Annotated in this window: 38 protein-coding genes (1 of these 38 cut by a window edge); 21 read left to right on the forward strand and 17 right to left on the reverse strand. The window is 65.1% G+C overall.

Annotated elements, in window-relative coordinates:
* The 5 genes from ACIGJG_RS30500 to ACIGJG_RS30520 form a co-directional block, all read right to left on the reverse strand.
* Window positions 1–2,491 carry the 5' portion of an efflux RND transporter permease subunit gene (locus ACIGJG_RS30500; protein WP_011299929.1) on the reverse strand. 626 nt of this gene lie to the left of the window's left edge, so only the first 2,491 of its 3,117 coding nucleotides appear in the window; it begins with the start codon at window positions 2,489–2,491; its stop codon lies off the left edge, out of view.
* A gap of 6 nt (window positions 2,492–2,497) precedes the next feature.
* Window positions 2,498–3,658, reverse strand: a complete 1,161-nt coding sequence (locus ACIGJG_RS30505) for an efflux RND transporter periplasmic adaptor subunit (protein ID WP_011299928.1) — start codon at window positions 3,656–3,658, stop codon at window positions 2,498–2,500.
* Between the two features lie 2 nt (window positions 3,659–3,660).
* Window positions 3,661–5,022, reverse strand: coding sequence for a TolC family protein (locus ACIGJG_RS30510; protein WP_140953215.1), 1,362 nt, complete (start codon window positions 5,020–5,022; stop codon window positions 3,661–3,663).
* Between the two features lie 191 nt (window positions 5,023–5,213).
* Window positions 5,214–5,648, reverse strand: coding sequence for a hypothetical protein (locus ACIGJG_RS30515; RefSeq protein WP_011299926.1), 435 nt, complete (start codon window positions 5,646–5,648; stop codon window positions 5,214–5,216).
* A 189-nt stretch (window positions 5,649–5,837) separates the two neighbouring features.
* A complete protein-coding gene (locus ACIGJG_RS30520; RefSeq protein ID WP_011299925.1) occupies window positions 5,838–6,683 on the reverse strand; it encodes an amidohydrolase family protein in 846 nt (281 codons plus the stop codon).
* A 99-nt stretch (window positions 6,684–6,782) separates the two neighbouring features.
* Between ACIGJG_RS30520 and ACIGJG_RS30525 the strand changes: the two genes are divergently transcribed.
* The 7 genes from ACIGJG_RS30525 to ACIGJG_RS30555 all read left to right on the forward strand — a co-directional run bounded on the left by ACIGJG_RS30525 (window position 6,783) and on the right by ACIGJG_RS30555 (window position 13,153).
* Window positions 6,783–7,538, forward strand: a complete 756-nt coding sequence (locus ACIGJG_RS30525; RefSeq protein WP_483673675.1) for a GntR family transcriptional regulator — start codon at window positions 6,783–6,785, stop codon at window positions 7,536–7,538.
* A gap of 3 nt (window positions 7,539–7,541) precedes the next feature.
* Entirely contained in the window at window positions 7,542–8,558 is a 1,017-nt protein-coding gene (locus ACIGJG_RS30530) for a tripartite tricarboxylate transporter substrate binding protein (RefSeq protein WP_011299923.1), read from the forward strand.
* A 93-nt stretch (window positions 8,559–8,651) separates the two neighbouring features.
* Complete coding sequence (locus ACIGJG_RS30535) at window positions 8,652–9,641, forward strand: Bug family tripartite tricarboxylate transporter substrate binding protein (protein WP_483673677.1); 990 nt, start codon at window positions 8,652–8,654, stop codon at window positions 9,639–9,641.
* A gap of 185 nt (window positions 9,642–9,826) precedes the next feature.
* Window positions 9,827–10,282 carry a DUF305 domain-containing protein gene (locus tag ACIGJG_RS30540; protein WP_011299921.1) on the forward strand — a complete coding sequence of 152 codons (456 nt, stop codon included), beginning with the start codon at window positions 9,827–9,829 and terminating at the stop codon, window positions 10,280–10,282.
* A gap of 15 nt (window positions 10,283–10,297) precedes the next feature.
* The gene (locus ACIGJG_RS30545) at window positions 10,298–11,779 is read left to right on the forward strand and encodes a YncE family protein (RefSeq protein ID WP_011299920.1); all 1,482 of its coding nucleotides are present in this window, start codon (window positions 10,298–10,300) and stop codon (window positions 11,777–11,779) included.
* A gap of 70 nt (window positions 11,780–11,849) precedes the next feature.
* Window positions 11,850–12,359, forward strand: a complete 510-nt coding sequence (locus ACIGJG_RS30550; RefSeq protein ID WP_483674061.1) for an RNA polymerase sigma factor — start codon at window positions 11,850–11,852, stop codon at window positions 12,357–12,359.
* Window positions 12,356–13,153 carry an anti-sigma factor family protein gene (locus ACIGJG_RS30555; RefSeq protein ID WP_011299918.1) on the forward strand — a complete coding sequence of 266 codons (798 nt, stop codon included), beginning with the start codon at window positions 12,356–12,358 and terminating at the stop codon, window positions 13,151–13,153. The genes ACIGJG_RS30550 and ACIGJG_RS30555 overlap by 4 nt, the downstream gene beginning before the upstream one ends.
* A 30-nt stretch (window positions 13,154–13,183) precedes the next feature.
* Here ACIGJG_RS30555 and ACIGJG_RS30560 read toward each other — a convergent pair whose 3' ends face one another.
* The 8 genes from ACIGJG_RS30560 to ACIGJG_RS30595 all read right to left on the reverse strand — a co-directional run bounded on the left by ACIGJG_RS30560 (window position 13,184) and on the right by ACIGJG_RS30595 (window position 22,033).
* On the reverse strand, window positions 13,184–14,356 hold the full coding sequence (locus ACIGJG_RS30560) for a xanthine dehydrogenase family Fe-S subunit (protein ID WP_483673678.1): 1,173 nt from the start codon (window positions 14,354–14,356) through the stop codon (window positions 13,184–13,186).
* An 8-nt stretch (window positions 14,357–14,364) separates the two neighbouring features.
* Complete coding sequence (locus ACIGJG_RS30565) at window positions 14,365–15,192, reverse strand: FAD binding domain-containing protein (RefSeq protein WP_011299916.1); 828 nt, start codon at window positions 15,190–15,192, stop codon at window positions 14,365–14,367.
* Window positions 15,193–15,195: 3 nt separating this feature from the next.
* Window positions 15,196–17,577 (reverse strand): xanthine dehydrogenase family protein molybdopterin-binding subunit, encoded by a 2,382-nt coding sequence (locus ACIGJG_RS30570; protein ID WP_011299915.1) that lies wholly within the window; start codon window positions 17,575–17,577, stop codon window positions 15,196–15,198.
* 158 nt (window positions 17,578–17,735) lie between these two features.
* Window positions 17,736–18,362, reverse strand: a complete 627-nt coding sequence (locus tag ACIGJG_RS30575; RefSeq protein WP_483673680.1) for an N-carbamoylsarcosine amidohydrolase — start codon at window positions 18,360–18,362, stop codon at window positions 17,736–17,738.
* Window positions 18,363–18,369: 7 nt separating this feature from the next.
* The gene (locus ACIGJG_RS30580) at window positions 18,370–19,422 is read right to left on the reverse strand and encodes a 2,5-dihydroxypyridine 5,6-dioxygenase NicX family protein (RefSeq protein ID WP_483673681.1); all 1,053 of its coding nucleotides are present in this window, start codon (window positions 19,420–19,422) and stop codon (window positions 18,370–18,372) included.
* 39 nt (window positions 19,423–19,461) lie between these two features.
* Window positions 19,462–20,286 (reverse strand): alpha/beta fold hydrolase, encoded by an 825-nt coding sequence (locus ACIGJG_RS30585; RefSeq protein WP_483673682.1) that lies wholly within the window; start codon window positions 20,284–20,286, stop codon window positions 19,462–19,464.
* A 10-nt stretch (window positions 20,287–20,296) separates the two neighbouring features.
* Window positions 20,297–21,049 carry a maleate cis-trans isomerase family protein gene (locus ACIGJG_RS30590; protein ID WP_483673683.1) on the reverse strand — a complete coding sequence of 251 codons (753 nt, stop codon included), beginning with the start codon at window positions 21,047–21,049 and terminating at the stop codon, window positions 20,297–20,299.
* Between the two features lie 21 nt (window positions 21,050–21,070).
* A complete protein-coding gene (locus tag ACIGJG_RS30595) occupies window positions 21,071–22,033 on the reverse strand; it encodes an amidohydrolase family protein (RefSeq protein ID WP_011299910.1) in 963 nt (320 codons plus the stop codon).
* 431 nt (window positions 22,034–22,464) lie between these two features.
* Between ACIGJG_RS30595 and ACIGJG_RS30600 the strand changes: the two genes are divergently transcribed.
* From ACIGJG_RS30600 to ACIGJG_RS30645, 10 genes are all read left to right on the forward strand, one after another.
* Window positions 22,465–24,066: an MFS transporter gene (locus ACIGJG_RS30600; RefSeq protein ID WP_483673684.1), complete on the forward strand. Its 1,602-nt coding sequence runs from the start codon at window positions 22,465–22,467 to the stop codon at window positions 24,064–24,066.
* A gap of 170 nt (window positions 24,067–24,236) precedes the next feature.
* Window positions 24,237–25,454, forward strand: a complete 1,218-nt coding sequence (locus tag ACIGJG_RS30605) for an ABC transporter substrate-binding protein (protein WP_011299908.1) — start codon at window positions 24,237–24,239, stop codon at window positions 25,452–25,454.
* A 5-nt stretch (window positions 25,455–25,459) separates the two neighbouring features.
* The gene (locus ACIGJG_RS30610; RefSeq protein ID WP_483673685.1) at window positions 25,460–26,251 is read left to right on the forward strand and encodes an ABC transporter ATP-binding protein; all 792 of its coding nucleotides are present in this window, start codon (window positions 25,460–25,462) and stop codon (window positions 26,249–26,251) included.
* On the forward strand, window positions 26,248–26,985 hold the full coding sequence (locus ACIGJG_RS30615; RefSeq protein WP_011299906.1) for an ABC transporter ATP-binding protein: 738 nt from the start codon (window positions 26,248–26,250) through the stop codon (window positions 26,983–26,985). Before ACIGJG_RS30610 ends, ACIGJG_RS30615 begins: the two co-directional genes overlap by 4 nt.
* A 12-nt stretch (window positions 26,986–26,997) precedes the next feature.
* Window positions 26,998–27,882: a branched-chain amino acid ABC transporter permease gene (locus ACIGJG_RS30620; RefSeq protein ID WP_011299905.1), complete on the forward strand. Its 885-nt coding sequence runs from the start codon at window positions 26,998–27,000 to the stop codon at window positions 27,880–27,882.
* Window positions 27,882–28,931 carry a branched-chain amino acid ABC transporter permease gene (locus tag ACIGJG_RS30625; protein WP_011299904.1) on the forward strand — a complete coding sequence of 350 codons (1,050 nt, stop codon included), beginning with the start codon at window positions 27,882–27,884 and terminating at the stop codon, window positions 28,929–28,931. Before ACIGJG_RS30620 ends, ACIGJG_RS30625 begins: the two co-directional genes overlap by 1 nt.
* Before the next feature lie 80 nt (window positions 28,932–29,011).
* Window positions 29,012–29,317 carry a non-heme iron oxygenase ferredoxin subunit gene (locus tag ACIGJG_RS30630; protein ID WP_011299903.1) on the forward strand — a complete coding sequence of 102 codons (306 nt, stop codon included), beginning with the start codon at window positions 29,012–29,014 and terminating at the stop codon, window positions 29,315–29,317.
* Window positions 29,318–29,328: 11 nt separating this feature from the next.
* A complete protein-coding gene (locus ACIGJG_RS30635; RefSeq protein ID WP_220630447.1) occupies window positions 29,329–30,621 on the forward strand; it encodes an NAD(P)/FAD-dependent oxidoreductase in 1,293 nt (430 codons plus the stop codon).
* 11 nt (window positions 30,622–30,632) lie between these two features.
* Window positions 30,633–31,922 (forward strand): aromatic ring-hydroxylating dioxygenase subunit alpha, encoded by a 1,290-nt coding sequence (locus tag ACIGJG_RS30640; RefSeq protein WP_220630448.1) that lies wholly within the window; start codon window positions 30,633–30,635, stop codon window positions 31,920–31,922.
* Between the two features lie 12 nt (window positions 31,923–31,934).
* Window positions 31,935–32,450, forward strand: coding sequence for an aromatic-ring-hydroxylating dioxygenase subunit beta (locus ACIGJG_RS30645; protein ID WP_373460964.1), 516 nt, complete (start codon window positions 31,935–31,937; stop codon window positions 32,448–32,450).
* Between the two features lie 72 nt (window positions 32,451–32,522).
* Here the strand turns inward: ACIGJG_RS30645 and ACIGJG_RS30650 are convergent, their stop codons facing one another.
* Window positions 32,523–33,056 carry a MarR family winged helix-turn-helix transcriptional regulator gene (locus tag ACIGJG_RS30650; protein ID WP_011299899.1) on the reverse strand — a complete coding sequence of 178 codons (534 nt, stop codon included), beginning with the start codon at window positions 33,054–33,056 and terminating at the stop codon, window positions 32,523–32,525.
* Window positions 33,057–33,435: 379 nt separating this feature from the next.
* Between ACIGJG_RS30650 and xsc the strand changes: the two genes are divergently transcribed.
* From xsc to ACIGJG_RS30670, 4 genes are all read left to right on the forward strand, one after another.
* Entirely contained in the window at window positions 33,436–35,202 is a 1,767-nt protein-coding gene (gene xsc / locus ACIGJG_RS30655; protein ID WP_041680409.1) for a sulfoacetaldehyde acetyltransferase, read from the forward strand.
* Between the two features lie 133 nt (window positions 35,203–35,335).
* Window positions 35,336–36,373, forward strand: a complete 1,038-nt coding sequence (gene pta, locus ACIGJG_RS30660) for a phosphate acetyltransferase (RefSeq protein WP_483673686.1) — start codon at window positions 35,336–35,338, stop codon at window positions 36,371–36,373.
* A complete protein-coding gene (locus ACIGJG_RS30665) occupies window positions 36,370–37,140 on the forward strand; it encodes a sulfite exporter TauE/SafE family protein (protein WP_011299896.1) in 771 nt (256 codons plus the stop codon). The genes pta and ACIGJG_RS30665 overlap by 4 nt, the downstream gene beginning before the upstream one ends.
* Window positions 37,141–37,317: 177 nt before the next feature.
* The gene (locus tag ACIGJG_RS30670) at window positions 37,318–41,022 is read left to right on the forward strand and encodes an autotransporter outer membrane beta-barrel domain-containing protein (protein WP_011299895.1); all 3,705 of its coding nucleotides are present in this window, start codon (window positions 37,318–37,320) and stop codon (window positions 41,020–41,022) included.
* 230 nt (window positions 41,023–41,252) lie between these two features.
* Here the strand turns inward: ACIGJG_RS30670 and ACIGJG_RS30675 are convergent, their stop codons facing one another.
* From ACIGJG_RS30675 to ACIGJG_RS30685, 3 genes are all read right to left on the reverse strand, one after another.
* Window positions 41,253–42,554, reverse strand: a complete 1,302-nt coding sequence (locus ACIGJG_RS30675) for an MFS transporter (protein WP_011299894.1) — start codon at window positions 42,552–42,554, stop codon at window positions 41,253–41,255.
* Window positions 42,555–42,583: 29 nt separating this feature from the next.
* Window positions 42,584–44,080 (reverse strand): amidase, encoded by a 1,497-nt coding sequence (locus ACIGJG_RS30680; protein WP_483673687.1) that lies wholly within the window; start codon window positions 44,078–44,080, stop codon window positions 42,584–42,586.
* Between the two features lie 259 nt (window positions 44,081–44,339).
* On the reverse strand, window positions 44,340–44,516 hold the full coding sequence (locus ACIGJG_RS30685) for a hypothetical protein (RefSeq protein ID WP_181184483.1): 177 nt from the start codon (window positions 44,514–44,516) through the stop codon (window positions 44,340–44,342).
* Window positions 44,517–44,683 lie beyond the last annotated feature (167 nt).

Raw genomic sequence — 44,683 nt, forward strand, 5'->3', positions numbered from 1 at the left:
GATCGCGGTCCTTCACGTTGATCATCACCACCACGCGACGCTTGGCCATTTCTCGGCTGATCTGCGCGGGGCCGTCGCTGACCTCGATCTTCGCCACGCTTTGCAGCGGCACTTGCGTGCCGTTGGGCGTCGCCACCAGCAACTGGCGGATCGCCTGAACGTTGTTGCGGAAATCCTCCGGCAGGCGTACTGCCGCCGCGAAGCGGCGCTCGCCTTCGAAGATATCCGTCGCGCGCTTGCCGCCGATGGCAATCTCGATCACGTCGTGGATGTCGGACACGTTGAGCCCGTAGCGCGCAATCGCCTGGCGATCGATCTCGATCGACAGGTACTGCTGCCCCGACACGCGCTCGATGCGGATATCCTGCGAGCCCTGGATGCCGCCCGCCACGCGCGCGATCTCGCCCGCAAGTTCGCGCAACTTATCGAGATCGTCGCCGAACACCTTCACCGCGACGTCGGAACGCACGCCGCTGACCATCTCGTCGACGCGGTCGGAAATCGGCTGCGCCATCACGATCTGCACGCCGGGAATGGCCTTGAGCTTTTCACGGATGGCGTTGGCGATGTCATCCTGCGTCCAGCCGTCGGGCCACTCGTGGCGGTCCTTCAGGCTCGCGATCGGCGTCGATTCGTTCTGGCCCTGCGGATCCGCAGGGCTTTCGCCGCGGCCCACTCCCGACACCACCGACTTCACGCCCGGTACACCAAGCACGAGCTTGTTGGCCTCTTTCTCGAGCTTGATCGACTCTTCGAGCGAGATGTTCGGCACCCGGTCGATGGCCGGCACGATCGACCCTTCCTTCATCTCGGGAATGAACGATGTGCCAAGCAGCGGCACGATGGCCAGCGTCAACACAAAGGCACCCACTGCGCCGATCACCGTCTTGCGGCTGTTGCCCAGCGCCCAGTGCAGCATGCGCAGGTAGTGCCGCTTCATGAACGCGATGATCTTCGTGTCGTGCTCGGCACCACCCTTGAGCAGGTACGAACTCAGCACCGGCGACAGTGTGAGCGACAGGAGGAGCGAAATCGCAAGCGCAATCGAGATCGTGAACGCCAGCGGCGCAAACATCTTGCCTTCCATGCCCGACAGCGTCATCAGCGGCAGGAACACCAGGATGATGATGCCCACGCCGACGATCACGGGTGTGGCCACTTCCTGCACGGCCTTGACCAGTATCTGGGTCTTGGTGAGCCCCGGTTCCTTATGGCCTAGCCGCTCGAACGCGTTCTCGACCACCACCACAGAACCGTCCACCATCAGGCCGATCGCGATCGCAAGCCCGCCCAGCGACATCAGGTTGGCCGACAGTCCCATCCTGTTCATGACGATGAAAGTCAGCAACGGCGTCAGCACCAGCGTGGCGAGCACGATGACCGACGAACGCACGTCGCCGAGGAACAGGAACAGCACGATCACCACGAGCACCACGCCTTCGAGCAGCACCTTGGTCACCGTCCACAGCGCGGCATCGACGAGTTCGCTGCGGTCGTAATACGGCACGATCTGCAGCTTGCCGGGCAGCATGCCCTTGGCGTTGATCTCGGCCACGCGCGCCTTGACGCGGCTTACTACTTCCTTGGCATTGCCGCCGCGCATCATCATGACGATGCCGCCGACCGCCTCGGTCTGGCCGTTCTTCACTAGCGCGCCCTGGCGTACCTCGTGCCCGATGGTGACGGTGGCCACATCGCGCAGGTAGACCGGCGTGCCGGCCACTTCCTTGAGCACGATGCTGCCGAGGTCGTCCACGCCCTTGGCCAAACCGACGCCGCGGATCAGGTACTGCTCCGCGTAGTGCGGGAGCACGCCGCCGCCAGAGTTGGCGTTGTTACGCGCCAGCGCCTGATAGACCTGCTGGATCGAGACATCGTAGTGGCGCATGCGCTCGGGGTTGACCAGCGCCTGGTACTGGCGCACGTAGCCGCCCTGCGAGTTGATCTCGGCCACGCCGGGGATCGAGCGCAGCAGCGGGCGCACCACCCAGTCCTGCGCGATGCGGCGCTCGGCCAGTTCTTCCTGTGTCAGTTCACGGTTGCCGTCGTCGGGGCGATCCAGTGTGTACTGGTAGACCTCGCCGAGGCCGGTCGAGACCGGGCCCAGCACCGGCGTCACGCCTTCGGGCATGCGTCCGGACACTTCGATGAGCCGCTCCATCACGAGCTGGCGTGCGAAGTAGACGTCGGTGGCGTCGGTGAACACGAGCGTGATCAGCGACAGCCCGGCTTTGTTCAGCGAGCGCATCTCTTCCAGGCCGGGCAGGCCAGTCATGGCCATTTCCACGGGCACAGTGACAAAGCGCTCCACTTCTTCCGGCGAACGGCCGGCCGCTTCGGTGGCGATCTGCACCTGCACGTTGGTCACGTCGGGAAACGCGTCTACCGACAGCTTGGTGGCCGCACGCAGGCCGAAGAAAAACAGCACCACGGCCAGCACGCACACCACCAGCCGCTGCTTGATGGCGGCTTCAACCAGGGATTTCATCATGGCCGATTACCCCTGTTCGATGCGCTTGCGCTCGTTGTCGAGATGGAAGGCGCCATCCACCACGACACGGTCGCCGGCCTTCACGCCGCTGAGCACCACGCGCATGCCGTCGCTTTCCGCGCCGAGCTTCACGCGCGTCTGACGGAACTGGCCGCCGGGCATTTCGACGTAGACGAGTTCGTCGTTCCCTTCGCGCACCACGGCGGAAGCCGGCACCACGAGCTGGTCGACCGGCTTGCTGGCAATCAGCATGCTCGCCAGCATGGCCGGCTTGAGGCGGCCCTCCCGATTTTCCAGCTCCGTGCGGACCAGCACCGTGCGCGACTGCGGGTTCACCGTACGGCCCACATAGATCAGTTTGCCGGTGATGGTCTGACTGCCCTTGCCATTAGCCAGCGACGGCACCTCGATCTCCACGCTCTGCCCTTCGGCCACCTGCGCGGCCTGCTGTTCGGGCACTTCGGCCACGACCCATACGCGCGACAGGTCGGCCACGGTGTAGAGCGCGTCAGCCGGCTGCACGACCTGGCCTTGCGCCACATTGCGTTCCACCACGGTGCCACTGAGGCTCGAATACACGGGCGAATGCGAATTAATGCTGCCGTTCTTGGCCAGCTCCGCAATAGCGGCCGGGGACATGCCCAGCACGCGCAGCTGGTCGCGGTAGGCGCGCATTTCGGCCGATGCAATCGCCAGCTCGCTTTGGCGGCGCTGCAGCTCGCCGCGGCCGATCACGTCGGCCGCATAGAGTTGCTTCGCGCGTTCAGCATTGCGGGCCTGCAGTTCGTGCTGCGCCTCGCTCTTCAGGAAGGCCATCTGGGCTGCGCCGAGTTCAGTACTGTGCAGGCGCGCGAGCACCTGACCCGCCTTGACCTCCTGGCCCAGGCTCGCATACAGGTCGGTCACGCGCCCGGTCACGCTGGCGCCGACGCGCGACACGCGCTGTTCGTCGAAATCGATGCGTCCCGCTACGCGCAGCATCTCGCTGAACGCGGACGTGGACACCGGCGCTACCTTCAGGGTCTGCATCAGGTTGGGTTCGGGCTTGATGACACCGGGCGGCAGCTTGGGGGCTTCGGTCGCTTGGGCCGGCTCCTTCGAGCAGCCTGCCAGGGCAAACACCATGACGGCAGTGGCCGTCAGCGAAAGCAGGAAATTGGGGCGCATGATTATCGGTTCTGGATGGTGGAAGACGGCAGCGCAGCAGGCGCGGTGCCCAGGGCCGTCGACATGAGCTTTTCGATCTGGATGGCAGCGACCTGCAGGTCGAACTGCGCCGCGATCAGTTCATTGCGCGCGCCGCGCAGCACGCGCTGCGCGTCCAGGTAATCGAGAATGCCGCGCTCGCCGAAGCGGTAGGCGGACTCGGCCACGTTCAGCGCGGACTCGGCTTCGCGCACGATGCCGGACTCCAGTGCTGTCACCTGCGACTGTGTGATTTCGTACTGGCGGTACGCGGCTTCCAGTTCCTGCGTCAGCTCGAATTCGCGCGCTTCCAGCGCAGTGCGCGCCTGCGTGGCCTGCGCGGTGGCTTCGCCCACCGGACCGCTGCGGCGGTCCCACAGCGGAATCGTCACCACCAGCCCGATCTGCGAGACGTTGTTGTCCGGCTGGCGGTCCGTGCTCGCGCGCACGGCGACTTCGGGCCAGCGCAGCGAACGCTGGTAATCCACGCCGAGGCGCGCGCGCTCGAGTTCCATGCGGCGCTGGGTCAGTTCGGCGTTGCTGGCGTTCATCGTGCCGCGCAACTGCGGCAGCGGCGGCACATCGGGCACTTGGCCGAGATTGCCGTCCAGCGAGAACAGCGCCGGCATGGCGCCGCCAACCTGCTGGCGCAGCGCGGCCTTGGCCTGGTTCACGCGCAGTTCCGCCGTCTGCGCGCTTTTCTGCGTCGCGAGCAATTCGGTCTCTGCCTTGATCAGTTCATAGCGCGGGGCCTCGCCCACTTCCACGCGAAGGCGCGCGCGCGAATGGATCTGCCGCATCATCGCCAGGTCTTCGGACGCGGCCTGGAGTTCGCTCTCGCGGCGCAGAACCTCGAAATACGCCGTCTTCACGCGCGCGGCCAATTCGGCGCGAAAGCCCTGGCGCACGGCCTGAGACGCTTCCAGGCCGCGCGAAGCCATGTCCTGGCGCAGGCTGCGCTGGTGCGGATAGTCGAGCTTCTGGGTGATGGCGTAGGTGGGCGCGTTGCCGCTGGTCACGCCCGGCTGCTTGCCCTGCAGGCGGCCGTACATCACCTCGACCTGCGGGTTCGGATAGGCGCGCGCGCTAGTGATGGCGGCATTGGCGGCATCGACATTGGCCTGCGCGGCCTCGACGCCCTTGTTGGTGGATTGCGCGAGCGCCAGCAGTTGCTGCAGGCCATAGGAAGGACCGGTCACTGGGGCAGCGGATGCGGGCGGTGCAACGTTGCCGCCAGCCAGGACGACGGCGGCCGGCGGGCGCATGTCGTCGCTGGCCTGGGCCGGCACGGCCGCGAACGCCACCAGCGAAAGCGACGCGATCAGGGTCAGCTTGGTGTGTGTCATGAGTCGGGAAAGCAAGCCATAGGCTGCCTGCGCCATGCGTCATCGCCCGCCCCCTCGCGCGATGCGCGAGACGGACGGCAGACGTACCGCAACGGACTCAGCCGGCTACCGTTAAGGCGCGCCGGGAGTTCTGGGCAGGCAATGGGACGCGGCCTGCGCACGGCGATGCCGTGCACAGGGCGCGAAGGGAATCAGGCGAGGGAAATCGGCGGCTTGAAGAAAGCCGTGGCGGGCGGCGCGGTGCGCCCGGCGGGCGCCTGCCAGATATCGTCCGCGGGCAGCAGCAGCTTCACGGTCGGCAGGTCGAACAAGGCGCTGGACTCTTCGATTTCGTCCAGCAGATCGAGCGGATCGAGCAGATCCGCAGACCAGATGTTGCAGTAGCCGGGCGGCGGTTCGTCGACGATGTCGTCGTCGTTCAGCCCATCATCGCCAGGAACGACGAGCCGGCCGGTCGCGTCGACCGAGGGCAGCGATGCGACGTCGCTGACCTTGTCCGGCACGGTAATCGCGTGGGCGGCCACCGCGGCAATGTTTCCCTGTACACCCGCGTGCGCGTCCGCCACCGCTCCGTAGGAGAGCAGCGACAGGCACATGGCAGTCAGCAGCAGAAACAGGAATCGCATGGGTCCCGGGGGGGCGTTCAGCAGGGCTGGATGGCGCACTTTGTGGATGCGTCAGAGGCCTTGCTGCGGTACAGCATTGTAACTTAACGATTACGATTGACTTGGAATCGTTACTTTCGTTCCTTTCACAAGGCACCTCACCGAACCAAGGGAGAGCACATCCGAAGGCAATCAAGTCGCAAAGTCGTCCTACAACCCAAACCCGTAAAGCACCGTCGCATTCCTCCAGCGCAGCGACTCGGCAAACCCGCCATCCCCCGCCCCCTCGCCACCAGTCGGCTCGCAGGGCCACTGGAAGAGCGCCGCGCATTCTCCAGCGCGGGCCGACGATTCATGATTGGTCCAAGGCCAGTCGCTGCCAAGCAGCAACCGGTCCTGCCCCACGACCCGGCGCCATGCCATTGCGAGTGAACGCCAGTCTGTGCCGGGCAGGAGCCGGTATGGGGCGCTGAACTTTACCCACACCTGCCGACGCTGCAGTGTCCGCTCAGCCACCGCGAAGACCGGATCTCGAACGCCTTGTTCGCCGGGCCTGCCAAAGTGGTCGAGCACGACAGGTGCCCCGCAATCGCCAAGCGAAGCGTCGAGTTCAGACAGCAGCGCAGCACCCTGACCGTTCGCGGTATGCAGTTCCACATGCCAGCCGAGCAAGGCAATCCGCTCGAACAATGTCCGCCACGGGGCTGTGCCGATGCGGCGCCACTCCGGGTCGCCGAAGAAATTGAGCCGGATGCCTCGCACGCCCGCCGCCTGCATGGCGGCCAACTGGCCGTCCGTCACCGACGGATCCACCACGGCCACGCCGCGAAGCCGCCCTGGCCTGGCGCGCAGCGCCGCAAGCAGCGCCGCATTGTCCGTGCCGAGAAAACTGGTTTGGACTACGACGCCATACAGGTCCCCCAGCGGCGCCAGCAGGCTCTGCCAGTCTTCGATGCGCGCGGAGTATGCAGGCCGGTACCGCGCTGCCGGCATGCCGGTTCCGGCATCGAACAGATGAAAGTGGCAATCCACCAGTGGCATCGCGTTGCGCGTCATCGTCGCTGCTCCTCGCATGCGGGTAAGCCCTGATATGGCATCAGGCGCCCCCATCTATACTCTAGTCCTCTAGAGGACACCAATCTACACGAACCCCAGATGCAAGACAACGCCCCGCTGCACAGCTCCGCAACCGCCGTCGGCGTGAGCCGCTACGGCCGGATCGCGGCCCAGTTGCAGCGCAAGATCGTGGACGGCGAATGGCCGCCCGGCGCGGCCATTCCGGCCGAAAGCACGCTTGCCACTGAGTTTGGCACGGCGCTCGGCACCATCCGCCAGGCGATAGCCGTACTCGTGCAGGAGGGATTACTGGAGCGGGTGCAGGGCAAAGGCACCTTCGTGCGCAATGGACTCACCGGTGCCAGCATGATGCGGTTCTTCCGCTTTCGGGCCGATGCGGGTGCGGCTGACGTGGCCATCCCGCGTTCCGAGATCCTGTCGTGCCGCGCCGTGCGGCTGGAGAAGTCTGTTGCGACGCTGTTCGGGCTGGACACAGGCGCTCGCGGGCTGGCGATCTCGCGGCGCCGCTGGCTCGACGACAAGCCTCGCCTGCTCGAATCGATCTGGCTGCCGCTGCCGCGTTGCGAGCCGCTGCAGCGCCTGCCCAAGGCCGAATGGGGCGACCTGCTCTATCCGTTGCTGGCTTCGCAATGCGGCATCACGATCCACCGTGCCGTCGACGAAGTGACATTCCGCACGCTCGATGCGGACCAGGCCGAATTGCTCGACCTGCCCGATGGTCACCCATGCGCGCTCGTGACACGGCGCGCGTATGACCTGCAGGGCAACTGTGCGGAGTACCGGCTGACACAGGGCGACGCCTACGCGTTCCGCTACCAGGCGGACATCCGCTGACCCATGAAAAAGAACACTGATGTGGAGACCAGCTTGAATCCTTCGACAACATGCATCGCAGCCGCCGTGGCCACCAGCCTGCTGCTCAGCCCCGTCCTTGCGCAGGCCACGGAGTCGGCCGCGCAGTGGCCGAGCCGGCCCATCACCATTGTCGTGACCTACCCGCCCGGCGGCGGTGCGGACCTGATGGCGCGCATGATCGCGCCCGGGCTCGGGCGTGAACTGGGCCAGTCCGTCATCGTGGAAAACCGGCCCGGTGCCGGCGGGCAGATCGGCGCATCGTACGTCGCCAAGGCGGCGCCGGATGGCTACACGCTGATGGTCGATGCCTCGTCCTATGCGGTCAATCCAAGCCTGTATCCCCGCCTGCCCTACGACCCTGCCAAGGCCTTCACGGCGATTGGCGTGCTTGCGCGCTATCCCAATGTCCTGGTGGCCACGCCAGGATTCCCCGCGCATTCGGTCAAGGATGTCCTGGCGCTAGCGAAGCAGAAGCCGGGCACGGTAGCCTTTGCCTCGTCGGGCAATGGCTCCGCCCAGCACCTGTCCGGGGTGCTGTTCGAGCAGCGTGCGGGCGTGGACCTGCTGCACGTGCCTTACAAAGGCGGCGGCCCGGCCATGACCGATGTCATCGCGGGCCAGGTGCCGCTGTTCTTTGCCAACGTGGCCTCCAGCCTGCAGCACATCAAGGCCGGCAAGCTCAGGCCGCTTGCCGTGACGAGCCATACGCGCACGCCGGCGCTGCCGTCGGTGCCGACCATGGAAGAAGCCGGCGTGGCGGGCTACGAAGTTTATGAATGGAATGCGGCATTCGTCCCGGCCGGCACGCCCCAGCCGATTGCCAGCAAGCTCTCTGAAGCGCTGCAGAAAGTCATGAACAGCCCCGACGTGCGCAAGCGCATTGCGGAACTGGGCGGCGAGGTCGTGGCCGCGCCGCCGGCCGAGGCCGCCCGCTATATCGATAACCAGACCCGCCTGTGGGCCAAGGTCATCAAGGATGGCAACGTCAAGCCGGAATGAGGCAACCGCTGTCCTCCCGCCACGAATTCAAGTCACCAAGCCAAGCCGCCGAGCCAGGCCAAGCCACGCCACTACGCATCACCGGAGAATTGCATGACCCAGTTTGACCCCGTCCGCCGCGACGTCCTGAAGCTCGCCGCCGCGCTAGGCGCCGGCGCCCTTGCCCCATCGCTCGCGTGCGCCCAGGCATGGCCGGCCAAACCCATCCGGCTGGTGGTGCCGTTCGCACCAGGCGGCAGTTCCGAGATCGTGGCACGCTCGACGGCCGCCGAACTGACCCGCCTGCTTGGCGTATCGGTGTTCGTGGAGAACAAGCCGGGCGGCGCGGGCAACGTCGCCATGGGGGAAGTGGCGCGCGCGGATGACCAGCACACGCTGATCCTCGGCCATATCGGTACCCTCGCGGTGAATCCCTACATCTTCGCGAAGCTGCCCTACGATCCGAACAAGGACTTCCGACCGGTTTCGCTGCTATCCAAGGTGCCGAGCCTGTATGTGATCCATCCCGACGTGCCGGCGAAGAACCTGAAGGAGTTCATCGCGCTGGCCAAGAGCAAGCCCGGCAAGCTCAACTACGGTTCGGCCGGCAATGGCAGCGCCGGCCATCTGGCATTCGAGTACCTGAAGGCCGCCTCCGGCACCTTCATCACCCACGTGCCCTACCGCGGCAGCGGTCCGCAGATCACCGATCTGCTGTCCGGCAGGCTCGATGCGGCTGCGGTCGGTGCGCCGGCAATCCTGCCGTTCATCAAGGCCGGCAAGCTGCGCTGCATCGCCACCGGCACGTCGCAGCGCATCCCGCAGTTGCCTGACGTCGGCACGGTGGCGGAACAAGGCTACCCGGGCTTCGAGATGACGCAGTGGTATGGCCTGCTTGCGCCAGCAAGTCTTCCCCAGGCGGCCACCGACAAGCTCGCGGACGCCGCCATCAAGGCGGTAAAGAGCCCGGCGTCGGCACAACGGCTCGGCGCCGATGCCGCGCTGGTGGTGGGCAGCACGCCGGAAGAGTTCGCGCGCTTCATCGCCCAGGAGCAAGCGCGGTGGAAGCCGATCATCGCGCGCGCGCAGATCAAACCGGACTGACATCGTCCGTGGCCCGGCTGCGGTACCCGCCAGCAACGTGGTGCGAACTTCGCATTCGACAGAGCCCCGCCGGGCACCTTGCATGCCTCGCTGAAGAATTCCGATTCGCGGTGGAATAAAGCCGCCCCCTCGTGCGTCTACCAGGCATGGGTCCGCTTCCCGGACCGCCTGAACCACGAGGAATCATGGCTCTCCCGCCCCGCCCACCGCGATCCTCCGCCTCTGCCCGGACTGTCCTGGCATTGACGGCGGCATTCCTGCTGCCGGCTATCGCTGCGGCCCAGGCCACCACCGACCAGCAGAAGTTCGCGGCCGAGAACGAGGCCGCCATGACCCGGATGATGGACGGCATGGCCGTCAAACCTAGCGGCGATATCGATCAGGATTTCGCGGCCATGATGATCCCGCATCACCAGGGCGCCATCGACATGGCCATGGCCGAACTGCGCTACGGGCGCAATGAACAGCTGCGGCGTATCGCGCAGGAAATCGTCGTCGAACAACTGCAGGAGATCGCCGCAATGCGGCTCGCGCTCGGCCAGCCATTGCCGCCATCCGCCCCAGCGCCGACCCAGCCTGACAACAGCGTCCAGCCAATGCCACAAGCAGCCGGGCACAGCCGCTCCACGCACGCACACTGACAACAAGACCAAGCCATGAACCGGAATCCTGTCCAGTCGTTCAAGACCGCCCTGACCTTCTCGCTGCTGGTCGGCCTGTCCGGCATCACCCTGGCCGGACAAGCGCCCGGTCCGCTGAACGCGCCCGACGTGCCCCTGAGCCACCGCGACCGCATCTATGCGGCCGAGCAGTTTTCCAACACGGTGTCGGTGACGGACCCGGCCGACAACAAGCTGCTGGGCGTGATCCGACTGGGCGATCCTGCGCCGGGCAATTTCAGCCCGCTGTATCGTGGTCAGGTGCTGGTGCATGGCCTAGGTTTTTCGCCCGACCGGCGCACGCTGGCCGTGGTGTCGATCGGCTCCAATTCGGTGTCTTTCATCGACACGGCGACCAATGCCATCCAGCACGTGACCTATGTGGGCCGTTCGCCGCACGAAGCGTTCTACACGCCCGACGGCAAGGAAGTCTGGGTGACGGTGCGCGGCGAGAACTATATTTCGGTCATCGATGCAAAGACGTTCGGGGAAAAGACACGCATCACCGTCGCCGCAGGCCCCGGCATGCAGATCTTTTCGCCGGACGGCAAGTACGGCTATATCTGCTCGTCGTTCAATCCTGAGACCGCGGTGGTGACCGTCGCGGATCACAAGGTCGTCGCACGCGTGAAGCAGGAAAGCCCGTTCTGCCCGAACATTGCCGCTACGCCGGATGGCTCGCAGGTGTGGTTCACGCTCAAGGACGTCGGCAAGACCCAGGTGTTCGAAGCGCGTCCGCCGTTCCGCATGATCAAGACCATCGAGACAGGACCGATCACCAACCACGTCAACTTCGCGCACACGGCGGCCGGGACGTTTGCCTATATCACCATCGGCGGGCTGAACCAGGTGAAGGTGTTCCGGACCGACGATTTCTCACAGGTCGCGACCATTCCAGTCGGCAGCCTTCCGCACGGCTTGTGGCCGTCCGGCGATGGCAAGCGCATCTATGTGGGGCTCGAAAACGCGGACAGCCTCGCGGCGATCGATACGGAGACTAATAAGGTTGTCGCCAATGTGCCCGTGGGCCAGGCGCCGCAGGCCATCGTCTATGTGCCGGATGCCGTGGCCGAAGGTTCGGGCACGCAAGGGCTGCAGCCGATCGGGCTGGCTGGACAGACCACGCAGCTCCGGCTACTGCCCGTGGTCAATGGCAAGCCCGTCGCCAGCGACAATGCGCCGACTAGCGTGACGTTGTTCGACCAGGGCCTGCTGCAGGTGTTGCAGGCGTCCGCCACGGGGCTCCAGCCCAAGCAGGCTTATGTGTTGGCGCTGGCCAGCCAGGCCGATGGCAGCGGTGTGCTGGAGCCGCTCGCCAATTTCATGGCGAACCCTGCGGGAGCGGCCATCGTCAATGCGATCGGGCCAATCCGGCAGGTTGTGCAGGGCATTGCCGGCACGGAAACGCGGCGCTATCTTGTGATCGCGCCCACGGACAACGGCAAACCCACTGCACCCGTGCAGGTGCAGGCCATGTAGGCGGGCGCGCGTTGTGGACGCTTATCCGGGAGGGCTGGCGGTGAAGGACCTGTTGCAGCAAGTCGAGCCGATGATCCCCGCGCTGCGGCGCTATGCGCGCGCACTGCTGCGAGACGCAGCCGCCGCCGACGATCTCGTGCAGGACTGCCTCGAGAAGGTCATCACTTACTGGGACGGCCGCCGCCACCACGGCGACACGCGCAGCTGGGTGTTTGCGATCCTGCACAACCTGGCGATGACCACGCTGCGCCGCCACGCCGGCACGTCGGGCCTGCATGTCGACATCGACGATGTGGCGGAATCCCTGAGCACCCGCGCCACCCAGGAGGATGCCCTGCACTACCAGGACCTCATGAGCGCACTGGACGCGCTGCCGGCCGAGCAGCGCAGCGTGCTGCTGCTGGTGTCGGTCGAAGACATGTCGTACGCGGACACCGCGCGCGTGCTCGACATCCCGATCGGCACAGTGATGTCGCGCCTGTCGCGTGCACGGGATAGGCTGTTGAGGATCATGGAAAGCGGCGAGACGGCGACGACAGCAGGATCGCCCCGGAAGGCGGCATTGCGGAGGGTCAAATGAACGAGAACCGGCCCGTGCAGGAAGAAGACCTGCAGGCCTATGTCGACAACGCGCTCGACGAAGCGCGCCGGCAAGAGATCGAGGCCTATCTGCGCGACCATCCGGACGTCGCGCGCCGCGTCGATGGCTATATCGTCCAGCGCCAGCGCCTGCGCGCTGCACTCGCGCCGGTTGCGAGCGAGCCGATCCCACCGGAACTGAACCTGCGCCATATGCTCGCCGCACGCCGCGCGCACACGGCTGCCCCGTGGCGCATGGCCGCGTCGGTGATCGTTGCGCTGTGCGTGGGCGGCCTGGCCGGATGGATGGGACGCGGCGCTACCGAGCCCGCGTCAGGCGGCATTGCCGCACTGGCGCGCGAGGCGACGGCGAGTTATCAGGTCTTCGCCCTGGACCTGAACCGCCCCGTGGAGATCAGCGCGAACGACCGTGCCGACCTGGTCAGATGGGTATCGGCACGGCTGCAGCGCCCTATTTCTGTCCCGGACCTCAGCCAGTCAGGCTACCGCTATATGGGCGGGCGCCTGGTGGCGACGGAGCACGGGCCGGCCGGGCTCTTCATGTACGACGACGGGCACGGCTCGCGCGTGGCCATGCTGGTGCGGCCGATGCAGATCGACCAGGATACGCCGATGAAGGCCCATCGCCAGGCCGGCATTGCCGGGTATTCATGGGCGGACCAGGGACTCGGCTACAGCCTGGTCGCCTCGGCTTCCACCAGCGGCCTGCATCCGCTCGCCGATGAAATGCGGCGGCAGATCGGCGCGCAGGTGCGCAAGCCCGCGCCGGCGTAGTGCCAACTTAACGCCAGGCGGGCCTGCGCATCAGCGCCCGCCTGCGCCGAACACCCGTTTCACGCGTTCCCACAACACGCCAAAGAACAGCGCGACGGGATTGAGCTGCGCTGTCTTCATCCGCTCGGCTTCGCTCAGCGTGGGATCCATCCTGCGCGCGACCGACTTGCCGAAGTCGGCGATCATGCGCCGCACGAAATCGCGCACGAGTCCGGAACGAGAGAACTGGGCGAGCGGGCCTTGCAGCGAATACTGGAGGTCCACTTCGACTTCCGTCTCGCTGGCCGAGCGTGCGGTGAGCTGGTAGGCAATATCGCCGGCGGCCTTGGAGTTGCTCAGCGAATCCTGCCCTGCGCCTTTGAGCACACCACGCATGCGGCTGTCATCGCGCTGCAGGCGTGCCGCACCTTCGAACCGCGCGGACATGGGGCCGAACTTGATCGCGATGTGTCCCTTGACCTTCTCGCCCTCTTTTTCGGTCAGTACCGCGCCCGGCAGGCAGCCTGCAACGGCCGGCAGGTCGGCCATGAATGCCCATACGGCGTCGACCGGATAGGGCACGGCGAAGCTGCCTTCGATGCGGGACCAGCCCTTGCGGTCCGCGGCGCGCCCCGCTTCATTGGCTGCCGTGGCGGCCTGTACTGGCGCAGCGCCCAATGCCTCGTCGGAGACGGTAAAGCCGGTGAACTTCTTCGTAGCAGCGGCCAAAGGCGCCCCTGGCACCGTTGCGCCCGATGCCGCCCGGCGCGCATCAAGCACCGAACGGATAGCCGCGACAATGCCCATGTAGCCCGTACAGCGGCACAGGTTGCCCGACAGTTCATGGCGGATCGTGGCCTCGTCCGCATCGGGCAAGCGCAGCACGATATCGCGCGCGGTGGCGAGCATGCCCGGCGTACAGAAGCCGCACTGCAACGCATGATGACGATTGAACGCCGCGCGCAGGTCGGCCATGACGGCATCGTCCTCGTACCCCTCGACGGTGACGATATCGGCGCCCGCGCAACCGGCGGCGAAGGTAATGCATGAGCGCACGGGCTTGTCGTCGACCAGCACCGTGCAGGCGCCGCAGACGCCGTGCTCGCAGCCGAGGTGGGTGCCCGTCAGGCGATGCGTGTCGCGCAGGAAGTCGCCGAGATGCGTACGGTCCGTGCACGCGCCGGATACCTGCCGGCCATTGACGGTGAATGCGATGGTTTGCACAGGGCTCCTCAGTTCAGCATTTGCATCACGCAGCGCGTGACAACGGTGCGGCACAGCTTGCGGTCGATGGCGTCCTTGTCCGGCGCGGCGACGGCAATGGCCTCGTCCACGGCCTGGGCGGTCAGCGCGGCGGCGCCTTGCGCGGCGACGGCACGGGTCAGGTCGCGCAGGACGACCGGCGGACCGTCGAGCGCGCCGAGCACGATGCGTGCGAAGCGGCGGCTCGCGTCAAAGTACGCAGCACAGCTGGCCTCCGCGAACTCTCCGGTCTTGCGGCACAGCTTCTGATAGCCCCATCGCGTATCGGCAGTTACCGGAGGCACCCGTACTGCGGCGATCAGTTCGCCCTCTTCGAGCACCGTGGTGTAGGCGCCGATCATGAAGGCATCCATCGGTACTACGCGGGTGCCAGCGGCCGAGGCGAGCTCGACCTGTGCGCCGAGCGCCGTCATGGTCACCACCCAGTCTGCAGCAGGATCGGCATGCGCAAGGCTGCCGCCCACGGTGCCGCGATTACGGATCGCGCGGTAGGCAATGCCACCCGCTACCGCCTGCAGCATGGTGCCGCGCAGTGCATCGAAGACGCCGTCTTCGATCTGCGCGTGAGTCACGCACGCGCCGATACGCACATAGTCGGAACTCGCCGTGACCTCGCGCAGTTCCGCCAGCCGCGATACGTCGACGACAGTATCGGGGCGCGTCAGGCGCAGGTTCAGCATGGGGCCGAGCGACTGGCCCCCGCCCATGGTCTTGGCAACGTCGGTGCCCGCGCCAAGACGCGCGAGCGCATCGGCGAGCGAGCCCGGGGCTTGATAGGAAAAAGCGACGGCTTTCATCGGTCAGGCAGCCTTCCTGCTTTCGGACTGTGCGGCAGCGGCATCCAGTGCCTCCAACACCTTCCGTGGGGTCAGCGGGGTTTCCTTGAGTTCGACGCCGAAATCGCGCAGCGCATCGTTCACGGCATTGAAGATCGCGGCCGGCGGCGCGATGGCACCGCCCTCGCCCATGCCTTTCGCACCGAACTCCGTATGCGGCGACGGCGTTTCGAAATGGTGGATGCGGATCGACGGAATCTCGGTCGGTCCCGGCAGCATGTAGTCCGCCAGCGTCGACGCGAGCGGCTGGCCATTGCCGTCGTAGCGCATCTCTTCGAACATCGCGGTACCGATGCCCTGCGCCACGCCACCGTAGGTCTGGCCCTCCACGACCATTGGATTGATCATGGTGCCGCAGTCCTCGACGACCACGTAGTCGAGAATCTCGACGTGGCCGGAATCGACATCGACCTCCACGGCGACCGCATGCGTGGCATAGGTGAAGCTGCCCGTATCGACGGCCGGCTTGAAGCCCATGGTCGTTTCCAGCCCTTGTGCATCGACGTCGGACGGCAACAGGTGTGGGTTGATGTACCAGGCGTCTGCGATGCGATTGACGGCGATGCTGGCTTCCCCCGCGCGCACGTGTCCCGCCTCGAATCGCGCGGACTCCTCTGGCTGGCCGAGCATGTGCGCGCCGATCTTCAGCAGCCGCGGCAGCAGCGCCTTGCAGGCGCGCGACACCGCGCCGCCCGACATCACCAGCGAACGCGATGCGTAGGTGCCCGTCGAAAACGGCGTCAGTCCCGTATCGCCATGGACGACCTTGATCCGTGCGACATCGACGCCGAGGATTTCATTGGCAATCTGCGCGAACGTTGTTTCCATGCCCTGGCCATGCGAATGCACGCCTACGCGGACTTCCAGGCCGCCATCGGGCGTGATGCGCACGGTGGCGGAATCGAAGCCCGGAATCACCGGCGTGCCCCATGCCGCGAACACCGACGTACCGTGAGCCGATTGTTCGGTGTAAGTGCCGAAGCCCACGCCCACGTAACGACTTCCTTCCGGGCCGGCCTTCTGGCGCGCGCGGATCCCCGCCAGGTCGATCATCTCCATCGCCTTGCGCACGCTGGCGGGATAGTCGCCGCTGTCGAAATGCTTGTTGGTCACGTTGACGTAGGGCATGGCCTGCGGCGGCACGACGTTCTCGCAACGGACTTCCCAAGGTTCACGGCCGACTTCGCGGGCAATGGCGTCGATCAGCAATTCCATCGCAAAGCACACGCCCGTGCGCGCCACGCCGCGGTACGGCACGAAGCCGGGCTTGTTGGTGGCGACGCAAACAGTCTCGCAGCGATAGGCGTCGAACGCATACGGACCCGGCAGGTTGCCGATGGCCTGTCCCGGCTCCAGGCCAATGGTGAATGGCCAGACAGAGTAGGCACCGCCGTCGATCGCGATCTTCGCGTCCAGCGCCAGCAGCCTGCCGCGCGCATCGGCGTAGGCCGTCAGTTCATAGTGGTGCTCGCGCGAATTGGCCCCGGCGGTCAGGTGCTCGCGCCGGTCCTCGATAAAGCGGAATGGCCGCTTGTATGTCATGGCCAGCCACGCGATGCAGAGCTCCTCCTGCTGCAGCACACACTTGTAGCCGAACGCACCGCCCACATCGGGCGAGATCACGCGCACGCGTTCCTGCTCCAATCCGAGGCAGTGGCTCAGGATCGTGCGGATCATATGCGGCACCTGCGTGGCGCTGTACACGACGAGCTGGTCGAACTGGTGGTCCCAATAGGCCAGTACCGCCTTGCCTTCCATCGGCACCATGCACTGGCGCGCCAGGTCGATCTTGCGGTGCACCACGACGGTTGCCTCGCGCTGCCGCGCTTCGAAATTCTTGTCGGCGGTGAGCGTCAGGAAGTTGTTGTCGCGCCAGTGCTCGTGCACGCGGACCTCGCCCGCCAGTTGCTGCGCCTGCGCGACTTCGGTCAGCGCAGTCAGCTCGTCCAGTTCAAGCGAGACTTGTTCGGCGATGTCCTCCGCCTCGGCGCGGGTCGGCGCGAACGCCATCGCCACGGGTTCGCCGACGAAGCGCACCTTGCCGCTGGCCAGCGGCGGCTGCGCCGAAGGCTGATAGGACGGAAACGCCGAGTCGGCGACGATGTCCTTGGCCTCTTGCATGTCCTCGCGCACGATCACGGACGCGGCCAGACCCTGCGGCTTCGTCACCGCGAGCAGCCTTGCATGCGCCACAGGACTGCGCAGGAATGCCACTTCCTGCAGGTCCGGCATGGCGATATCCGCCACGAACCGGCCCTTGCCGTGCAGATGCCGGGCGTCTTCCTTGCGCGCGACACGCGCGCCGACCCCCTGGCCCCGCCCTTCCTCTGAATGATTCGGTTCCATCGATGTCCTGTCTTCGTGGCCGGCGGCCACGGCGGGCGAAGTGCCCGCCGCGACCCTTCACATACTCAGCATACTGACCAAAATGCTAAGGACCGTGGCCCCGGCCTGTCAATTGCGGCTTCACCGCATGGCAAGCGGCGCAAACGCCATACCTGCGCTCAATCGCGCACGCCGATCGCCGCCAGCGCGGCGGACCGCGGCATCACGGCCGCGTATTTCTGCTCCATGTCGAACAGATTGGCCTCGTGCGGGCCGAGCGCCCGATCGCCCACGCAGTCCGAGAGGACCAGCGGGCGGAAGCCATACTGCATCGCATCAACCACGCTTGCACGCACGCAGCCACTGGTGACGGCCCCGGCTACTAGCAGCGTCTTCACGCCACGCTGGGTCAGCCATGCAGCCAGTGAAGTACCGAAGAATGCCGATGGCACGGTCTTGCGTACCACGAGCTCGCCCGGCGCTGGCGCCAGTTCGTCCACGATGGCGCTGTTCCGGTCATGCTCCTTCAGCGTCAGCATGTTCGGCACCTTCATCGAGAAGACGTTGTGGTCAGCGCCATTGTCGGCATAGACAATGCGGCTGTGGGCAACAGGCCAACCTTCGCGGCGGGCTGCGGCCAGCAGCGGCACCGTGGCGCCGATAGCCTCGCGGATGTTCCCGCCGCCAAACACCGCGGGATCGGCAAAACCGTTGACGAAGTCGATGACCAGCAGACCGAACGGCGGGGCCAGTTCAAACGCGTTGCCGAAGCCCTGGCGCTGGTAGGCGCCGATTTCCTTGTGCATATGGGGGCTACTCCTTCGGGTACTGGAAGCCGTCCGTGACCTTGCCTTCGGTCACCACGTCCTCGCCGTCGAGCCGTACAGTGCAGCGGCGCAGCGGGATATCGATATGGCAGGTCGTGGTGCGCTGCCCGCCGGCCTCGTTGTTGGGACCGAGCGAGAACAGGAAATTGCCCTCGAACGCGCGTGCATCCATGCCGATGGTCGCTTCGCGATCGTAAAGCCCCAGCGTCGCCCAGTGCGCGCGTGGCTGCAGGCCCCAGCCGATGTGCGAGATCGCATAGGCCTCGGGGTCCTTGAACGAGGCCATGTACTCGCTCAGCAGCTCCGCGTGCAGCCCGCCTTCGATGCGCGTGGCGAAGCCATTCTCGACTGTCAGCGTGACCGGTTCGGTGACGTAGGTCTTCTGCGGCAGCAGGATGTCGCCGCGATCGAGCACGATGGTGCCGCTGGCTCTTCCTTCATTCGGCCACGTCAGCACGAAGCCGCTGGGCCAGTGGTCCCAGCGTCCGGGCTCGTCGACGAAGCCGTACTCGCTGATGGCGGGGAACTCGCCAAGCGGGCAATGCAGGCTGGTGCCCGCAGCCGATACCACATGCATTGCCTTCGCGCGGCCCAGCCGCTCGGTGGCCGCCTTCACGCGCTCTCGGTCAGCCTCGGTCGGCACCATGCGCGCCAGCACCTCGGGGGGCTCGACAGCGAGCAGGATCTTGGTGCCGCCTTTCAGGATGTCGTGCTGCTCGGGCGAGAACAGCAGCGTCATCAGGTCCAGCACGAGGTCGCTGGCTTTCAGCGCCGAAATGGCGGCACGGTTGCCAGTCAGCGGCGTGGTGCCGAGATAGGCCAATGCATCGCGGCTCAGCGCCTTTTCACCGTTGACGGGCGGCAAGTCCAGCCGGTTCACGATCGCACCCATTGCCTGCGTCGCGATCAACGCGGTGGACAGGGTCTGCGGGTGCGTGGCGGCGCCGGTGAGGATGGTTACCGTCTGCCCTCGCTCGAGCTTCGACAGCTTGAGCACCTGGGTCCAGGCTTCGATCATCTGATGGTCGCTGACCGGCATGTCGGCTCCTTGCGTGACGGGGTGGGTGGCAGGCGTTCATCAAAGCAGCGGCGCACTGAGGAAATCGCCGAAGGCACGGTAGAAGCCGGCCTCGTCGTCCCACGGAATCATGTGGCCCGCATCGGCCACGTGGCTCACCAGTATGCCGGGCACGAGCTTGCGGATTTCCTCGACGTCTTCGGCGCGCACCACGTCGCCACGCCCGGCGGTCATCAGCAGCGTGGGTACCCTCACGTGCGGCAGGTCCGCGTGGATGTCGTCTTCGTGAAAGCCATTGAAGCTGGCGAGGATGGCGCGCTCGTCGCACGTGTGCAGCCATTCGGCGCGCAGGCGCAACTGATCTTCGGTCCACGTCGGGCAGAAGCGGCGCATGCCTTCGGCGTCGATGCCTGCGCGCGCAAGGCAGATCGAATCGATGTACCACGGCAGTTGCGCGGGATAGGCGCGTCGGCCGGGGCCGGACACGGGCGGATCGACCATCACCAGACGCGTAAGTCCTGCTGGATGCTGGCGCGCGGCACGCACGCCAATGCGACCGCCCATCGAATGACCAACGATGGCATAGCGCTGTAGGCCCAGTGCCTCGGCAAACGCAATCACGTCGGCAGCTTGGGCGTCCAGGCTGTAGTCGAGCGTGTCGCTGGCCTCAGACAACCCACGGCCGCGTACATCCAGCACATAGGTATCGAAGCGCTGGCCGAACTGCTCGCCGACGAAGCCCCACGTAATAGCCGGGCTCGTGATGCCCGGCACGATGATCACGGCATCGCGCGATGCCCGTTCGCCATCGTTGCCGCCATAGCGCAGGTAATGCTGGCGGATGCCGTTGGCATTGACATTGCCGCCGTAGAGGAAGGTGCTCATGGCGCAGGCATCAGTAGGCGCCGGACAGCAGCGCACCGGCGCCCGGCACGACCGGCTCGAGGTCCAGCGCGCGAAGCATGGCGTAGGTCGTGGCAATGGCCGCGGTGATCACCGGCTTGCCGGTCATCGCTTCGACCTTCGCCACAGCCGGCAGCGAAGGCATCTGCACGCACGCCGACAGCACGATGGCATCGACATCGGCAATGTTCATCTGCGCAACGATAGCGGGCAGCTTCGCCGGATCGTGGCGACCGACTTCCAGGTTGTCCGGAATCTCGAGCGCCCGGTAGTCGACGACTTCATAACCCTCATTGCGGATGTAGTCGACCACCAGTTCGGTCAGCGGCTTCATGTACGGCGCGACAACAGCGATACGCTTCGCACCGATCACCTTCAGTGCATCGACCAGCGCGCCAGCACTGGTAATCACCGGCGCGTCACCGCCGTTCTCAGTCGTGTGCGCTTTCAGGCGCTGCTCGGACGTGCGGTGGTAGCCGTGGCCCATCGCCATGATCGCAACCAGGCAGGCATAGCCGAGCACATCGACGCGCGCATCAGAAAGCTCGACGGCGCAGCGATCGGATTCGGCATCCATCGCGGCCAGTTCTTCCTTGACCACCTTCTTCATGCGCATGCGGCTCGAATGGAAGGTGAACCGTTCGGGGCGGATCTGCTGCCGTGCGGTCAGCATGGCCGGGATCTCGGTTTCCATCGTGGTGTTGGAGCTCGGCACGATCTGGCCGATGCGAAAGACTTTTTGCATGGGTGTCCTTGCGTAGTGCGATTACAGCTTCAGAATGCGTTGCGCGTTGCCGTGGCAAACCAGCGCACGCGTCGTGTCGTCGAGCGGCGCTTCCTCGATGAACTTCGCCGCAACCTCGGTGGATTCGTAGGGATAGTCGACCGAGAACATCACTGCTTCCGGCCCCATTTCGGCAATCGCGCCGGCCAGCGCACCGTGCGAGCACACGCCGGATGTAGTGATCACGATATTGCTGCCGATGTACTCCGACGGCGCGCGCGCGAGCCGCACGCCGTGCGAATAGACCGCAAAGCGGCTGTCAAAGCGCCAGCGCTGGAACGGCAGCCCTTCCCCCATATGGCCGAGGATGATCTTCAGGCGCGGGAAGCGGTCGAACACGCCGCCAAACAGCAGGCGCAGCGCATGCGATGCAGTTTCCACGCCCCAGCCCCACGCGGCACCATCGAGTTCTGGATGGCCGTTCAATACCTGCGGCTTCACAAAGGCATCGGTCGGATGCAGGTACATCGGCACGTCGAGCGATTGCATGCGCTCCCAGAATGCGTCGTAGGCCGGATCGTCGTAGTAGCGCCCGTGCGTGTGCCCATTCACCAGCGAGCCTTTGAAACCGAGCTCACGCACCGTGCGCTCGAGTTCCCTGGCGGCCAGTTCGGGGTCGTGCATGGGCAGTGCAGCAAAGCCCGCGAAGCGCGTGGGATGGCGCGCAATCTGTTCGGCCAGGAAGTCATTGCTCTGCTGCGCGCGCGCCACCGCAAGTTCGGAATCGGCTTCGCCCTGTACGCCCGGCCCCGTCTGCGACAGCACGGTGATATCGATGCCCGCGCGATCCATTTCCGCGAGGCGCAGCTCGTCAAAATCGGCAAGCCGGCGACCGAGGTCGGCAAAGACCGCCGGGTCGATATGTTGCGTAAATCCCTTTGAATAGGCCTGGAAACCTGGGGTCATGAAATGCTCTTCCAGGGCAATCTTCTTCACTGTCGTCATGCTGCGGGGGCTCCTGATGAGGGACTACCGTGCGCCGAACGCTTCTGCCGGGGCGCGGCGTCATTTATTCAGTACACTGACTAATTGCGGATTCTAGACAGCGAAATTTCAAAAGTCCAGCCAGGAGATCCGGAGGGTTAACACCTATAACGATGGCCCAACACGCTCAGTACACTGCCCCATATGCTCAGTATGCTGACGATATTAGCAAAGCATTTAAAAACAGCGATCGCAGCGAATCAGGGTTCTGTGTTCTGGCCCGCATTTTGCTCAGCATACTGCGTTTCTCATCAGCATACTGACTGATGCACCGGAAGCATGCACAGTGGCTCGCAACCGGGCTGTCGGCAGCCAAGTGGCTCGCTGCTTTGCACCATCCGGGAAGAAGAAAAGACAAATGAGACAACTGGCTTCACCATAGGACCCCCGCCATGACTATGAGCCTGACCCGCGATGAAGCGCGCGCCTCCGCTTCCGGCATGACCGCCGAAGAACGCAAGGTCATCCTTGCCTCCTCCTTCGGTGCGCTGATGGAGTGGTACGACTTTTACATCTACGCTGCGCTGGCGGTTTACTTCGGCGCCCTGTTCTTCCCGAAGGGCAATGAAACCGCCGCCTTCCTCGCCAGCCTCGCGACGTTCGGCGCCGGCTTCCTGATCCGCCCCGTTGGCGCACTGCTGTTCGGTCGTCTGGGCGACCTAATCGGCCGCAAGTACACCTTTCTCGTCACCATCCTGCTGATGGGCATTGCCACGGTCGGCGTTGGCGTCCTGCCCACCTACGAGCAGATCGGCATCGCAGCCACCGTGCTGCTGGTGCTGCTGCGGTTGTTGCAGGGCCTCGCGCTCGGCGGCGAGGTGGGCGGCGCGGTCACCTACGTGGCCGAGCATTCGCCGGTGAGCAAGCGCGGCCTGTACACAAGTTCGCTGCAGACCACGGCGACCCTGGGCCTGCTGTCGTCGCTGTTCGTGGTGTATCTGCTCAAGACGTTCCTGACCGAGGCGGAATTCCGTGCCTGGGGCTGGCGCATTCCGTTCATCGTGTCGCTGGTGATGCTGGTGATATCGGTGTACATCCGCGGCAAGCTGCACGAATCGCCAGTGTTTGCGCGCATGAAGGCCGGCAACGCGACATCGAAGGCGCCGATCCGCGAGAGCTTCACGCAATGGCACAACCTCAAGTTCGTGCTGCTGCTGTTCGTGGTGGCAGCCGGCCTTGGTGCGATTTTCGGCACGGGCCACTTCTACACGATGTTCTTCGTGAACAAGACGCTGCATGTGCCGATCGAGACGGTGCACATGCTGATCGCCATCGCACTGGTTGTAGCCACGCCTTGCTACCTGTTCTTCGGCTGGCTGTCGGATCGCATCGGCCGCAAGTACATCATGATGGTGGCCTGCTTGCTGGCGGCGCTCACGATTCAGCCCATCTTCCAGGGCCTGACGCACTACGCCAATCCGGCGCTCGAACACTTCCAGAAGCAGGGAAGCGTGCAGGTCACCGCAGGCAACTGCAAAGCGCGTCTGTTCGGTGATCCGGTGTCCGACTGCGACAAGATCCGCGGCTACCTGACCGACCTTGGCGTGAGCTACACCTTCGTGCCCGCCAGCGATGCGAAGGCCGAAATCCGCATCGGCGCGCAAGCGCTGCAGGGCTTTGACCGCGACGCAATCAAGCAAGCGCTCGTCGCAGCCGGCTGGCCCGAGCGCACCGATCCGGCGCACATCAATATGCCGATGCTGTTCCTGCTGCTGCTCGTGCCCATCCTGTACCTCGCCATGGTGTACGGGCCGATGGCCGCGTTCATGGTCGAACTGTTCCCGGCACGCGTGCGCTACACCTCGCTGTCCCTGCCCTTCCACCTGGGTGCGGGCTGGGTCGGCGGCATGCTGTCCTTCGTCGTCACGGCGATGAATGTATCGAGCGGCGACGTCTACTACGGGCTTTGGTATCCGGTGATCATCGCGGGCGCTGCATTCGTGATCGGCATGCTGTTCGTGCCGGAGACGCGCGGTCGCGACCTGTCCACCTGAACCGCACGCGGACCCGTGAAGGGGCGGAGTCATCCGCCCTCTTTTCCGCCACATCGTCAGCATACTGATTTCATGACCGAGTGTCCCGGCGCGGCGATGGTGCCGGGGCACCGCCAGCCATAACCATCGCACCCACACGGACCATCCACGAAGACAACCGGGAGCCCCACATGTCAAACACTCGCACCGTCCGCACAATTGCCGTATCCACGGCCCTGCTGGGCCTCGCTGCTGCCGCACCCGCCTGGGCTGATGCCAATGGCGTGAAAATCGGCGTCATTACCGATATGTCGGGGTCGTATGCCGACCTCTCCGGCAAGGGCTCCGTGCTGGCCGCCCAGATGGCGGTGGAGGAATTCGGCGGCAAAGCGCTGGGCAAGCCAGTTACGGTCCTCTCGGCCGACCACCAGAACAAGGCCGACATCGCCTCGTCGCTGGCTCGCCGCTGGTTCGACACAGATGGTGTCGATATGGTGATCGACTTCCCGAACTCGTCGACGGCACTGGCCGTGCAGGAAGTCGCGAAGCAAAAACAGAAAATCGACATCGTCTCGACCGGCGGCGCGATGGCGTTGACCAACCAAAACTGCTCGCCCACGGGCTTTCACTGGGCATGGGACACGTATTCGGTGTCGTATCCGCTGGTCAAACGAATGATCGACCAGGGCCGCAACAGCTGGTACTACATCACGGTTGACTATGCGTTTGGGCAGTCGCTCGAAGCCGACTTCCGCAAGGCGGTGGATGTCAGCGGCGGCAAGAACGTGGGCAGCACCAAGCATCCGCTCAACGCCAGCGACTTCAGCAGCCCGGTGGTGGCAGCGTCGGCGTCCAAGGCCAAAGTCGTGGTGCTCGCCAACGCCGGCAACGACATGATCAACGGCGTGAAAGCCGCCGGGGAATTCGGCCTGGTCAAGGCCGGCCAGACCGTCATCACGCCGTCCACGTTCATCACTGATATCAAAAGCCTGGGCCTGAACACCGCGCAGGGTCTGACCTATGTGGACCCGTTCCGCCTGGACCTGGATGAGAAATCCAAAGACTTCGTCGAGCGCTACTACAAGCGCCACAAGGCCTACCCGACGCACGGCCAGATCGGTGTCTACTCCGGCGTGCTGCACTACCTGAAGGCAGTGGAAGCGGCCAAGACAGTCGATGGTCCGGCCGTCGCCGACAAAATGCGCGCGCTGCCCGTCAACGACGCCTTCGTGCACAACGGCAAGGTGCGCGCAGACGGCCGAATGGTGCATGACATGTACCTCGCGCAGGCCAAGACCCCAGCCGAATCAAAGGGCCCGTGGGACCTGGTCAAGTACATTGCGACCATCCCTGGCGACGAGGCATTCCGCCCGCTGTCGGCCAGCGAGTGCGCGCTGGTGAAGAAGTGAGCGCCATGTCCGACAACGACGTCATCCTGCAGACGCGCGGCCTGACCAAGAGCTTCAAGGGCTTCACGGCCGTGAGCGATGTCAGCCTGCGGGTGCGCCGCGGGTCGATCCATGCACTGATCGGCCCGAACGGCGCGGGCAAGACCACTTGCTTCAACCTGCTGACTAAGTTCCACGCGCCCTCTTCGGGTTCGATCCACTTCAACGGTACCGATATCACCGCCCTGCGGCCTGCGCACATCGCTCGCATGGGCGTGATCCGCTCGTTCCAGATCTCGGCAGTGTTTCCGCAACTGACCGTGCTCGAGAACGTGCGCGTGGCGCTGCAGCGCAAGCTCGGAACGGCTTATCACTTCTGGCGCAGCAAGCGGTCGCTGTCGAGACTGGATGCGCGCGCCATGGAACTGCTCGATGCAGTGGGACTGGCGAGCTTCGCACGACTGCCGACCGCCGAGCTGGCCTATGGGCGCAAGCGTGCGCTGGAGATCGCCACCACGCTGGCGATGGACCCGGAACTGATGCTGCTCGACGAACCGACGCAAGGCATGGGGCACGAAGACGTGGAAACGGTCACAGCGCTCATCAAACGTGTCTCGGCGGGACGCACGGTGCTGATGGTCGAGCACAACATGAGCGTGGTCTCCTCCATCGTCGATCGCATCACCGTGCTCCAGCGCGGCGCAGTTCTGGCCGAAGGCAGCTATCAGGAAGTCTCGAACGACCCTCAGGTGAAAGAAGCGTATATGGGAACCACCGACGAGGCCGACGACCTTCACGCCCGTGCGGAGGCCGCATGACCCAGGCCACGATACCTGCACTGGAAATCCGCGACCTCCACGCCTGGTACGGCGAATCGCACATCCTGCATGGCGTTGATCTCACGGTGAATGCCGGCGAGGTCGTCACGCTGCTGGGCCGCAACGGCGCGGGCCGCACCACAACCCTGCGCGCGATCATGGGCCTGGTGGGCCAGCGCAAGGGCTCGGTGCGCGTGCATGGCCAGGAGACCGTCACGATGAAGACGCACCGCATCGCGCCGCTCGGACTCGGCTACTGCCCGGAAGAGCGCGCCATCTTCTCGAGCCTGTCTTGCGAGGAAAACCTGCTCCTGCCGCCCGAGTTCCCGCGCTCGGCCGGCGCAGTTGGCCTGCGCGAGCCCATGACAGTCGGCGAAATCTACGAGATGTTCCCGAACCTGCTCGAACGGCGTAAGAGCCAGGGCACGCGTATGTCGGGCGGGGAGCAGCAGATGCTGGCGGTCGCGCGGATCCTGCGCACGGGCGCTAGCGTACTGCTACTCGATGAAATCTCGGAAGGCCTCGCGCCGGTCATCGTGCAGAAGCTCGCGAAGATGATCACCATGCTGCGCCGGCGCGGCTACACCATCGTGATGGTCGAACAGAACTTCCGCTTCGCCGCGCCGCTGGCTGACCGCTTCTATGTGATGGAGCACGGCGCCATTGTGGAGGCATTCGAATCGGCGGAGCTGGAACGCAAGATGCCGACGCTTAACGCACTGCTCGGCGTGTAAGGAGATTTGCCAATGGAATTGTTCGGAGTGCCCCTGCCGGCGCTGCTTAGTCAGCTCTTGCTGGGACTGGTGAACGGGTCGTTCTACGCGATCCTGAGTCTGGGCCTGGCCGTGATCTTCGGCCTGCTCAACGTGATCAACTTTGCCCATGGTGCGCTGTTCATGCTCGGCGCAGTGCTGGCGTGGATGGGCATGAACTACCTCGGCCTCAACTATTGGCTGATGCTGCTGCTCGCGCCGCTGGCGACCGGCGCCATCGGCGTGGTGCTGGAGCGCACCATGTTGCGCCACCTGTACCGGTTCGACCATCTCTACGGACTGCTGCTGACGCTGGGCATCTGCCTGCTACTGGAAGGATTGCTGCGTTCCGCCTACGGCGTTTCGGGCCTGCCTTACCCAACACCGGAAGCGCTCACGGGCGCGACGTCGCTGGGTTTCATGGTGCTGCCCAACTACCGCGCGTGGGTCGTACTGGCGTCGCTGGCCGTGTGCTTTGCGACCTGGTACATGATCGAGAAGACACGGCTCGGTTCCTACCTGCGTGCCGGCACCGAGAATCCGCGCATTGTCGAAGCGTTCGGCATCAACGTACCGCTGCTGGTGACACTGACCTATGCGTTCGGCGTGGGGCTGGCCGCGCTGGCCGGCGTGCTCGCCGCCCCGGTAATGCAGGTGTCCCCGCTGATGGGCCAGAACCTGATCATCACCGTCTTTGCGGTCGTGGTGATCGGCGGCATGGGCTCCATCCTCGGATCGATCTTCACGGGCCTTGGCCTCGGCGTGTTCGAAGGCCTCACCAAGGTGTTCTACCCCGAGGCTTCGGCCACGGTCGTGTTCGTGGCCATGGTTTGCGTGCTGCTGGTGCGCCCGGCCGGTCTCTTTGGAAAGGAAGCATGATGACGGCACGCGACAACCGCGCCACGTTCGCTTACGGGCTGCTGCTCGCGGTCCTGGTGGCAGCCCCGTTCCTGGGCGCCTATCCGGTGCTGGTGATGAAGCTGCTGTGCTTCGCGCTGTTCGCCTGCGCCTTCAACCTGCTGCTGGGCTTCACCGGGCTGTTGTCGTTCGGCCATGCGGCCTTCTTCGGCGGCGCGGCCTATGCCTGCGGCTATGCGATGAAGTCGCTGCATGTCACGCCCGAACTCGGCTTGCTGTTGGGCACAGCATTCGGCGCGCTGCTCGGCCTGGCCTTTGGCGCACTCGCTATACGCAGACAAGGCATCTACTTCGCGATGATCACGCTGGCGCTCGCGCAGATGTTCTACTTCTTCTGCCTGCAGGCGCCCGTCACCGGCGGCGAAGACGGCTTGCAGGCAGTGCCGCGCGGCAGCCTGTTCGGCGTGGTCTCGCTGGAGCCGGACATGACCACGTATTACCTGGTACTGGCCATCACGGCGGCGGCGTTCCTCGGCATCATGCGCATCGTCAATTCGCCGTTCGGGCAGATCCTGCGCGCGATCAAGGAGAACGAGCCGCGGGCAATCTCGCTTGGCTATGATGCGGATCGTTTCAAGCTGCTGGCGTTCGTGCTGTCATCAGCGCTTGCAGGCCTGGCCGGCGCACTCAAGACGCTGGTGCTCGGCTTTGCGACGCTGACGGATGTCCACTGGATGATGTCGGGCGCCGTGATCCTGATGACGCTCGTTGGGGGCATGGGAACGCTTTCGGGCCCCATCGTCGGCGCTCTCGTCATCGTTGCACTGGAGAACAAGCTTGGCGATGCCGGCACCGCGCTCGCTTCGCTGACCGGCATCCCCTGGTTCGACTCGCTCGGCGAATCCGTCAGCATGGTCACCGGGCTGATCTTCGTGGTTTGCGTGCTCACGTTCCGGCGCGGCGTCATGGGCGAAATCGAGGCGCGGTGGAAAAACCGTCCTGCCTCACGCCCCATCGTTCCGACCACCCGCACAGTCCAATCCGGCGCCGCCGGCACCGGACAGGGTTAACGCGGATAGTTCCCACATAAAACATCAGTACACTGACCGTTATAGTCAGTGTACTGACAGATAAGTAACGGAGAACCTCCATGGCATGGATTGAAATCGACAACGTCGGCACGCTGCAGAACGACGAAGTGATGCCGCTCAACCTCGGTGAACGCCAGCTGGCCGTCTACCGTAGCGACGACGAGTACTTCGTCACCGACAACGTCTGCACGCACCAGTACGCGCTGCTGTCCGACGGCTACCTGGAAGATGGCTGCATCGAATGCCCATTGCACCAGGGCCGCTTCGACATCCGCACCGGCAAGGCCATGTGCGCGCCAGCCAGCACCGACATCCGCACCTACCCGGTCAAGTTCGAAGACAGGCGGGTGTGGGTCGAGCTGTGACGAGGCAGTACATGTCAACGCAAACCCCCATCCTTATCATCGGCGCTGGCCAGGCCGGTGCCATGGCCGCAGCGGAGTTGCGCAAGCTGGGCCATGCCGAGCGCATTGTCATGGTCGGCGGCGAGCGGCATGCACCGTACGAGCGGCCCCCGCTCTCCAAGGCGGTGCTGGCCGATGCCAGCCAGCAAGGCCAGGTTGGCGTGCATCCCGCCGGCTTCTATGCGGAGCGCGACATCGAACTGCGCCTATGCACCACCGTGAGCGCCATCGACGCCGCGCGCAGCGTTGCCACCTGCACGGACGGCAGCGAGATCCGCTTCGACGCCTGCCTGCTCGCCACCGGCGGCCGCGCGCGCACGCTGCCCCACTTGCCAGCCGGCACGCCTAACGTCCATTACCTGCGCACGCTGGACGACGCAGCTCGCTTGCGCGAAGCGATGCAGGGCGCCGATGAGGTCCTCGTGATCGGCGGCGGTTTCCTGGGGCTGGAAACGGCGTCCACTGCAGTCGACCTTGGTTTGAAGGTAACCATTCTTGAGAGCGCCGACAGGTTGCTCGCTCGTGCGGCGCCGGCCGAGTTGAGCGACTGGCTAGCACAGCGCGTCCGCGCACGGGGCGTGGACCTCAGGCTTGGCTGCAGGATTACCGCGATCGAGCCGCAGGCGCAAGGCGTGCAGGTACGGCTGGCTGATGGCACCACGTGGCACATACCGGTGCTCGTCGTAGCCATCGGGCTGACCCCCAACACTGAACTTGCCGCAATCGCAGGGCTTGCACTGCATCCCGGCAACGGCGGCATCCAGATCGATGAACAAGGCCGCACCAGCGTGCCGAACATCTATGCCGCCGGCGATTGCGCCAGCCAGTTCCAGCCGCTGTTTGGCGCCGAGATGCGCATGGAATCGTGGCAATCGGCCAATGAGCAGGCCCGCATTGCCGCCACGTCCATGCTCGGCTTGCAGGCCGCACTGGCTGCCACCCCGTGGTTCTGGACCGACCAGTTCGGCTGCAACGTGCAGATGCTCGGCGCCGCCCTTCCCGGCATGCGCTACGTATGGCGCGACATGCCGGCCAGCGGCGCGGCAAGCCCGAAGTCCATGCTGCTTGGCACGCTGGACGGCTGCCTGCGCCATGCCATCGCCGTCAATGCGGGCGGAGATCTGCGCCAGCTACGCGCGCTCTTCGACTTGCCCGTCAACGAACACCTGGCCCGCCTGTGCGACGCCGCCCTGCCCCTGCGCCAGATCGTACGCGAGGTACAGGCGGAGATCTCCAGCCGGACCGCGAGCCTCACCACAAACTGAAAGGAACACCCATGTACCAGACACAAGCGGTGATCCAGCACAAGCTGGGACGCAAGGACACCGAGCTGGGCGACTGCCGCTGGCCCGAAGATGGCCTGCACTTCATCCCGGACTGGGTCTACACGAGCCAGTCCGTGTATGACCTCGAACTCGAAAAGATCTTCCGCGGCCGCTCGTGGAACTACGTCGCGCTCGAAGCGGAAATCCCCAATGCGGGCGACTACAAGCGCTCCTATGTCGGCGCCACGCCGGTTGTGGTGTCGCGCGCCGAAGATGGCTCGATCAATGTGTTCGAAAACCGCTGCGCGCACCGCGGCGCGGAGTTCTGCCGCCACAGCCAGGGCAATACGAAGGAGTTCGTCTGCCCCTATCACCAATGGTCCTATGACCTCAAGGGCAACCTTCAGGGCGTGCCGTTCAAGCGTGGCGTGAACCGCGCGGGCGGCATGCCGAAGGACTTCCGCAACGAGGACCACGGGCTCGTAAAGCTGAACGTGGCCACGCGCAACGGCGTGATCTTCGCCTCCTATGCGGACAACATGGAAAGCCTGGAGGAGTACATGACGCCGGAGATCCTCAAGGACTTCGACGTCGTGTTCAACGGCAAGCCGCTCAAGGTGCTCGGGTACTACAAGAATGAGCTGCCGTGCAACTGGAAGATGTACCACGAGAACCTGAAGGATCCCTACCACGCCACGCTGCTGCACTCGTTCCTCGTGGTGTTCGGCCTGCTCGTCGCGGGCAACGAGTCCGCGATGATCGCCGACTCCGTGCATGGCCGCCACGGCACCATGGCATCGGCCAAGAAGGAAGACAAGTACGCGGCCGTCAGCGACGAAAACAAGAAGGAGATGCGCTCTTACCACGAAGGCATGCGGCTCGAAGACGAGCGTTTCCTGGAGTACGTGAAGGAATTCGACTCGCCGTGGTCCGTCACCATGCAGACCATCTGGCCGAACCTGATCGTGCAGCGCGAGATGAACACGCTGGGCGTGCGCCACATCGTCCCCAACGGCCCCGACAGCATGCTGATGCTGTGGACCATGTTTGGCTACGAAGACGACACCGAGGAAATGACCCAGCACCGCCTGCGCCAGGGCAACCTGATGGGGCCGGCCGGCTTCCTCGGGCTGGAGGACAACGAGGCGATGAAGTTCGTGCAGGAAGGCGTGCGCCGCTCGACCACGGACGTCAACGTGCTCAAGCTCGATGCCAACCATGTGGGCACGTCGAATTCGCTGATCTCGGAATCGGCGATCCGGGCCATGTACCAGTACTACCGCGGCGTGATGGGGTTCTGAACGATGAAACCGATGTACTACGCTGTCTATCGCGAAAGCAAGCTTGGCGCGGCGCGCGCCATCGAACTGCGGCTCGAGATCGAGAATTTCCACGCGGAATACTGCGCGGTGCTCGACGCAGGCCTGGTCGAGCAGTGGCCGCGCTTCTTCACCGAAGACGCGCTCTACCGCATCACGGCCCGCGAAAACGCCGAACTCAACCTGCCCGTGGGCCTCGTCTATGCCGAAGGCATCGGCATGATGCGCGATCGCGCTGCGGCCATCGCCAACACGCAGATGTTCGCGCCGCGCTACAACCTGCATCTCGTGACCAACACGCGCGTCACCGACGAGACTGCTGACGGCGACATCGTGGCGCAGTCCAACTTCTTGCTGCTGCAGACGCTGGTGGAAGGCCCTACCACCATGCATATGGCGGGCACCTATCACGACCGCTTTCAACGCACGGGGAACGGGCTGCTGCTACGTGAACGCCAGGTGATCTACGACACCACGATCATCGCCAACGATCTGGTCTATCCGGTCTGACATCCGCGGAAAGCACAAGGCGGGCCTTGCGCCCGCATTGTCATTTTTGGCCGACATTCGCCGCTTCTTGCCTTACATGCTGCGCAACACCGTGCGGCTGTACTGGTTGTTCGCCTCCACCAGCGTAGCCAGCAGGTCCATGAACACTTCGCGCTGGGCCGGCTTCAGCGGCGCCAGCATACGCTCCTGCGCGCGCGCCATATCGGCGCGCAGCGCCGTCACCACGCTCCGGCCCTCCTTGGTCAGGTAGACATGCCGCGTGCGGCGGTCCGCCGGGTTGTCGCGGCGCTCCAGCAGGCCGCGCTCTTCGAGCCGACGCACCACGTCCGCCGTGGTCGTGCGGTCCAGCCCAACTTCCTGACCGAGCGAGGTCTGGTCCAGCCCGGGCAGCACCGACAACACCGTCAGGATCGCGTACTGCACCGGCGTGATGTTGGGCGACTTGCACTCCTCGAAGAACATCGCAACGTGGATCTGGTGCAGCCGCCGCACCAGGAAACCCGGCCGCGCCCACAGCAGTTCCTTGGCGGGATCGCTTTCGGGCTCGACCGCCGACACCGGCGCGCTGTCGTCCGCGGCCGCACCGCGCTTCGTTCTTGGACCCATAGCACTCACCATTTTGTTAGCACACTGAAAGTATATAGGAAGGCCCAGCGCGGAACCCGACTTTGTCCAGACATGGACGCTCGCGCTGGCAAAGCCGCATTGACGATCTGCCACCCCTATTATAAAAAGTTAACTTAAAATCACTTTTATGACGATTCGTCTCGTTTTTTGATTCCAAACATTCCAAAAACTAAAACTTCCTATTGACCACGGGCTGTTCTCCGCCTACATTTCCCTCACCAAACAGTTTCTGGAACGAATCGTTCCACTTATTACGTCACACAGGAGACACCCCATGCGCGACCTCGACACGACTACGCAGCCCGCCGTTTCCGGTGGCTCGGCCACCGAGACCCAGGTGCCAGCCGGCCCCCAGACCATGACGCCGTCCGAAGCGTTCGTGGAGACCATGGTCGCCAATGGCGTGACCGAGATGTTCGGCATCATGGGCTCCGCGTTCATGGACGCCATGGACATCTTCGCCCCGGCCGGCATTCGTCTTATCCCGGTCGTGCATGAACAGGGTGCTGGCCATATGGCTGACGGCTATGCTCGCGTGTCGGGCCGCCATGGCGTGGTGATCGGCCAGAACGGTCCCGGCATCTCGAACTGCGTGACGTCCATCGCTGCCGCGTACTGGGCGCATAGCCCGGTCGTGATCGTCACGCCCGAAGCCGGCACCACCGGCATCGGCCTGGGCGGCTTCCAGGAAGCCAAGCAACTGCCGATGTTCCAGGAGTTCACCAAGTACCAGGGCCACGTCACGCATCCGCAGCGCATGGCCGAGTTCACCGGCCGCTGCTTCGACCGCGCGCTGGCCGAAATGGGCCCGACGCAGCTCAACATCCCGCGTGACTACTTCTACGGCAAGGTCAATGTCGAGATTCCGAAGCCGCAGCGCCTGGACCGCGGCCCCGGCGGCGAACAGAGCCTGAACGAAGCGGCCGAGCTGCTGGCACAGGCCAAGTTCCCCGTGATCATCTCGGGCGGCGGCGTGGTGATGGCCGATGCCATCGAGGAATGCAAGGCACTGGCCGAGCGTCTGGGCGCGCCGGTGGTCAACAGCTACCTGCACAACGACTCGTTCCCCGCCAGCCACCCGCTGTGGTGCGGTCCGCTGGGCTACCAGGGTTCGAAGGCTGCAATGAAGCTGATCTCGCGCGCCGACGTGGTGATCGCACTGGGCTCGCGCCTCGGGCCGTTCGGAACGCTGCCGCAGCACGGCATGGACTACTGGCCGAAGAACGCGAAGATCATCCAGATCGACGCCGATCACAAGATGCTGGGCCTGGTGAAGAAGATCTCGGTGGGCATCTGCGGCGACGCCAAGGCTGCCGCCATTGCGCTCACGCAGCGCCTGGCCAACCGCACGCTTGCCTGCGACAGCAGCCGCGACGGCCGCGCCACGGAAATCGCCAACGAAAAGGCCGCATGGGAAAAGGAACTGGACGGTTGGACGCACGAGCGCGATCCGTACAGCCTGGACATGATCGAGGAGCAGAAGAACGAGCGCACCTTCAACGGCGGCACGTACCTGCACCCGCGCCAGGTGCTGCGTGAACTCGAAAAGGCCATGCCAGCCGACGTGATGGTGTCGACCGACATCGGCAACATCAACTCAGTCGCCAACAGCTACCTGCGCTTCGAAAAGCCGCGCAGCTTCTTCGCGGCGATGAGCTGGGGCAATTGCGGTTATGCGTTCCCGACCATCATCGGCGCCAAAGTAGCGGCACCGCACCGTCCGGCCGTCTCGTACGCCGGTGACGGCGCCTGGGGCATGAGCCTGATGGAAACCATGACCTGCGTGCGCCACAACATCCCGGTGACGGCTGTGGTCTTCCACAACCGCCAGTGGGGCGCGGAGAAGAAGAACCAGGTGGACTTCTACAACCGCCGCTTCGTCGCCGGCGAGCTCGACAACCAGAGCTTCGCCGCCATCGCCAAGGCCATGGGCGCGGAAGGCATCGTGGTGGATCGCCTGGAAGACGTGGGCCCGGCACTGAAGCGCGCCATCGACCTGCAGATGAACCACGGCAAGACCACGATCATCGAAGTGCTGTGCACGCGTGAACTCGGCGACCCGTTCCGCCGCGACGCGCTGTCCAAGCCGGTGCGCTACCTGGACAAGTACAAGGACTACGTCTGATCGAGTCTGATCGAAGCTGCGCCCTATCGTTCGCGATCGTGTGCGCCCTCTCCCGCTTGCGGGAGAGGGCGATAACACCAAGGGCATAGCGCTGATCGCTGGCCCTTTTTTCAGTCTTACCGAGCCACCCGCCATGAAACCCATCCTCCGCATCATCGATCGCGCGCGCGCCGCGCCCCGTCGCATCGTCCTGTGCGAGGGCGAGGATCCGCGCATCCTGCAGGCAGCCGAACGCGCTGCGCGCGAGGGCATTGCGCAGGTCATCCTGGTGGGCAACGCGGCGCGTATCACCGATGCAGCGGCAAACCAGGGCATCGATCTCCCGCGCATGACCATTGTCGATCCGGCCACATCGGCGCTGACGCCCTCTTTCGCGCAGGCGCTCTACGCGATGCGCCAGAAGAAGGGCATGACGCTCGATCAGGCGCGGCAAGCGGTGCTCGATCCGCTGTGCTTCGCCAACCTGATGGTGCGACAAGGCCATGCCGACGGTTCAGTAGCCGGCGCGGTCCACACCACCGCAGACGTGGTGCGCAACGCGATCCAGCTGATCGGTCTGGCGCCCGGATTCCGGCTGGTTTCGAGCTTTTTCCTGATGATGCTGTGCGAGCCGTTCCACGCGCTCAAGGGCGGGCTGATCTTTTCCGATTGCGGGCTCGTGGTGGACCCCGATGCCGAGGAGCTATCCGAGATCGCCATGGCCGCGTCAGACAGCGCACGCTCGCTGCTCAATGAAGATCCGCGTGTGGCGATGCTGTCGTTTTCGACCTGCGGCAGCGCGAAGCATGCGGCCGTCGACAAGGTCGTCGCAGCCACGGAGCGCGTGCGCGCGCAGCGGCCGGGCCTCGCCATCGATGGCGATGTGCAGCTCGACGCCGCCATCGTCGCCGAGATTGCCGAGCGCAAAATTCCTCACTCCCAAGTGGGCGGCCATGCCAACGTTCTGGTCTTTCCGAATCTCGAAGCCGGCAATATCGGCTACAAGCTGGCCGAACGGCTCGGCGGCGCCAAGGCCATCGGCCCGATGCTGCAGGGGCTCAGGAGGCCGGCTAACGACCTTTCGCGCGGTTGCAGCGCAGAGGATGTGTTCCATGTCATCGCTGTCACCGTCGTGCAGGCACAAGCCGCCTCGGCGCAGCAACCATCATCCGGAGAGCAGGCGGCAGCATGAAGCTGGAATTGTTGATGCCCGTGCTGGGCCTGCAGGCCCTGCTTGGCGCGGGAACGTATTTTCAGACGGTGACGGGTTTCGGGCTCGGCATGATCGTGATGGGCGCGACCAGCGGGCTGGGCCTCGCGCCGGTGGCCACGGTGGCTGCCGTGGTGAGCCTGGTGACGCTGGCCAACAGTGCGTTCGCACTGCCGGGCAAGATGCAGCATATCGACTGGCGCGCGGTGTTTGCCGCGGCCATCGGCATCCTGCCGTCCGTGGTTGCCGGCGTGCTGCTGCTCGACTATCTCAGCAGCACCGCGGCCACGCTGCTGCAGTTGCTGCTTGGCGCAGTGATCCTGTATGGCGGCCTGAGCGCGGCGCTGCGCCCCGAGCCGCTGCCGCGACGCTCCGGCGATGGCAGCTTTCTCGTGAGCGGCATATTCGGCGGCCTGCTGAGCGGTATGTTCGGCGTGTCCGGCCCGCCGCTGATTTTCCAGTTCTACCGCCAGCCCATGAAGCCGGTGGAGATCCGCTGCGCGCTGATCCTGGTCTTTACCGTGACCTCCAGCGTGCGCACCCTCTTCTCGGCCTGGCAGGGCCAGCTCGACGCGCAGATCTGCCTGCAGGCTGCCATTGCCGTGCCTGTGGTGGTGCTGGCCACGGTGCTGGGACGGCGGTTTCCGCCGCCCTTCTCTCCCACCACCACGCGGCGCATCGCGTTTGGGGTGTTGATGGGCATTGGGGCGAGCCTGATGGTGCCGGCATTGGTCAGCCAGCTCGGCTGAGCGAGAGCTGTCGGGAAACCCATTCGGGTGAGGCGAATTCCCGGCACCTGTCGCTGCGTTCCAGTCTGTTCAGGACAAGTCTTCAAAGAATTCAACACGCGAAGTACCGCGAGAAGCCAATAATGCCTGGGATGTCCATCGCATGCTGCCCTCCCCCGGGCAGGACACAGGACGGCCATGCAAAAGAACAAGACGAAGCTGCAGCACCGCCTGGTGCTGCGTCCCATGCCACGGGCAATTCGTGCCGCGTGCCATCTCGCGGGCTCGCGCCATGTGCTGTACCTGTTCGTGGGCGGCATGTTTGCCGGCCTGGTGCCGGAAGCCGAAGGACAGACGCCATGCGCGACCGTCGGCACAGGCCAGGTTTCCGCAACCGATACCTGCACGGTCCCCCCATCGACCGTGATCGGAACCACGGTGGCAAACCCCGTCGCCGTGACCGGCACGGGAGCGCCTGCCAACGTCACCGGACAGGCATTGACGCTGAACCTCGGCGTCGCCAACGCCGGCGGGGCCAATGCGCAAGGTGGTGCCAGCATCCAGCTCACGGGTGGCCAGGTCATGACCACATCGAACACGGCTGCGACGGCCAACGGGCAGACCGGCTTGCTTGCGAGCGGCGCGCTCAGCGCAATCAGCGCCAACGGGACCACCATCACCATGACGCCGGCGGCGGGGATCAACCTGACCGCCGCGCGCGCCGTCGATGGCGGGACCGTGACGCTCACCGATCTCGCCATCAACATCGGCAGTGCCGGCAGCGGCCGGAACTTTAACCATAGCCTGGTGGCAAGCGGCGCGAACAGCAATGTGTTCGCGACAGGCGTCAACGTTACCGCGCTTTCCAACTTCTCGCAGGCGGCGCGTGCGGAACTGGCCGGCACCGTCACCGTGACCGGAGGCTCGATGACCGCCACGGGAACGGGTAGCGCTGCGACTGGTCCCGTGGCGGCCGCCGGGGCATTTTCAGGCGGGCAACTGAACATCCGTGGCGGCACATCGCTCAATGGCGGAGCCGCGACCGAGGCCTATGGCCTGTACGTGAAGGATGCTGGCTCGGCGGCCACGGTGTCCGATGCCACCATCAAGACAGATGTCCGTGCGATCGGTGTACTGGCCGACGCGGGTGCCACGGCCACCCTGACAAACAGCACCGTGCAGGCAGGCACTGCGCGCGGCGTCTGGGCCAAGGGCAACGCCACGATTGGCCTGATCAACACCAATGTCACCTCGCAGAGCTATGCGGTCACGAGCGGGGAAGGCGGCGGCATTACGGTCAATGGCGGTACCTTGTCCGGCTCGGGCCAGGTGCCGACGGTATCGGCCGGATCAACCGTCGGCATCGCCACGATCACGACCCAGAACACGGCGATCGTCAGCAGCGGCAGCGCCAACGCGGGTGGGGTCTATGCAAATACGGGATCGCTCATCACGCTCAACGGCGGCACCGTCGACACCTTCGGCACGCTCGACCGCGGACAGACACCCAATGCGCTGGCGGCGGTCAATCCGGGCGCACAACTGGTCGCCAACGATGTCAGCGTGCGCACGCACGGCGAGCGCGCACTGGGCGTGGCCGCGGACGATGGCGGCACCATCACGCTGAACCGCACCACCGTCACGACCGACAGCCTGCGCGCACTGGGCATCTATGCGGGCGTCGATCCGACCAAGCCCGGCGCGGCGGCGGTCATCGCCACTGCGAGCCGCGTCGAGACCTCTGGGCAGTTTGCACATGGCGCCCAGGCACAGGCACGGACCAACCTCGATATTCCCGCGACCATTACGCTGAATGACAACAGCACGGTTACCACGCATGGCGATGGAGCGGTCGGGCTGCGGGCGGTCCTGAAAGGCAAGATTGACGCGACACAAAGCAGCGTCGTGACGGAAGGCGCGGCCGCGCACGGCATGCTGGCACTCGGTGAACAAAGCCTTGTGACGCTCAACGGCGCCACCGTCACCGCCGGCGGCATCAATGCGCATGGCGGGATCGCGCAGGACGGCGGCATCATCACCGGCACGAATGCTGCCGTGACGGCTAACGGTGCCAATGCGGCGGCGCTCTTCGTCGCCGGAGAGCTCAGCCCGTCCAGCGCGGGCTTCACCTCGTCCACGCTGCGCAATACCAGCGGTCCGACCATTGCGGTGGGCGGCAACGGCACCATCAGCCTGTCGGGCTCCACCGTTTCCGGCAGCGGCGAATGGCTGCGTGTGGGCACTATCGCCGATTTCCCCTCGCTGCCCGCCGCTGAAGACCCCATCGCGCGGCCTCAACCGCTTCCGCCCGATGACGCGGTCCCGTTGCTCGCCACGCTGGCGCTGTCGCCAGGCGTCGTCGCCATGAAAACGCCGCTGGCGACCGCCGGTGGCGCCATCCTTGACGTGTCCGCGTCCACACTGACCGGTGCGGCTACTACGCTGCCCGGCAGCACCTCCACGGTGACCGCACGCGATGGCACGGTGTGGAACATGACCGGCAACTCGAACCTCACCAATCTCACCAACGATGCGAGCCGGATCCTTTTCTCCGCACCGGTGGCGGGCGCATTCAAGACGCTGACCGTCACGCGCTATACCGGCGCCAACGGTGGCGTGGTCGGCCTCAACACGGTGCTGGCGGCGGACAACTCGCCGTCCGACACAGTCGTGATCGACGGCGGCACTGCAGGCGGCCAGACCGGCCTGCGCATCACCAATGCCGGCGGTGCGGGCGCCGTGACGACCGCCAACGGTATCCTGGTAGTCAACACCGCCAACGGCGGCGCAACGCAGCCCGATGCTTTCCGGCTCGACGGCCGCGCGGTGGCCGGCCCCTACGAATATCGCCTGTTCCGCAGCAGCGTGGATGGCACCAATGCCGATGCGTGGTACCTGCGCTCGGAGAAGACACCCCCTCCTGCCCCGCCAGCGCCACCAGACCCGCTCTATCGCCCCGAAGTCGCCGCGTACCTGGCCAACCAGCGCCTGGCGGGACAGATGTTCGTGCACAGCCTGCACGACCGTCTGGGCGAGCCGCAGTATGTCGAAGACCAGGGCTTCGACCATGAAGAAGACAAGCCGCGCAGCGGCTGGCTGCGCGTGGTCGGGAAGTGGGAAGGCAGCCACAGCAAGGATGGCAATTTCAAGGTCGATACCGATTCGTTCCTGCTCCATGGCGGCGTGGAACTCGCCAAATGGAAGGTGGCGCGCGAGGAAGACCGCGTCCACCTGGGGTTGATGGCTGGCTATGGCTACGCCCGCAGCAATGCCGAGGCCGCCGCCAACCCCGCCCGTGCCCACGGCACCGTCGAAGGATTCAGCCTGGGCGCCTACGGCACGTGGTACCAGAACGACGAGCACAAGCTCGGCACCTATGTCGATACCTGGTTCCAGTACGGCTGGTTCAACAACAAGGTTGAAGGCGACCAGCTTCCGACGGTGAGCTATCACGCACAGGGATGGGCAATATCGGGCGAAGTCGGCTATGCGATGCCGACGCGCTACGACTGGGTGATTGAACCGCAAGCCCAACTCATCTACGTCAGCTATGGCGAGGACGACATCACCGAGCCCAATGGCACCCACGTGAGCGGTGCGGACTCGAACGGGTTGATCACCCGGCTCGGCGTGCGCGTGCATCGCACCTTCATCCGCGAGGACCGTCGCAAGCTGCAGCCGTACGTGACCCTGAACTGGTGGCACACCAGCACGGACAGCAACATCTCGTTCAATCAGCTTCCGCTGGGCAGCCTCTATCCCTCAAACCGGTATGAACTGAAGCTGGGCCTGAATGCCGATCTCGGCAAGCGCTGGACCGGCTGGGCGAATGTCGCCGGCGCCTGGGGCGCGCAAAGCTACCACCAGTACGCCGCGCGCGTCGGGGTGAAGTACACATGGTAGCGATGCATCGACCACGTCAAGAACGTGAACGGCAAATAGGGCCGCAACAGAAGCGCATGCTGCGCTGAAGCTGCTGGCGCAGGTCTGCCAGTGCGCGTCAGGCGCGCCGACCCCGTTGCGCAGCCGGGCGGTGAAGCGTTCGGCATCCTGCTCCCGGCAACAGCACGGCCTGGCGCTGCAGGCCCAGGCACGACACACGTATCGCGTTCGCGGCCCGCGAACGAACGGCTTCAGGCGACTGTCCCCGCGGGTTGCGCCAGCGGCGCCGAATCCTGCTCTTCTCCACCGCCAGCCTGTCCGAGATCCATCCCGGTCGTCTCGGGCAGCAGCAGCGCGGCCATCACGACCATCACGTAGCCCACCCCGGCGACAATCGCAATCGCGGTCGGCAAAGACGTGTGCCCGGAACTCAGCCACCCCACCGACAGCGGGAACAGCGAGCCGATCACGCGCCCGGCGTTGTACGACACGCCGTATCCCGTCGCACGGATATCGTTGGGAAACGATTCCGAAATCGTCGCGCCGATGCCCGAGAATACGCCCTGCATCAGGATCCCCAGCGGGAAGCCGAGGAACAGCATCGACGTGTTCGACACCGGGATCACCATATAGACCAGCGCGGCCACGAAGGCCCCCGCCGCGAACACGATATAGGTCAGCCTGCGGCCCCAGCGATCCGTCGCGTAGGCGCCCGCCACATAGCCGATCAGTGACCCGATGATCGTCACCGCCAGATAGGAACTGGTGCCGAACACCGATAGCCCGCGCTCGGTCTTGAGGAAGGTCGGCAGCCACGTGGCGATCGCGTAGTACGCACCGAGCATGCCGCCCGAGAGCAGACTGCACAGCAGGGTCTTGGACAGCAGCGGACCACGGAACAGCCGGCCCAGGCCTGCCAGCGCCGTCCCCTGCCGGCCAGCCGCGCGGCTCTTCAGGAATACCTCTGGCTCCTCCAGATTGCGGCGCAGGTAGATCACCACCAGTGCGGGCAGGATGCCGAGGAAGAAGCAGACGCGCCACGCCGTTTCGGCCGGCAGCATGCTGAACGTGAGCGCGTAGACGATCGCCGCCGCGCCCCAGCCGAACGAGTAGCTGCTCGCGGTGAAGCCCGAGTATTTGCCGCGATGCGCGGGGTTGCGGATCATCTCCGTCACCAGCACCATGCACAGCGACGATTCGCCGCCGAAGCCCAGGCCCTGGATCATGCGGAACAGCATGAGTTGTTCCGGTGACTGCGCCAGCCCGCACAGGAAGCAGGCGATGGCGAACACGATAATGGTCCAGCGCAGCACCCGCACGCGGCCGTAGCGGTCGGCCAGGATGCCGGCCCCGATCGCGCCGACCAGCGACGACACCAGCGTCCACGTGACGATAGCGCCCGCGGTCGACTTGCTCATGCCCCACTGCCCCAGCAGCGTGGAGATGAGGAAGGAATAGATCATGAAGTCGAATACATCGACCGCATGTCCTAGGAAAGCGCCATAGAAGCCCTTGCGCTCCATGCGCGACAAATCGCGGAACCAGTCAAACATGATCCCTCCCTATGTTGTGTGTGGGGGTCTTAGTGGTGGAGGTTCGCCGGCAGCGTGGACGGCCGCGGCGGTGGCCGGAAAGCGTAGCCTGCGTCTTCGAGCAGCGTGGCGAACCGCAGTGCGGTGAGATCCTGGTAGCGGCCGGCAACGATCTGCACGCCGACGGGCAGGCCGTTCGAGGCCGGCCCGAGCGGCGCGACGGCCGAAGGCAGCCCGCACAGCCCGGAATGGCCGGCCCAGAACAGCTGCGTGGTCATCGGTTGCGATTGGCCGTTCACGTCAAGCATGCGTGTCCATGGTTCACCCGCTTCGTTCAGCGTGAAAGCGGTTGTCGTCGCGGCAGGACACAGCAGCACGTCATGGTCGGCAAAGAGCTGGCGCCACGCGGCCGCGAAACGTTCGCGCGCAGCCTGCAGGCGCAGCCAGTCGCGATGGCTTAGCGTTGCACCGGTGTATTGCAGCGTGGAATAAGAGGCATCGCCTGCGGCGGCATTGGCCGCGCGGTCGAGCGCATCGGCATATGCCGCGTCATCCATATGCAGCGAGGTGGCCGCGCGCAGCAACGTCACGTAGGCATGCCATAGCTCGGCGGCGTCGAAGTCCGGCCGCGCGTGCCATGCCACGCGCGCGCCTTGTTGCGCGAGCCAATGGCCAAGCTGCTCGATCTGCGTGGCGACTGCGCTGTCGGCTTCGGCCTGCGGATGGCTCGGCAGCACGGCAACGCGGAAATCGGCGAGCCGCCGATGCGGGCACGCGGGCAGTTCGAGGCGGTATGCCATCTCCTGGTCACCGTACGGGCCGGCAATGGCACGCAGCACGGGTTCAAGATCGCGCGCGCTGCGGGCCAGAGGCCCGGCCACGTTGATGTCCTGTTCGCCGAAGCGCGCCGGGCCGGTGCCATGGCCGGCCAGCGGCACCAGTCCATGGCTAGGCTTGAGCGAGAAGATGCCGCAGTAGTGGGCCGGGTTGCGCAGCGAGGAACCAATGTCCGAACCGACATCGAACGCCGACAGTCCCGCACACACAGCCGCAGCACTCCCGCCGGACGAGCCGCCCGGCGTACGCGACGGGTCGTGCGGATGGCGGGTCGTGCCGTAGATCTCGTTGTAGCTCTGCCAGTCCCGCAGGCCGAGCGGGACGTTGGTCTTGCCGAGCAGGATCGCGCCGGCATCGCGCAGACGCTGCACCACTACCGCATCGCGCCGGGCCACGTGGCCGCGAAGAGCCGGGTTGCCGCAAGTGGTCGGCCAGCCAGCCACGTCGAACGATTCCTTGATGGAGAACGGCACGCCGTCGAGGACCCCACGCGCCTGTCCCGCGCTGCGGCGACGGTCGCTCTCCTGCGCGGCGGCGCGGGCGGCATCGAAGTCAGACACCACGAGTGCGTTGATGACTCCATGCCACGCGTGCCACGCAGCCTCGCAAGCCTGCACCAGTTCCACCGCCGATACCTCGCCATCGGCCAACCATTGCGCCATCTTCCACAACGGCGCAAGGCCGGTTTTGCTCCGGTCGGGCAGATTCACGTCGACTCCTTGTTGTCATCCGTGGCAGTGCACGGTGGGGGCGTTGGGAGAGACTACGGGAGAGACTGCGATGTATTTCGGTATACTATATTCAATCTTTCACGAACGGCAAGACGATTCTGGACGGATCAATACGCTTGGCGCGCTAAGACGTCAGAAAGGAGAGCGATACGGGGAGCGGGGCGGCAGTGAGAACGCTGCCGGAAGGGGTGTTGGCCGCAGCAGCGTGGCAGCCAACGATGGTAACCGGACGATCAGATCAGCAGTGATGACGGCGCTGCACATGGCCGCCCAGCGCCAGGAAGAACCGGCCGATATCCCGCAGCTTCAGCGGCACGAGCGGTGTCGCATGTCGCACTGCATCGCGTGCCGCGTAGTAGCGAAGCAGTTGCTGGCCGACCGGTTGCGAGAGATAGCGTTGCTCGGGAGACTTCATGGTAAATCCCAATTGAATCAAATTGACTACAGTATACATTAATTGGTGCGGTGCGCCATAAAGTGGGGCGCAATGCACTGTTGCAGGGCGCGAAATGGCCGGTTGGGCGATGGAGAAACGATGCTCCTTTCAATATAGCCGGGTTATCGTGCTTGGCAGGCGCCGCT

The organism is Cupriavidus sp. C1SS-2L (assembly GCF_057073735.1).

Coding starts and splice junctions, on each gene's coding strand:
- ACIGJG_RS30505 (WP_011299928.1), bottom strand. CDS start 3,658: ATGCGCCCCAATTTCCTGCTTTCGCTGACGGCCACTGCCGTCATGGTG.
- ACIGJG_RS30510 (WP_140953215.1), bottom strand. CDS start 5,022: ATGACACACACCAAGCTGACCCTGATCGCGTCGCTTTCGCTGGTGGCG.
- ACIGJG_RS30515 (WP_011299926.1), bottom strand. CDS start 5,648: ATGCGATTCCTGTTTCTGCTGCTGACTGCCATGTGCCTGTCGCTGCTC.
- ACIGJG_RS30520 (WP_011299925.1), bottom strand. CDS start 6,683: ATGACGCGCAACGCGATGCCACTGGTGGATTGCCACTTTCATCTGTTC.
- ACIGJG_RS30525 (WP_483673675.1), top strand. CDS start 6,783: ATGCAAGACAACGCCCCGCTGCACAGCTCCGCAACCGCCGTCGGCGTG.
- ACIGJG_RS30530 (WP_011299923.1), top strand. CDS start 7,542: ATGAAAAAGAACACTGATGTGGAGACCAGCTTGAATCCTTCGACAACA.
- ACIGJG_RS30535 (WP_483673677.1), top strand. CDS start 8,652: ATGACCCAGTTTGACCCCGTCCGCCGCGACGTCCTGAAGCTCGCCGCC.
- ACIGJG_RS30540 (WP_011299921.1), top strand. CDS start 9,827: ATGGCTCTCCCGCCCCGCCCACCGCGATCCTCCGCCTCTGCCCGGACT.
- ACIGJG_RS30545 (WP_011299920.1), top strand. CDS start 10,298: ATGAACCGGAATCCTGTCCAGTCGTTCAAGACCGCCCTGACCTTCTCG.
- ACIGJG_RS30550 (WP_483674061.1), top strand. CDS start 11,850: ATGATCCCCGCGCTGCGGCGCTATGCGCGCGCACTGCTGCGAGACGCA.
- ACIGJG_RS30555 (WP_011299918.1), top strand. CDS start 12,356: ATGAACGAGAACCGGCCCGTGCAGGAAGAAGACCTGCAGGCCTATGTC.
- ACIGJG_RS30565 (WP_011299916.1), bottom strand. CDS start 15,192: ATGAAAGCCGTCGCTTTTTCCTATCAAGCCCCGGGCTCGCTCGCCGAT.
- ACIGJG_RS30570 (WP_011299915.1), bottom strand. CDS start 17,577: ATGGAACCGAATCATTCAGAGGAAGGGCGGGGCCAGGGGGTCGGCGCG.
- ACIGJG_RS30575 (WP_483673680.1), bottom strand. CDS start 18,362: ATGCACAAGGAAATCGGCGCCTACCAGCGCCAGGGCTTCGGCAACGCG.
- ACIGJG_RS30580 (WP_483673681.1), bottom strand. CDS start 19,422: ATGCCGGTCAGCGACCATCAGATGATCGAAGCCTGGACCCAGGTGCTC.
- ACIGJG_RS30585 (WP_483673682.1), bottom strand. CDS start 20,286: ATGAGCACCTTCCTCTACGGCGGCAATGTCAATGCCAACGGCATCCGC.
- ACIGJG_RS30590 (WP_483673683.1), bottom strand. CDS start 21,049: ATGCAAAAAGTCTTTCGCATCGGCCAGATCGTGCCGAGCTCCAACACC.
- ACIGJG_RS30595 (WP_011299910.1), bottom strand. CDS start 22,033: ATGACGACAGTGAAGAAGATTGCCCTGGAAGAGCATTTCATGACCCCA.
- ACIGJG_RS30600 (WP_483673684.1), top strand. CDS start 22,465: ATGACTATGAGCCTGACCCGCGATGAAGCGCGCGCCTCCGCTTCCGGC.
- ACIGJG_RS30605 (WP_011299908.1), top strand. CDS start 24,237: ATGTCAAACACTCGCACCGTCCGCACAATTGCCGTATCCACGGCCCTG.
- ACIGJG_RS30610 (WP_483673685.1), top strand. CDS start 25,460: ATGTCCGACAACGACGTCATCCTGCAGACGCGCGGCCTGACCAAGAGC.
- ACIGJG_RS30615 (WP_011299906.1), top strand. CDS start 26,248: ATGACCCAGGCCACGATACCTGCACTGGAAATCCGCGACCTCCACGCC.
- ACIGJG_RS30620 (WP_011299905.1), top strand. CDS start 26,998: ATGGAATTGTTCGGAGTGCCCCTGCCGGCGCTGCTTAGTCAGCTCTTG.
- ACIGJG_RS30625 (WP_011299904.1), top strand. CDS start 27,882: ATGACGGCACGCGACAACCGCGCCACGTTCGCTTACGGGCTGCTGCTC.
- ACIGJG_RS30630 (WP_011299903.1), top strand. CDS start 29,012: ATGGCATGGATTGAAATCGACAACGTCGGCACGCTGCAGAACGACGAA.
- ACIGJG_RS30635 (WP_220630447.1), top strand. CDS start 29,329: ATGTCAACGCAAACCCCCATCCTTATCATCGGCGCTGGCCAGGCCGGT.
- ACIGJG_RS30640 (WP_220630448.1), top strand. CDS start 30,633: ATGTACCAGACACAAGCGGTGATCCAGCACAAGCTGGGACGCAAGGAC.
- ACIGJG_RS30645 (WP_373460964.1), top strand. CDS start 31,935: ATGTACTACGCTGTCTATCGCGAAAGCAAGCTTGGCGCGGCGCGCGCC.
- ACIGJG_RS30650 (WP_011299899.1), bottom strand. CDS start 33,056: ATGGGTCCAAGAACGAAGCGCGGTGCGGCCGCGGACGACAGCGCGCCG.
- xsc (WP_041680409.1), top strand. CDS start 33,436: ATGACGCCGTCCGAAGCGTTCGTGGAGACCATGGTCGCCAATGGCGTG.
- pta (WP_483673686.1), top strand. CDS start 35,336: ATGAAACCCATCCTCCGCATCATCGATCGCGCGCGCGCCGCGCCCCGT.
- ACIGJG_RS30665 (WP_011299896.1), top strand. CDS start 36,370: ATGAAGCTGGAATTGTTGATGCCCGTGCTGGGCCTGCAGGCCCTGCTT.
- ACIGJG_RS30670 (WP_011299895.1), top strand. CDS start 37,318: ATGCAAAAGAACAAGACGAAGCTGCAGCACCGCCTGGTGCTGCGTCCC.
- ACIGJG_RS30675 (WP_011299894.1), bottom strand. CDS start 42,554: ATGTTTGACTGGTTCCGCGATTTGTCGCGCATGGAGCGCAAGGGCTTC.
- ACIGJG_RS30685 (WP_181184483.1), bottom strand. CDS start 44,516: ATGAAGTCTCCCGAGCAACGCTATCTCTCGCAACCGGTCGGCCAGCAA.